Below are 55560 nucleotides of genomic sequence, written 5' to 3' on the forward strand. Positions count from 1 at the left end.
CGGATAGTTAGGACGATATTTCAAGGTCTTAAACAACGATTCTGAGTACGGATTATCGTTGCTAACCGATGGCCGACTAAACGAAGGCATGACACCCAGTTGTTGCAAGGTCGCCAGCATAGTCGATCCCTTCATCGGACTGCCGTTGTCAGAATGCAGGATAAGCTGTTCTGCCTGTATCCCTTCACGATGACAGAGATCACGTAACAATTCGCCAGCCAAGGCGCTGTTTTCTTCTTCATACACCTGCCAACCGACGATCTTTCGGCTGAAAATATCAACAAATAGATACAGATAGAAAAACTGTCCACGGATCAGTGATGGCAGATAAGTAATGTCCCAACTGTACAGTTGATTAGGTGCTGTAGCACATGCCGCGCGTGGCTTTGTTCGTGTTTGAGCCGGACGTTCGCTACGCCGATGGGTAAGCTGTTTTTCCTCGCGCAGGATGCGATAGAAGGTCGACTCAGACGCCAGATAGCTACCTTGGTCGGCCAGTCGTGGCACGATCTGACTCGGTGGCAGATGACCAAATTCATCTGAATTAGCGACGATCAGCACCTCGGCACGCTCGATTGCTGTTAGTTTGTGTGGCGGTTGATAGTCACGCAAGGGGCGTTGATCGCAGTGAATCGTCTCACCTGTCTGCCAGCGTTGTAAGGTACGCTCACTAAGTCCTAATACTTCACAGGCTTTAGCTTGACGTGCTCCCGCAGTTACTGATTCATTAAGTAAAGCAATCACTTGTTCGCGCTCTTCGTGGCCAGTCATTCGACCTCTCCCCCCAAGAGCGCCCGGAACTTTTTTTGCAGTACCAACAGCGCTGCGGCTTCTGCTAAGGCTTTGTCTTTACGCAATAAATTGCGCTCAAGGCTTTGGACTTCTTCTTTCAATATACGCAGGACCCGCGCTTCTTCACGCTTGTCTACTAAGTCATCCTGGCGGCAGAAATCAGCTTTCCATTGTTCCAACTGATGAATAAAAACGCCGCGTTCACGACACCAGGCATTTAAGTCTTCACCGATCAAATTATAGGTTTTTTGTAAAGCAGTAAAGCGTTCTTCAGAGCTCCAATCTTCGGGACGCTTTGATTTTAGCGGTGCAAGTTTGACGTCCTGTTCCTTCTGTTTCATCCAAGCCTTCAAGGTTGTTAAATGGATATTCAATTCGTTTGCGACGGACTGAACTGATTGGTCATTACTACGATTGTATACTTTTACCAGGGCCTGCTCTCTGAAGCCTACTGAATACCTTTTATATTTTTTCATTTCTACTCTCAAATTTTATTTTTTCTTAAAAGTTGAGGCGACAACTATTCTGACGCAGGGGGGTAAGCGCCTTATCCGCTGCCCGTGCATCTTGCCAATCTTCAAGACATTCAACTAACAGTCTATTGGCTAACCTAGCCGGTGTTGTATGCTCATTTTCTGCCATCTCAGCCAGCAATATAGTAGTTTCATTATCCAGTTCTAATGTTGCCATACCATAAGCCCTTTTTTGCACTCTATTAAACTTCATTATACTTGCTTGAACAACCAGCGCCAAAATACTACATTTACACGATCTTTTTAAACGGGATCACTTGAGCGCCATTCTTTAACCCGTCCAGATAATCACTCCATGATTGCATCATCTTATGTCGTTCTGGTAAATGTGAGGTTCGGTTATAACTGCGTCCGTTTGCATCTCTTACCGCGTGGGCTAGTTGATGCTCTATAAAATCAGGTCGAAAGCCCAGCACTTCATCAAGTATGGTTCTGGCCATTGCCCTAAATCCGTGTACTGTCATTTCTGTTTTATCAAAGCCCATACGCCGTAATGCTGCCAACAATGCAACGTCTGACATTGCCCTTGAGCCGTTTGGAGTTCTTGCGGATGGAAACACAAAGCGCCCATTGCCGGTAAGCGGGCGCAAGTTGGTTAAAATCTCAATGGCTTGTTTGGATAATGGGACGATGTGAGGGGTTTGTGTTTTGGTTACCAGATAACGCCATTCTTTAGCGTCAAGGTCGACATGCTCCCATTCGGCTCGCCTCAACTCACCAGGGCGAACAAATACCAAAGGCGCAAGCTGTAAAGCGGATTTAACGATAAAAGAGCCGGTATAATCATCTATTGCTCGTAATAGTAGGGCGGCTTCTTTCGGGTCTGTAATAGATGCAAAATTACCACCTTTGGCCGGCGCCAATGCTCCGCGTAAATCCGGCGTTATATCTCTATCAATTCTACCTGTTGCAACTGCGTACCGGAAAACCTGCCCGCATAATTGTAAGGTTCTGTGTGCGGTTTCAATAGTGCCTCGATCTTCAATCAGCCTTAAGCATATCAAAATATCCATGGGCAAAATATCAGTTATGGCCTTACTACCCAGCCATGGAAATATATTTCTTTCAAGCATCCGTCTGGAACGGTTGCTTTTATCCGCCCAGGTATCAATTTTCTTTTCTCCCCATTCACGGGCGATATGTTCAAAGCTATTGATGATGGTTAGCCCTGCATCAAGGCGGCTTTCATTTTCTTTGGCTACTTGTTGAGCTACTTTTGTTTCTTTTCGTGTGTTGCTGGGGTCGATACCGTTTGAAACATTGGCGCGTGTTGTTTCGGCCTTGCGTCTGGCATCGCCTAATCCAGTGGCAGGATAAACCCCTACTGATAAAGTTTTACGCTTGCCAGCAAAGGTATAGTCGAATCTCCACCATTTAGCGCCATTGGATTTAATAATGATGTAAAGCCCTTCACCATCATTTAGGCGCTGGTCTTTGTCGGTGGCTTTTGCGTTGCGAATAGTAACGTCTTTTAGAATTTCTTTAGCCATGCAGTAACCCCTTGAAGTAATACAGTAGATTTCCTCAAATGCAGTAACTTTTAATTTTAGTTACTGTAAAAGTAGGGTTACTGTAAATCTTACTGCATAAATTGTCGACTGTTACTGCATTTCATTGCATTTCGTTGGACAATAAAAAACCCGCTAAGCCTTATGACTTGCGGGTTTCTGTACTGCTTTGAATCTTGTTGAATCGGTGTTTGGTGGAGGCGGGGGGAATTGAACCCTTCGCTTACAAATAATTTAAAATATTTACCTATTAATTTCAATGACTTATATATTTGATGGTGTTTTTTAGTGGTGGTAACTGGCGGTTTTTGGCGGTAATCACCGCCACTTTACCGCCAATTTTTAGTGATGGCCAAAGGCAAAAAAAAGCAGAAACTGAACGATCAGGCTACCGGATTTAATTTAATGGCATCCATTAAGTGCCCGGGGGCAAGATGGGCGTATCGCATCGTCATACTGATATCGGCATGGCCAAGAATTTTTTGCAGAGACAATATATTGCCACCATTCATAATAAAATGACTGGCAAATGAATGTCTCAGAATATGAGTGCACTGCCCTTTTTGAAGAATTAAGTCAGCTCTTGGTAGGGATCTTCTAAAAGCACCAATGCAGTTGATAAAAATCCTGTCATCCGGGTTCTTGTCGCCGACAAATGCCAATAGCTGTTTATAAAACAGATTATCCAGCGGAATGGTGCGGGTGCGCTTTGATTTGGTAAACTCATAGGTTATAGAGTTGTTATGCAGCTGCTTAACACACAGCCGTTCTGCTTCTCCCCATCGGGCACCGGTTCTTAGACAGATTTGCACTACATACCAGGTAGACTGGTTAATACAACCGGATTTTATTGCAGTCAATAGTGTAGTTATTTGATTGACCGATAAATATGACAGTTGCCGTTCCTGTATTTTTAAGAAATCGATATCAATAATCGGATTATCGTAATCAATAACCTTTAATTTCTTTAGCTTGTTGTACATGGCTGATAAATAGCCATGATGATTATTAAAAGTCTTGCTACTCATTCCCGATTCAAGTCTTTTAAATCGATAATTAACAAATTTCTCTGCCGATAAACTATCGGCCCGTGGATTATCAAGTTCTGTGGCCATGACCAATAAGGTCGCATGAACCCGTTCGTTATTTGATAAATTAATTCCATGATACCGAAACCACAAATCAACCAACTCTTTCAGCGTGCGAAGATCAGTTGATGTTTTCTGTATGGCCAGATGTTTGGTCAGGTACTCACGTTCAAATATTTCAGCATCGACCTTGACAGCAAACGACTTTCTAATTCTTGGAATATCCTTCCTGTCGATTTCCACTTGCCACTTACCGCTTTTAGTAACTTTTACAGACACTTATAGAACCTTACGCATGCGTATGTATGCGCGTGGTCTTGGCTTACTTTTTTTTTAAAGACCCCCTCGGAAAAGTGTAACAAACGTGACATAAAAAAAATAATCATAATAATATTAATATAATCATAAGGTTAAAGGTTAAAAAAGACACATTAAACAGGTAACAAATAAGTAACATCACCGTAACAATGTCACGCCTTTATGTCACACATTTATCACATCCTGTCACACCGTTTTAAAATCCCCACACACCACGCTGACAAAGGTTTGTAGCGTATATAAGCAAAAGCCGTGTTACGCCATGTTACATAAATATCACAATAGAAACAGTATTAACAAGGTGTTATAAAGCATTGAAAATTAACAATAAAAATAAGCTATAAAAAAAAGCGTTACAGATGTTACGCTTTTCCGGTGGGGTATCCTGAAAAAAAATAAATATATCTGTTTAATCGGCAAGTGTTGCGGCTACTCGCCGTAAACAGATACATCCATATTGGCTGTTTTAAACCGCTCTAGCACAAACGGTTGGGCGAGCGTATACAGATCCATTCTTGAATAGTCTGCTCCCGGTTCTGCACCAGATTGCATTAACGACTGCTCAATTGACTTGGCCGTCAGCCACCAGAAATCCTGTAAGGTATTTAGATCCGTGGTGTCAAAATGTTTCATTAACGGTTTATACCGATCTTCCTCATCTTTATTATTAGCATAGTCATCCTCCCTAACCTGGGAGTCTTTGACATACATGCTGCCTACTCCAGATACCAGCCAATTAATAGATACCCCATGAACAAGGAGTAGTTCCCGCAATATCTGCCCCCCAAGTGGAGTGTCATTCCATATGTGATTAGTTATTGTGCGCTCTGCAGAATCGATAGTAGCCGCTAAATCTGCGGCCTTCATGTTCCTAGAGTTTAAAAACTCAATTAATCTCTCTATTTCAGGAGATTTATTTGTTGACTTAATTTTACCGCGTGTTATTGTTTTCACAAAGCACTCCTGACAAGGTGTTTTATAGATTAATGCATTCTTAAGCACGCAATTATATAGGAAAAACAATGGCAAAGCCCAAATCACCCCCTTTAAAAAAACTAACCATCTCTTTGCACTCCAGTGTCATGGATAAAGTTAACGAGATTGCCTTAACTGAAAACCTTCTGTTGACCTCGCAGTTACGAAAGATGATCCATAGCTCGTTGAAACAAGATTACAGCGTTAATGTGCGTGGTAATAAAGTTGTTAGTGACTGATTTTAAACATTTAAAACCATTATTTAAAACTGTCTTTACCACCTAAAAAAAGGAGCTATACATGTTTAATATCATCATTAATGACGTTGAAGTCCCAGAAATACAATTCGCCCAATTGCGCGTGTTACCGTTCAAACTGATCGATAAAATTCACGGTCGGCCTGAAAATACCGCACGAAAAAGGTTCAACGATAACAAACAATATTTCGTCGAAAACGAAGACTATTTTTCATTATCAGCGTCCGATTTTCGGACGCTGATATGGGAAAAATTCGGTTTTGAACCCAAGTCAAACAGCGGAACTTTAATCACCGAATCCGGCTATTTATTGTTGGTAAAAAGTTTCACAGACAATTTAGCCTGGACCATCCAAAAAGAATTAGTACGCGGTTATTTCCGTAGCAAAGTTGATCCGGTCGAATTCAAGTTTTCCGACTGGGATAAAAACCGGCAGCGCATTTCTGCCATTGCCCAGCAATTGCCGACCATTAAAGATGCCCTGTCATTAAAACTGCTCTGGGGCGAACTGCAAGACCGTTGCGCCATTGCCGGTATCCCTGCCCCCGACTTTAAACTGGTCGGCAAAGATTACCGTCAGCAGTCACTACCTGGATTTAATGTTAAAACCTTGGACTCCTAACCACTAAAAAATCTTTATAACTCAAAAAAAAGAGAAACCATGAAAAATAACGCCCTGTACCCTGTAGCCCCATTCGTTTACAGCGACATCGAACTATCAGAAACCGTTTTAATCGACGGCATTCCCCATATCACCCGCAAAGCAGTGGGTGAATTTCTGGAATACAGTGACCCTCAAAAAGCGGTAGACAAAATGCTGGAGCGTAATTTGTACATTGAAGAGTATTCAGTACCCGTCAGATTGACGGGTACTGACGGTAAAAATTACCAAACTTTTGTCTATGATCCGATGGGATTTTTACTGATCGTCATGGAATCAAGCCAACCTAAAGCGCAGGCGATGAAAATATCCATTGCCAAATTCGTGCACCATTATGCTTTTTGCCCCGAAGAAATCACCTTCAAACAGCAACTCGAACTCAAAAAATACCGCCGTACCCTGCTCAACGACTTAGAAAAATGCTATGACAAATTCACCCAACAAGGCCTCTTAGCCGAGCTGGCAGACATAGACAGTTATTTAGGCCGCGCCTCCATTGACATAAAGCTACTGGGAAAGAAGCCCGATCAAACCGACCTGGAAGACTTAAACTAAAAAACTCCTAGGAGCTGATTGGCAACCACCCTAAAAAAGGGTGGTTTTTACATTATCGTCAATATTTAAACACTTTAAAATACGTGCAAATACCTATTTAAGCTGTTTTTTGGTGGTTTAAACTACACGCAAAGGAGTCATTCATGAATCCGTTATTAAATACCCTGGTAAACCCGTTTCAGTTTGTTGAGCAGAATGTTCGTACTGCTATTGATGATCAACATCAAGTCTGGTTTTGCGCCAAAGATGTTTGCTTAATTCTTGAAATAACTTGGTCAGGTCCAACCCTTCAAAACATCCCTGAAGACTGGGTAACCATGTTAAAACTTAACACAGTTACTGGCGACAAAGATGCCGTTTTTATTAATACCAGTGGTCTGTTTAGACTGGTTCTGCGTTCAAATAAACCCAATGCTGAAACCTTTTCAAAATGGGTCTGCGGTGAAGTCTTGCCGGAAATATGGCGTACCGGCTATTGTGAAGCCTATGACATAGAGTTTAAGGTTTTTGTCGGCGGTGATTTATGAAGCCATCACAACCAATAACCTTATCACCCGCCCGTAAAGCAAGATTATCCGAGTCGATTGCCCAACAAAACGAACAACGCGGTATTACCCCGATGCCTTTGGAGCAGGACACCTTATTGCGTCGTATAAAAGCAGGGGGCTGGTCTGGACAATTTTTAGGGCAGGCTTATTTAAGCGTTTATTTTACCGACAAGCCCTTTAATTTGTCCCTGGGTAAATTGATTAATCTGGATGCCGAAGGTTTCCGCCTGTTTCATCAGATATTGCATGTCAGGCATATTTCCGGATGGAATGATGATGCCTTATGGGATCTGGCAATCGAAGTAAGAGCGATATTAGCCAAGGAGAGCGGCCATGTGTCACCAAGCCAAGAGTGATAAAGGTTGGCTTAGGCAGTACTCACCTGTTGTTAGCCCTGTGCAATTAAACCGGTTTATCAGTAACGTTACCCAAATGACCGGTAATTATACCCATCCAACTGATCAGCAAATTGAAACTGCCCGGATGTACAGCTACCGTAATATGATGCAGGTGGTTAAATGATGATTGACCTTAACCCTCAGATCATTACCCGCCTGATCAATGAGTTTCAGTTTAAAACCCGTGGTGATCACCTCCGTGAGGGGGTGTGTCCTGCTTGTGGCAAGAAAACCTTGTGGACGTGGATAGCCAAGCCAGGCATGGTGCAATGTAACCGTACCAATGAATGCACTTGGCAGGCAACCAGCAAAGATTTGTTTCCTGAACTATTTGCCAACTTAAATAAAACTTATCCGGCAACAGAAGCTAACCCACATCAAACCGCTGATGTGTACCTGCAGTTACTACGTGGTATAAATCCTACGTTAATAGCGGGATGGTATGAACAAGGCAAATACTGGCATCCAACCGGTAATCGGGGTACGGCTACCGTGCGGTTTTATCTGGATAGTGAACGCACCATGATGTGGGAGCGCCTGATTGATGACGTGATTATCACCGGTGATGATGGCAGTCAGGAAACCCGCAACAAAAATTTTAAAGGTCATTTTCGCGGTCATTGGTGGCAACCACCGGGGTTTACTATTGCCGACAATGACGAAGTTTACTGGTGTGAAGGCATTCTTGATGCCATTGCCTTAAATCTTGCCGGGGTTAAAGCCGTTGCAATTATGTCCAGTGGTACTTTTCCCTCTGAATCTATCAAGCCGTACCTGGGAAAACATATAAAGTGGGTTATTGCTCTGGATAATGATGCCACCGGCCGTCGATGTATGAAAAAGCATGTGCATAAACTGCGGGAAATGGGCGAACAGGTCGGAGCAGCCTTATCGAGTGACATAGAGGAAAAATCAGACTGGAATGATCTGCACAAAGCGCAGAAATTGAGCGAAAAAGACATGTTGCACTATCGCTATCTTGGTCGCCTTGAGTTGGCAAAAAATCATGTTGAAAAAGCCCTGGCACAGTGGAAATACAACAAAAAAACGACCTACTTTGTGTATTTGTTTGGTAACAGCACTTATTCATTTTCAATTGATGTAAACGAATTTGAAAAATCCAAAGCAAAGATTCTTGAAACCAGCCCGGAAACCGGCTTAAAAGCCGAGCGCCAAGCCTTTACCCATGCGACAAAGATAAAAGAAATTGCTACATTTAAAATGGATTTCTTGTATTTTCAGCAACCGGATAACGGTGAAGACGGGCAGTATTTTTTCAGATTTAATTTTAGTAATCATGCTGCTGAAGTGCAGCTGCCGTTTGGTGGCAAAACTTTTGGCGGGGCCGGTGACTTTAAAAAAGCCATCATGCATAAAACCCCTTCAGCACTATTTACCGGTACGACTAAGGAGCTGGACACTATGTATCAACAATGGATGGGGCGTATCCCCAAGATCGTTAAAACGTTGGATTATGTCGGTTACGATAGCAATACCGGCGCCTATGTATATCTTGATCATGCTGTTGAAGCCGGGCAGTTGATTAAATTAAACAAGGAATCCTTTTTTCAGTTGAAAAAAACCGGTATTAAAACCACCGTCGATATCAAACAAAAACTCAATACCAAATTAGTTGCCGATTTTCTTCCGGATTACCAATCGGCCTTTGGCATTGGTGGTATGGTCGCATTAAGTTGGTGGTTGGGTACGTTAGTAGTTGAGCAAGTCCGCGAAAATCATCGTAGTTATCCCTTCTTTGAAGTCGTTGGTGAAGCTGGCTCCGGTAAATCAGACATGGTCGATTTTTTGTGGAAACTGTTGGGCCGTGAGGGTGAGTCCTTTAACCCGAACAGTTCTACATTGGCAGGTCGCACCCGCAAGATGGCCGAAGTATCCAACCTGCCCGTCGTGTTTAACGAAACTGATAATGAAAAAGTCGCCGAAGATCGGCACATGAAAGCCTTTAATTGGGATGAGCAAAAAGATCTTTTCGACGGTGAGTTTGGTCGCGTTACCGGTGTTAAATCACAAGATAACAGTACCAAAAAGCCGGTATTTAAAGCGGCATTAATGATCGTTCAGAATATTCCGGTAGCTGCTTCAGAAGCAATCATGAGTCGTATTGTGCATTTGCAATTTGATCGTACCCACCATTCACTCGCCGGTAAACATGCCTCAGACCGTTTGAATATGTTACCCACGCTGGATGTGTCCGGTTTTTTACTGCATAGCGTACAACGTGCCGAGGCTATTTTGAAACGCTTTGACGAGCGATTTAATCATCACAAGCAAGCGCTGCAAGGCAATACTAAAATAAAGTTACAACGTATTATCGAGAACCACGCCAAAATAATGGCGTTTGCTGATTGCCTGTCATTAGTATTGCCGGTATCGGATGCCACTATTGCTGACGTACACCGAGCCCTGATCGTGATGGCTGAAACCCGTCAAGAATCATTAAACGAAGAACATCCTATCGTTCAACAATTTTGGGCAACCTTTGATTACCTTAATTCAAAGCCGTTTTATCTACCCAATGGTGATACGGCATTGGCTGAAAACCAGATCAATCACAGTAATAATCCGGATATTGAAGTCGCCGTTAACCTGGTTCACTTCGGTCAGATGTGCCGAGAACATAAAATCGAAGTCATCGACGATAAATTATTACGACGTCATTTGATAGCCAGCCAAAAACGCCAGTATTTACGCAATGAACCCATACGGTCAAGGCTTGAAGGCCGGACAATCCGGTGTTGGATTTTTAAACGTTAAGGAGATAAATGATGGATAGTTCAGACAGAAATAAATTGATCAAGGCCGGGTTTCGCATAATGAGAGCAAGCAAACTCAACAAAACAATAACAGTGAACAACACTACCGGTGGATGGAATTTAATAGGAAGGTACCCAACCATCGCAGCGTTACATGCCGCTGTAAAAGAAATGCGTAACGATGAAAAAACAATCTTTGAAACGGCAGAATAGAAATTGGGTATCCGAAAAACCGTGTGGAAACAGCGTTAAATAATTGATCATATTGATAGCGTTAAACCGTAAATTTGTGTGGAATTGATATGAATGAAGTTACTGAGATAGATTTTAGAATTCCTGAGTTTCGCAATGCAGATCCAAAAGATTACGAGTTTAGATCTGATGGAAAAATAGTTAGAAAGGATCGATGGGAGGTTGGAATTCACCGCGTTGTTGGTGCTTTAGGAATGGATGTTCGTGAATTTGAAATTGATGATGTTATTTATGCAGTTAAAACAATCATTAATAGAATGCCGGATAATCCGTGCCTTTGTGGATGCTGCAAAATAGGCCACGCTCATGATAGCGATTGCAGAGTTCACGAGTCAGAGTTCTCTACTAATTCAGACTGTGACTGTACCTTATCTTGCTGCGGGTAGGAAAATTCCATACAGCACAGAAAAAATAATCCTTAGTAAATTCCATGCGCTTTTACGGATACCCTAGAAATTAAATAGCCCGCTTAAATAGCCCTATACCGCATGTTCTTTAAGCCATTCTTTTAAGGCTTCGTTCATGCGGGTTTGCCAGCCCTTTCCGGTTGATCGGAAAGCCTCCAGCACACACTTATCAACACGTAAGGCAATCTGTGTTTTATCGGAACCGACTGGACGGCCACGGCTACGCGACAAGGCAATACCGGCGCGTAATTCTTCCATAGTCGCCGGGCGGTCATCTTCATTAACACCATCCCAAACGTAATACCCATCAGATGGGGGTGTTTTCATGGCATCAAGAATTTGTTCACGATTCATTAAATTTGTTTTCGAGCCATTCATAATACATCTCCGATTCTAATTGGCTTGCCGTCCGAAAGCTGACGACCCGCACCGTGTTGTTACGATCCAAATGCACCAGTGACAAAACTGCCAACCGGTTCATTACATACGAAAAGGACTGAAGGCGCTGCTCTCCATTCCGTATTACCCTGACATCAAAACGATAACGCGATTCAAGGACTTCCCCGGCATCGGCGAAATCAAGCCCGTGTTTGCTAAGGTTCGATTGCCGTTTAGTATCATCCCAAGTAAGTTTTGTTTTCATGTTAATAATTGTATATGCAACTATTTAATACAGCAAGCCGTTTTTTTATTGACAAAGACAAACCAACCGATTAACCTAATCACGCACTGGCTCATCCAGTGTCGGGATTGGTCTCTCGGTAACTCAATGGCGCACAACCGCCTTCAAGCGGTTTTTTTATGCGCAGCGCTCCAGCTCCTTCATTCTGTCGGACTGGGCAGGCAGCCGCAAGGCTGACCGGTTTCGTTGAGCCGGTAGACCAACCTGTTCAGTCCGGCGCCATGTGTGGTCTCATATCGCCGGGTTATTAATTTTCAACGGAGATATACCATGAACACTCAATTAAAAACCCTCGCCAACCCTTTTCAGTTTGAAGCACTTGATGTGCGTACCGCTGTCGATGACAACAATGATGTGTGGTTTTGCGCCAAAGATGTCTGTGAAGTTTTAGACATTACTTGGAACGGAAGCACCCTTGAAAACATGCCTGAAGACTGGAAGCTTATGCTGAAACTCCGCACCAGCTATGGCGAAAAGGATACCAATTTCATCAACGAAGCCGGTCTGTTTTTTCTGATCTTCCGCTCCAACAAACCCAAAGCCAAAGAGTTTTCCAACTGGGTGTTAAGCGAAGTCCTGCCAGCTATCCGCAAGCATGGTTTTTATGGCGTATTGCCGCCCAAAGATTATCTGGCCGTCATTAAGCAGATTTCCCAACTCACCGAGCAACTGACCGCCACCAAAAACGCCTTTACCTATCAGCTGCTGGTTAATCCCTTGCGTAATCTCTGCAACATGGCCGGTCATCCGATGCCTGAACTTAAGCTGATCAGTCAGCAACTCGATCAGCTGGATTTGTTTAGCACTGAAGGCGGTGAAGCATGAACCATCAAGCGCGTCACGCACAAATGGACGCCATCCGTAAAAGCGGCTTGCGTGGTGAAGTAGATCGGTTGGAAGGTATTATCGGTGCGTTATCGGTGGCGACTTCCGGCGTGGCCGCGTCAATTGACGATGGCGAAGAACTCAGCGCGACTCATGTTGATCGGCTGTTTGGCCTGTTGCTATGTGAGCTGAAAAGCAGTCAGCAACGCTTAAGTCTGTTGGTTTAACCAAACATATCAACCTGCAATCGTTTACGTTGTTCCGGCTGCAGGTTGTTAATCAGGGTTGCGGCGATTTGTAGCGTGGTTCTTTGCGGCGGGTTGAGGTCGTGCTTGTAAGCTAAGGTAAATACGAACGATGCGCCACAGTCTTTGGCATTAGTACAGATACAGTATAAATCTTTGACTGCATCACTGAGTTGATTAGTCGAGGTAATCAAGGATTTACTTTTACAATGAGGACAAACAACACGCATTCGCTTTCTCCAAGGGGTTTTTGCCATTATATCAAACCCTTAGAGTAATCATAAGCTTACACCGTCCATACTGGCGTATTAAATTTAACCACTTCTTCACCAAGCAGTTCATTCAACGCTAAAAAATGTTGCTGCATGGCGCTTATTTCCAATTCATGATAAACCCGCATTACTTTTTCCAAATCACCGAACCCCGCCACATTTTGTGGAATAATCCCCGACAACCCGGGCTGCATACGGTGCATTGAGAGCATTTCCCGTTCGGTAATATTTTTAATCTTCTCAAATTCGTCCTTGGTACCGATATCGCCAACGGGAATAATTTGTACTGGCTCTTTCGCAGAGGATTTACCGATATTTAAATATAATGAACGAAAATTGCCCGGGCCTTTCGACTGAGATACCTGTTGGCTAATTTTTTTTGCATCTTCATCATCAAGATCAGCGTCATTGGTGACCAATATATAACCCATGTGCGCGCCGTTAATGTAATACTTGCGATGAAACAACGTGGCCTCTTCGCTAAGCAGGGCTGATTGTATACCGCCCAAGTACTCCGGCAGTCCATAGATGGATTGTTTAAGTTCCGGCTCCATTAAATGAATGACCTCACCGGGTTTAAACTCTATTTTGTTGGTTAAAAAATCAGTTTTATCCAATGACGATAACAGTTTTATATAACTATCCGGTTGTTTTGCTCGACGCATGGTCAAGGCTGGCAAGCTTTTTAACTGAGTCACTTTACCAAAGCGGTTTGTCAGCTTTTGCAAATAACAATTACCCGTTACGACATAATTTAAGGCGCTTATCTTCATGTCATTACGACTTAACAAGGCCGATGGTTGAAACCATTTTAAGATCATGTTCTTCTTAAAATGCAGAATGGTACCGTGATAGGGATTGGCTCCCATCAGGTTGGCCATGCCGGTAAAGCAAATTGGCGGCCGGTAATAATCGCCGGAAATATCCAGATAGGTACCTAAATAATCGGTTGTATTACTGGTTAATATCGGCTCAGGATCACCAAAGGTAAAGGCATGGGCTTTACTTGGCACAGTAGCCGCCAATTGTTTGCCTTGATAGCTGTTTAATCGATTAATCATAATGTCCTAGTGGCTTAAAGTGACGGTAGTTTTCTTTTTTGGTGCAATGGGCTCATAGTGCAAGGCATGCAGTACACTCCATGCCACATCAGCATGACCTGTAGCACTGTTACGTCCTGAGGCATAGGTAATCATGCCGCTACCCGTGGTTGTTTTGGTAATCATCATAAAGGCCTGGGTAATTTGTTTATTACCGGATTCATATTCAAAGCGGCCATTTTCAATAACATCAATTGCTTTCATAACCAATGCCGTTTTAGTATCGTTGCTGTAGTTAATAGGCGTTGCTTTGCGGTAAAACTGCTCAACCAATTCAAACAATCCATAACCAATACCGGTCACATCAATGCCGATATGCTGTACGTTGTGGCTATCAACGACGGCTTTTATCTGGTTAGCCTGGTATTGAAAGTTTTGGCCGTGATAATCCAGCGTTTTTAATACCCGCCATTTATCTTGTGGCCTAAGCGGTATTGCCAATATTGACAGACTGGCATTATCACGGGTACGGCTTGGATCATAGCCAATGGCGACAGGTCGATTACCGAACGGACGTGGGGCTTTGTCGTTGTAATCGCTATAATCCTCCAATGCATAGCAGCTCATCATGATGGCAAGGTTAAAAACCGATTTTGCATCATCGATAAACTTGCACATGAACAGATTGGCAAAGTCGTCTTTGTTGTATTCGGTTTTCAACTCCTCGATGTCGAACAAGTCGCAGCCTTGTTTTTCAGCATCAACGACCGTAACCATGTGTCGCCAAATCTTGTCGGCACCCATTAGGCCGGCTTCAAGCGCTTTATGCGTCGTTAAAAATTCGGCTTGTTTGGTACTGCTTCGGCCACGATTATGTTTTTCACCACTCCACATTGGGTACGCTTGGTGACTGATAGCCGATGGTGTAGAAAATAGCGTGCGCCGCCATTTTTTGTGTGCGGCCATACCTGACGCTACTTTCCACATCTTGTCAAAATCGGGTATCCAAAAACACTCATCGACATATAAATGACCATGGTAAGACTGGGCAGTACGGCTATTGGTGGATAAAAACCGTAGTTCAGCACCATTACTTAGCGTAATTACGCCTTGGCCATTGAGCTCAACGTCAAAATGTTCCAAGGCAAAGGCGATTATATAGGCCTTAAATACCTCGGCCTGGTCGCGTGATGCTGATAGAAATATTTGGTTTTCACCAGTCAATATGGCATCGGCCAATGCTTCAAAAGCAAAATAGTACGTTGCACCAATTTGCCGGGATTTTAAAATAAATCGATTACGGCGAGTTTCCGGATTGTTCTTTGCCCACCACCAGAGCAGCTGGTAACCGTAAAATAAACTATGTAATGTCGAGTTGATCAATTCTTCAGTAATACCGGAGATATCGTTTTTGGTTTTCTTCTGGCGTTGGGTTTTTTTCTCGTATCTTGGCGTTTTTGCGGGCCCACACTTTTCAGTGTCAAAATCAGTTATTGCCGGCCGGACTATTTTTCCAGACGCTAAAGCATTGGCTTCAGCAATTTGTAATTTTAGAGTGCCAAAACTTGTACATAACTTTTCAAATTCGATAATTTCATTCGGGGTTTTATGCTCACGTTCTGCCAGAACATTAATACGCCGGGCAATAACGATCTCAACACTATCTGACGGTAAGTGTTCTTTCCAGCCATCTTTGTTCTGCCAATTGTAGAGCGTGCGCTCATCCACATGCATTTCGGCAGAAATTTCTTTAATGGTCCAGCCCTTGACGAAAAACTGTTTACACAGATTGACGACTTCGGCGGGATAGCGCTTTGTTCCCATATTTCCCCGTACCTCTATTTAACCAGGCTTTATTTTAGGTGCTATTACACCTAAAATTGAGTGTTAGCATTTCTGGCAATTTTTAGCGGAAAATATAGGAATTTTAAGGAATTATTGCTGTTGATTAGCCGATCAATCACACCTAAAATTGAGCGCAATTGAAGATAAAACATTAATTAACTACTTATTTTAGGTGTCATGGCTAAAAATCTTAAAACCGGATGGAAAATCATTGGTCGCTCCGGGGCAACAGTCGATGGACGCAAGATCGATCCTGCCCAATTAGAACAAGCAGCCAAGAACTATAACAAGGATTTGTTTACGGCACTGGTTTGGCCAGAGCATGAGCGTTGGTACAACATGGGGACTGTTGAAGAACTGCGTACTGAAAAAAATACCGAAGGTGGTATGGACTTGTTGGCTATCATCGCACCGAATGATTATTACCTCAGTATTAATAAAGCGGAACAGAAACTGTTTACCAGTATGGAACTGATGCCGGACTTTAGAAAAAGTGGTGAAGTTTATCTAACCGGTTTAGCGGCAACCGATAGTCCTGCTTCAACAGGAACGACTGAAATGCGCTTTAGTTCAATCAATAACAAAGATGCTCTGTTATCGGTATTTACCGAACATACCAGCCAAGATATCGATGACCAGCCACCCGGTTGGTTTAAAAAACTATTCACCGAAAAATTCACCCACCCTGACGAGACTATTATGGACAAGAAAGCATTGGAAGCCCTGGCGGCTAAATTTACCCAATTGGAAGATAAAATTTCCAAGTTAACACCGACTCAACAGCCATCGGAAAAAACACCGGCTGAAAATTATGCCGCATTAGCAGAAGAAGTTAAGGCGCTAACGATAGCCTTTGCAGCATTAAAGGCTGACAAACCTACCGAAGAAGATGGCAAATTTACAGCACTGTCTGTTGAACTTGCTGAACTAACCCTGGCATTTAAAGCTGCTGTTGGTAGCAAGGAAGGCACTGACCCCGGTGAGCATCAAGGCGATGGTACAGACCTTAACAGCTATCTGTAAGCAATAACTTATCTACCAATAAGGGACTACCCATGAATTTATGCAAAGAATCAAAAATTGCACTGACATTATTAATCGCTAATACCGCACTTGCTTTTAATGCAAAAGTGGGCGAACAGTTTTCCGCCACACCGATCATAGCCCAGACGATCTATCAAAAAATCGTCGAAAACGGCAATGCCTTTTTAAGCATGATCAATGTGCAGGCAGTTTCTGAGGTTGCTGGTGAAAAAGTTGGTGTCGGCGTTAGTGGCCGTGTTGCCAGTCGTACCGATACCTCAGGTGCAGGTGAGAGACTGCCAAAAAACTTGGCATCAACTCTGGCACATGGCTATCAATTGTTTGCCACAGAGTTTGATATTGCCCTGAAATACGCACAGATCGATGCCTGGGCAAAAAATCCTAACTTTGCACTGCTGTATATGCAAGCCGTTAGAGAAGCCATCGCAAATGACATGTTGCAAGTCGGCTGGACCGGAACATCGGCAGCGACTGCAACCAACATTGCGAACAATCCATTACTGCAAGATTTAAACATTGGTTGGTTACAACTGATACGTGGATTTAATTCTGGCTCACAACGGGTTATCGGCACTGTTGGCGCACCGGTATCGTTAGGTACATCAGGAACCTTTAAAAACCTTGACGTACTCGCTCATGTTGCCAAGCAGCGTATTGCGCCGCAATTTAGAAACCGTCCTGATTTAGTCTTGTTGGTCGGTGCCAATGTTCTGGCGAATCAGGAACAAACGTATTACACACTTAATGGTAATACACCGACAGAAAAAGCCATGACTAATGGCTTGATTACGCGTGCTTATGCAGGCCTACCAACTATTGCACCACCGTTTATGCCGGATAGCACATTGCTAATCACACCGTTAAAAAACCTGTCGATTTACTATCAAGACAGTTCGGTTCGACGTTTGCAAAAAGACAAACCCGAAAAGAACGAAGTACAGGAGTTTAATTCGGTTAACCAGGGCTATGTCGTTGAAGAAGAACTAGCCACATCATTTGTTGAAAACATTACCTTCGTTTAATCATGAATTTATTAGATGCCATCAAGGCCGCACAGCGTGAAGAGACAGCTACTACAGGTATTGATCCCTATAGTTTGGATGATGCCCGTTGTTTAATTGGCCAGGCTGTCGGTGAACTGGACTTTTATCAGTCAGCGATGATGGTTGATCAGATCAAGATTAAAAATGAAGTCACGCTGGAAGGCAAAGCCCGTGTTAAAGCGCTGGTATTACCAACCTACCTTGAGTTTGTTGGCGTGTATGTTGGTCAAGAACAGAACTATCCCAATGATGTTGCGGTACAAGTGATGATCTGGTTACTGGATGTGGGTAACATTCATGACGGTTTAGAGTTGGCACTATGCCTGGTTAAGCAAGGCCAAAAGATGCCGGTTAAGTTTAACCGCGATATACCGACTTTTTTATGTGATTTCTTTTACGACTGGGCTGGTGCAGAACTTAAAAAAGAACATAGTGCCAGTCCCTATCTGGATACCTTAACCGCTGTTGCTGAAAACGACAGTTGGGCAGTGCATCCTTTATGTATGAGCAAGCTTTTTGCGATGCTGGCCAAGCATAAGGAACAGTCCGGTGAATATCAAACCGCACTGGCTTTATGCCTGAAAGCTGAAGCGATTAATCCCGAGAAAGCCGGGGTTAAAGGCTTGAAAGAACGAGTGCAGGCGAAACTGCAATAAAAGGCTCTCCAAGCCCTGGCTGACAACACCGCTGTAATTCACCTGACGGTTCGATATTACAAAGGTTGTTTGTCCAGGCACTAAATCAGATCTACCCCTTTTTAAGGAATAGCTATGCCGCGTTTTTTATTAATGACTATTATTTTGTTGCTCGCAGCGTGTACGCAACCGACAGAATTTGACGATGGTTATCAGTTGGGTGATCTCTCAATGTTAACCAAGCGTGAAGCACTTGTTTTATTCGATAACATAGAAATTTATTGCAGTAAAAACAGTGATTCAGTACTCAGAAAGCAGGCGTTATTGTTGCTGCATGTTAATTATCCATTGATTCCGGTTAACGGGATTTGCGGCTAATGAGTTTAACCGGCAAGCCATCATTAACAGCATCGGCCCCCGTTATTAATGACGTATTTTGGCCTGATTTGCTGGTAGATGAACTGATGACTAATTACCGGATACCTTCGGAATATGCCGATGGGGTAATTATGACCGGATTAACCTTGGCAGTGATGAATGTCAATATTCGCTTGACTACCATTAAAGCCGTATTGGTAAAGGATGGTTATGAAAATTTAGCCGCTTATACACTGACCAGTACTGAACTTATCAACGGTAGTCCGGTGTTGCTGGAATTATATAAACATGCGGTCTATGCACGGGCCAAAGGTCAGTTACTCATGCAGTTTGTCACAATTAACCGCAGGCCACAGGCTGAAAACGCTGCTAAAGAGGGCTTGCCGACCGAACAATACTGGCTGGATGAAAGCCAAACCGCCATTGCCGAGTTTTTTAGACGCTTCTTGCCGGAAGAAACGGTTTATAACAAGGCCAACGTGATGGCGATCTTGCTATGAGACAGTTGGCTGAGTTAACGACGTTGCTGATTAATCTTGATCTGGTTGCAGCAGAAAACATTGAAGGCTTTGCCGATGAGCCAAAAATAATTCCGTCGGGAAAAATTGTGACTCTAAACACGGTATTAAATGAGCCAGGCATTGTGTTATATCGACAAAGTTATACGGGTACTTTCTTTATTGATGACTACCCATTTAATGCGCATCCAATTACTGAATTGTTTGGCCATATCTGTGCCTATTTGCTGGACAGTGGCAATGGATCAGATGCCATACCTGAACCGGTTATTACTGTCGATATTTTAGATAATGGTACCGCCAATATTGAAGTGAGCATTGCTTTTGAACAAGATATTTATGCCGTTGAAGATAGTTCCGGAAGTATTCCGTTAAACGGCAAGCACTATCGGATTGCTGATCCAGTGACAGATTATGTGCTGGATGGAGATATTTCGTTATGAGTGATGTAAATGTTGAGATATTGGGCTTATTACCATTACATCGGCAATTACAAGTACTGCAATTGGCACCACAGCAACGTAAAAGATTAATGGCCAGAGTTGCCAAGGCTGTTATCAGAGATAGCAAAAAACGTGTACAGGGACAGCGAGATTTAAACGGTACCCCATACCCTGCACGCTATAAAGTGAGATCGACAGGACGGCGCAAAATGTTAAGCCGTTTGGTTAAAGGTTTAAAGGTAACCCAAGCTGATAATGATAGTGCAACAGTAGGATTTTATAACCCGGTAGCCGGACGTATTGCCGCTGATCAGCAGTATGGCACCCAAACCCAGATAACGGCTGCCAGTTTTGGTGGTCGCAGTGCCGCGTCATACAACTTGCCGGCAACACGCAGGCAAGCCAGTGCACTGATTGGCCTGGGCTTTAAAATAGCCAGAGCTAACGGAAATGGACGGCAACGACCCAGTATTAAATATATTACTGAGCATTATAGCCAGGGACAGGCTAGATCCACATTAAAACGGCTACGTGAATGGGCAGGACAGCCAACGCGAAGCAGCTGGACAACAACATTGCCGGCACGAAGCTTTTTAGGGGCTACAGCAACGGAAGTGCGTGACCACATTACAAACATTTATGATGATATTCAACAGGAGATAGCACGCCATGGCACTCGGTAAAATTACAGTAAACGCCCTAAATCTTAATCAAGGGCCATTTCCAACCGTTGAGAAATATTTTTTATTTATCGGTATGGGATTAACCGGTACAGACACGTTATTGTTTTTAAATACTGACAGTGATCTGGACATTGAATTAGGCATAGCCGATTCAGAACTAAAAACACAGGTCAAGGCTGCCAAAGCGAATGCCGGACAGAACTGGGCCTGTTGTGCCGTACCGGTTACTGACGGTGCCTTGTGGGAATCGGCATTTGATATGGCGATGAACAATAACGTAAAAATAGAAGCCGTTGTTATTTGTACACCGGTATTGGTACAGGCAGATTTAACCGCGATGCATACCAAAGCGGAAGAAACCAATGCAACCTATGGCCGTCGATTGTTTTTTATCGCCGGAGCAATAGCCATTGATTCGACACCAACGACAGGACAAAACTGGTCTGCGTACATTACTGCACTGACTGCACTGACTGTTACGCTGGCGGCTATGCGGGTTTCAGTCGTGCCGTATATTTATCCTGATGCGGTAGGTATTTATGCCGGACGTTTATGTAATTATCAAACCAGTGTTGCTGATACGCCTATGCGGGTAAATACCGGATCGTTGGTTGGTCAGGATCAATCCACGCTACCTGTAGATAGTGCCGGGATTATTTACAATAATGCCCATGCCAAAGCGCTGAATGACCAGCGCTTTAGTGTGCCGCAATTCTACCCGGATTATGAAGGTGTTTATTGGTCAGATGGGTCATTACTGGATACGGCCACCGGTGATTATACGGTGATTGAAAACCTGAGGGTTATTGATAAAGCGGCCCGTGCAGTACGCCTGGTATTAATCGGCTTAGTGGGTGACAGACGTTTTAACTCCAGCCCCATTGGTACGGCTTGGGCGATGAGTAAGTTAATGCGCCCCTTGTTTGAAATGAGCCGGTCAACTGACTTTCAGGGCATCCCGTTTCCTGCCGAACTAAAATCTCCGGTTGATGGTGATATCGCCATTACCTGGATAACTCGGACCAGTGTAAATATTTTTATCATTGCCCGGCCACTGGATATACCTAAAGACTTGACGGCAAACATCGTTCTTGATCTTTCAACAATTGCATAAGGAATTATGATGCCTGCAAAAAACCACTTATCCGGACAAGATTTTGACGTTATGTTCGGTGACACCATGATTCATGTTGAAAATATGTCAGCTAGCATTACGGATAATCGCCAAGCCGTGCAAACACGCGGTATTCCCAATGGATGGGTTAATGGTGATGTCGCTTGTAGCGGTGACCTTGAGCTTGATAGTGCAAACTTTAAACTGTTAATTGATGTTGCCAGAACCGCTGGCAGCTTTAGAGAAATAAAAACCATTGATATTGTCTGTGTGGGCAAGACGCTGGACAGTGAGCAAAAACAAGAGTTTTTTGGCTGCCTGTTAAAGATATCTGACTTGTTTAGTATCGATGGCAAAGGTGGTGAAAAAAATAAACACAAGATTGCCTTTGAAGTAACCAGTCCTGATTTTGTGCGGATTGATGGCGTATCGTATCTGTCAGCCAATAATATCCGTGATCTGTAAAGGATAAGCCGTTATGACTGACGTTAAAAGCATTAAGCGGATTAAAACAGCATTGCAACCTGAAGACTGGATTGTTGGGCAAGAGGATGGCGCAGGACTTGGTGATCAGTTTAGGTTTCAGGCTAAGAATGGGGTTGAAGTTGGTGGTAACGGTGGAAATAAAATAATTTTTACGGGCGACTCAATTACTCAAAATAACTACCTAAGTGACTCGTCAGCTAGTTTATTGGATTCTATTGCATTGGATTCTCGTGGATACGCATGGATTGGTAACGCTTACGCTGGTTCGGCTATGGATATTGTCGGTATCTACGGGCATGGCGGGCGGTAATTGTCAATGTAGTTGTCGCCTCGACGGTTAAATCTTACTCTGGTTTGTTTTCTAAATAATCACTTCCTTGGTAGCATTTTTTTGTTTAGACCTTGTCTGGGTTAAGGTGGGCTGTCTGGATTTTTTCCCAATTACGGGAACTTCCAGTCCAGCGTTGCGGATGTTTAGCACGTGCTGCTTCGTAGACGACTTTACGGTTATCCAGAAGCTTGTCGTCCAAGCCTTCATGGCGTTGCGCTGGAGTAATAAACCGAATAGCGCTGTGACGATGCTCATGGTTGTACCATTCCACTAAGCTTGTGACCCACTGACGCGCTTCCGTAACATCGGCGAACGGCTTTAGCGGATAGTTAGGACGATATTTCAAGGTCTTAAACAACGATTCTGAGTACGGATTATCGTTGCTAACCGATGGCCGACTAAACGAAGGCATGACACCCAGTTGTTGCAAGGTCGCCAGCATAGTCGATCCCTTCATCGGACTGCCGTTGTCAGAATGCAGGATAAGCTGTTCTGCCTGTATCCCTTCACGATGACAGAGATCACGTAACAATTCGCCAGCCAAGGCGCTGTTTTCTTCTTCATACACCTGCCAACCGACGATCTTTCGGCTGAAAATATCAACAAATAGATACAGATAGAAAAACTGTCCACGGATCAGTGATGGCAGATAAGTAATGTCCCAACTGTACAGTTGATTAGGTGCTGTAGCACATGCCGCGCGTGGCTTTGTTCGTGTTTGAGCCGGACGTTCGCTACGCCGATGGGTAAGCTGTTTTTCCTCGCGCAGGATGCGATAGAAGGTCGACTCAGACGCCAGATAGCTACCTTGGTCGGCCAGTCGTGGCACGATCTGACTCGGTGGCAGATGACCAAATTCATCTGAATTAGCGACGATCAGCACCTCGGCACGCTCGATTGCTGTTAGTTTGTGTGGCGGTTGATAGTCACGCAAGGGGCGTTGATCGCAGTGAATCGTCTCACCTGTCTGCCAGCGTTGTAAGGTACGCTCACTAAGTCCTAATACTTCACAGGCTTTAGCTTGACGTGCTCCCGCAGTTACTGATTCATTAAGTAAAGCAATCACTTGTTCGCGCTCTTCGTGGCCAGTCATTCGACCTCTCCCCCCAAGAGCGCCCGGAACTTTTTTTGCAGTACCAACAGCGCTGCGGCTTCTGCTAAGGCTTTGTCTTTACGCAATAAATTGCGCTCAAGGCTTTGGACTTCTTCTTTCAATATACGCAGGACCCGCGCTTCTTCACGCTTGTCTACTAAGTCATCCTGGCGGCAGAAATCAGCTTTCCATTGTTCCAACTGATGAATAAAAACGCCGCGTTCACGACACCAGGCATTTAAGTCTTCACCGATCAAATTATAGGTTTTTTGTAAAGCAGTAAAGCGTTCTTCAGAGCTCCAATCTTCGGGACGCTTTGATTTTAGCGGTGCAAGTTTGACGTCCTGTTCCTTCTGTTTCATCCAAGCCTTCAAGGTTGTTAAATGGATATTCAATTCGTTTGCGACGGACTGAACTGATTGGTCATTACTACGATTGTATACTTTTACCAGGGCCTGCTCTCTGAAGCCTACTGAATACCTTTTATATTTTTTCATTTCTACTCTCAAATTTTATTTTTTCTTAAAAGTTGAGGCGACAACTATTCTGACGCAGGGGGGCGGGTACTCTACTAGACAACTGATAGATATGGTTGATATTGATCTGCTCAGTAATACTAAAGCAGATTGGTGTCATGTACTCTGCGGAACTAATGATAATGGAGCGGATGGAACGTCAGCAGGTATCATTACGAGCCTAGATATATACTGGAAAAAGTTAGAGGCTTTAGGGTTTAAGCTAATCCTTGGAACTCTACTACCTAGGGCAACAAATAACCCATTTTCTGGAGATCAAAACTACGGCGTAATGGGCAAACTTAGTATAGTTAATGACTATATACGTTCTCAAACTGGCATTAATGGTCGCAAAGTTGCTGACTATGCAGTCGCAATGGTAGACAATGACACTGGACTGCCGATCACTACGCCTATAATGTTTACCGACAACTTGCACCCAAATCAGTATGGTGCTTGGGTTATGGGCGCGTTTGTTTTAGCTCCTATTTTAAAAGAGATAGCACAGACATTAATACCTGTTAGGCATGGTAAAAATCTTTTTACATCACAGTGTCTAACACCAAATCCTAAATTATTAGGTACTGGCGGAACTGTATCTGCACCTGTATCTGGCACTACTGCAAATGGTTTTAAAATAGCCGTAGCGTCTGGCACATTTACCAGTATTGCAAGCGCTAACCAAAATATATCTACAGCAGGGGATAGGTACTCAACAATAACTATTGATGCGGTACATGGTACAGACAATAGCAATGCTCAGTTCGGTTTTGAGCTAACCCGTAGAGCGACTAAGGGCGCGTCTTCTGGCACTGTTATTTCTCAAGGTGTATGGGTCAATGCTAATGGGGTATCGTACAAACAAATAGCCTCACTAACAGGGACTACAGGCTCTGCAACAATAGATACATTTAGCACGACTATAGGCGATGTAATTACTGATGGAACGTGCAAGTGGTTAGTAATGCCGTTAGTTGCAGATGGGGTGATTGTACAGCTAACTGCAAAGTTTAAAATAGCCACCTTAAGTGGTGGGTCAATAGCACCCTACTTGGTCTTTTATCAAGACTCAATAAATAATAATGCTTCCGGTAGACCGTATATTAATAGAAATCAACAGTGGATACAGTCCAGATCCAATAACAACCCACTTATCGCAGTTCAGAATCTATCAACTGCTAATCCTGATTTTTGGACTGAACCAAGTACCGACTTCATAACAATAGTTAGCCCTAAAATAAAGCTACAGTCCGGTGTGGCCCCAAACAATGATGTTGGGATAATCAGATGCTATTTGCAGTGGAAGGGTAAGTCTGGAACTACTGTGCAGGTAATTGTAAAGGATTTTGATTTAAAAATTGTTGGTTAATTAAATAACCCTACGCACAGCCGCAGTATCAGCAGTAATCATCGGTCAAGCTGTAAGTGATTAGTTCGTCATGACGTTTTTAAATCAGTAAAAATTTAACCAAAAATCCAAGGACAGATATGAAAATAATACGAATATTGACTGGCAATTGGTTTTCTATGAGATTTTTGAAAAGGATAAGAAATCATGACTAAAAAACCAACGATTACACAAATAAAGGAAGCTCTTACGCGCAGGGATGCGCCCCTATTTACTGGTGAGTTAAACCTCACCTTGGTAGGTATTCGGGCAACTGATACCAACACCAATACGTTTAATGATTTGCTCTGTGTACTTTACGATGATGCTGCAGGAAAACTGCAAATGCAGACGTTTCCAATCACTACGGATCCCGGTCGTAAATATCTGCAAAAACCGATTAATGTCGATGGGACGGCTATTTTAAAACCGGGGCATTATAAAAGTTGTTGGCAGATTGGTGCGCACCAGGGTAAATATCGCGCATTGGTTCAACGTGGTTTGATGACAGTTTATCGTGACCGCAACAAAGACAATCTGTTAGACCTACAGCATGAGCAAAGCGGCTATTTTGGTATTAACTTACACAAAGCCCGGTTATCTGGATATAGCTTGACCACGGATGTTGTTTCAGCGGGTTGCCAGGTGTTTGCTGACAGCAAAGACTTTGATACCGTTATGGCACTGGTACAACAATCAGCGGCAAAATATGGCAGTCGGTTCAGTTATACGCTATTGGATGAGGCCGACTTATGTGTACCGATAAAAACCAAAGCCGCTTAATCAGCAGTTGGGCTTATAAAAATATCAGCGTTGAGGAAAAGGCACTTATCTGTAATGGTGCCGGGGCGGCAGGATACTGGATTAATTGTTTTATACCTAACGCCTTATATGGTCTGGATTGTGTCGAGGCCTTCAATATTCACGATTATGATTATGAGGTTGGCGTTAGTTTGGCAGATAAAGACCGGGCTGATAATAATCTGTTAACCAATTTGTTAATGCTGATTAATGAAAGGGGCGGCTGGTTAAAATGGTTACGGACTAACCGCGCATTAAAATATTACCAGGCTGTTAACGAGTTTGGTAAGCACGCTTTTTATTATGGTAAAACCAATGCATGAGCAGATTGATTATTTTTTACGGTTATTGAGTGGCTTTATTTATACACTCACAGGCGGGTTATTTATTAATAACTGGATGGATTTATTGGATCACCATGCCGGGGCATTCGGGGTAATTATTGCTGCATTTACTGCATTGATTAACTTTTTGTTTCAGTTAATCAATCGTTGCAAAAAACAATCTTAAATTTTTTTAAACATAACCAGGGGAAGAGCATGAGTAATACAACAACAGTCACTATCGGCGATGATGAACTAACCTTTGCTGTCAGTAACGGCGACTTCAATCAATTTCTAAACGAGCAGCAACCCAATAATAAAGTTTCTCCAGCTTATAATTTTTTGCAACGCACAGTGATTGATGCCGACAAGGACAAGTTTAAAAAGCTGGTACTTACCGATAACGTACCCAATGGCCCTATGGTTATGCAAATAGCCGGGGTATTGGCAATTGAAAACGGCGCAGGTATTGAAATCACTGTAAAAAAGTCGAACAGCTTAGCCTTGCCATTGAGCAAAACGGCTATAGCCAGTTAATAGCACTAACCAAACACTGGTTGCCTGGGCAACCAGTGGACGAACAAACGATGGCAGAAGCACTCTGGCTTGATCAGCGGCACTGGCACAATACCACAGCAGCAATAACCAACGGCATCGCCACGGCATTTAACGGATGAGCGCACTGAATAATTTACTGTTTCGAGTCTCTTTACTGGATGCGATGTCTGGCCCTGCGCGTACGATGATGTCCAGCATGGATACTATTACTACCCGTATTCAGGGTGGATTTACCAAGATTGGCTTTGGTGCGGCGGGTCTGGCAGCTTCAGCTTATTCACTCACTAATATTTTACAACCAGCACAGGAGATGAATAAGGCGCTAGGAACGGTGGCATCTTTAGATGTCGGAACCCAAGTACTTGACGAACTTAATAAAACCGCTCTGAAATTTAGCGTTAAATATGGTGAGTCTGCCTCCGAATTTGTCAGCTCTTCCTATGCTATCCAGTCGGCAATCGCGGGATTATCAGGTAATGAGCTTCCCGCCTTTACCAATGCCTCATCAATACTGGCAAAAGCTACAACAGCTGATATGGGTACGATCACCAATTATGTAGGAACTATGTATGGAGTATTTAAAGATTCTGCTGATGGCATGGGAAAATCTAAATGGATTGAGCAGTTAGCCGGACAAACTGCATTGGCGGTAAAGATTTTTAAAACTACTGGACAAGGTATGTCAGAGGCATTTGCTGGGCTAAGTGGAGCTAGTTCTGCCCCCATGGCGGAACAGCTTGCTGTCCTAGGTCAACTACAAGCGGTAAAACATGGTAGCGAGGCAGGGACTCTATATAAAACATTCCTTGCTGGTGTAGGTAAATCTCAGAAAGAATTGGGGCTTAATTTTACTGATACCGCTGGGCATCTATTACCCATGGTAGATATTATGACTAAGATAACGGGCAAGTTTAGTGATTTGAAAGACGACTCAACACGGCAACTACTGACAAAGGCATTGGGCGGAACAGAAGCAATGGCGTTGGTTGATATACTGGCAAAGGATATCGGGGGACTAAAAACCAATATTTCAGAAATAGGCAAGCAAACGGGCATGCAAAAAGCCATAGACATGGCCAATGCTATGATTCAACCCTGGGAACGAGCCAGTAAAGTCGTTGATGCACTAACTATTATGCTTGGACAACGGCTTTTGGTAGTGATGACACCCGTTTATAACTGGATTACGTCGATCGGCGAAAAGCTAATGCGTTGGGGCGAATTATTTCCAAATATTTCTAATTACATCGGTTATGCGGTGCTGGCAGTTATCGGTATTACCGCCGCATTATCAGTATTATCGATTGTGATGGGCTTGGGTACTGTCGTTGCCTCTGGTTTTGCATTAGTGATGGCGATTATAAGCAGTCCGATTACCTTGGCAATAGTTGCAATCGGTGCTATTGGCTATGCCATTTATAGGTTGATGGACATCTGGGCGCAATGGACGTATGGAATGAGCATATTTGAGACTATGGCCGCTGGTTATGAGGCAGCAAAGATGGGGGTATTATCCATGGTTCAAAGTACGATTGCCGGATGGGAGTCGTTAACAGGCTGGTGGCTGGGCTTTAAAGGCTTTATGAGTACGCTTAATCCCTTGGATGCCATAGGTTCATCGGCACTGGTTCAAAGTGCCATTGCCGGATGGGAGTCATTAACAGGCTGGTGGCTTGGCTTCAAAGATTTCATGAGTTCGCTAAATCCCTTGGATGCCATAGTCTCATCGGCATTGGTCAAAAGTGCCATTGCCGGATGGCAGTCGTTAACAGGCTGGTGGCTGGGCTTCAAAGATTTTATGAGTTCGCTAAATCCCTTGGATGCCATAGTCTCATCGGCATTGATTCAAAGTGCCATTGCCGGATGGCAGTCGTTAATAGGTTGGTGGCTGGGCTTTAAAGGCTTTATGCGTACGCTTAATCCTTTGGATGCCATAGGCTCATTTACATTGATCCAAAGTGCGATTGCCGGATGGGAGCTGTTAAAAGGCTGGTGGCTGGGCTTTAAAGGCTTTATGAGTTCGCTTAATCCTTTGGATGCCATAGGCTCATCGGCACTGGTTCAAAGTACGATTGCCGGATGGGAGTCATTAACTGGCTGGTGGCTTGGCTTTAAAGGCTTTATGAGTTCGCTTAATCCCTTGGATGCCATAGGTTCATCGGCACTGGTTCAAAGTGCGATTGCTGGATGGGAGTCGTTAACAGGCTGGTGGCTTGGCTTTAAAGGCTTTATGAGTACGCTTAATCCCTTGGATGCCATAGGTTCATTTACTTTGGTCCAAAGTGCGATTGCTGGATGGGAGCTGTTAAAAGGCTGGTGGCTGAGCTTTAAAGATTTTATGAGTACGCTTAATCCCTTGGATGCCATAGGTTCATCGGCACTGGTTCAAAGCGCGATTGCTGGATGGGAGTCGTTAACAGGCTGGTGGCTTGGCTTTAAAGGCTTTATGAGTTCGCTTAATCCCTTGGATTCCATAGGTTCATCGGCACTGGTTCAAAGTGCGATTACTGGATGGGAGCTGTTAAAAGGCTGGTGGCTGAGCTTTAAAGATTTTATGAGTACGCTCAATCCGTTTACTGCAATCAGTGATGGGATTAATGGACTGATTAATAAGATCAACATGATACCTGGTATGAACATAGATCTTATTGGTGCATCAAATTCAGCAATGCAACCAGTAGCAATGACTGGAATGTCAACACCATCGGCATTAGCGGGAACTCAATCGGTTATACCATCATCGGTATTTTCAGGCACTCAATCTGCTATACCGTCATTATCATCAATGGTCGCACAGCCTGTTACACCGCCATCATCGTTGAGCAAAAGCCAGTCGGTGAGCGTGCCCAAAGGCGGCATCATGAGCCAAATAACGAACGCGAATAACAGCAAGTCGGTGAATGTTGGTGGTATTACTATAAATAATCCATCCAAGCCGGTAACCGGGCAATTTTTGTCAGATGAACTACAAATGGCGGCGGGATAATTATGGACTACATCGATCTACGCATTGCTAATAATGACTTGATACTCGATACCGGAAAAGAACCGACTCTCTTGGGTGATCGTGACAGTATTATTCAAGACACCCAACATTTAATCAGAGATTGCGGCTTATTATCGGCATGTATTGGCGAACGCGACAACGCTAAAGTAGCACTGTTAATGCAAAGACTTGAACTAAAAATAGAAGATGATTTACGACTGGTTCCAGGAACCATAAAGATTACTAGAAATGGTGCTGAATTGTTCTTTATTAGTGCTGATACTGAAAAATACGGGACTTTTAGATTTGGAGTAGAACTATGAGCGTAGATTTTTACAAGATTTTAAGCGATAGCGGAATACCGACGACACAGTCAGAGTTGGAAAATGCATGGTCTGCAGAAGTAACAGCGCAAGGCAGCACCATCAGTAATGATAATGCCTATTCACCGTTCTGGCGGGTAATCACGGCCTTAATCACTAAACCGGTGTTGTGGCTAATTGGCTTTATGGCTGGCACAGTACTACCCAATTCATTCGTACAGACTGCAACAGGTTTGTGGCTTGAACTGCTCGCCTGGGCGGTTAACCTAACACGCAAGCTACCAAGCAAGGCACAGGGCAAGATCACGTTTACCCGTGCAGACATTAATGTTGCTTATACTGTACCAGCAGGTACCATCATTCAAACCGCGTCAATTAACGGCTTTATTTACGCGATGATAACGGATTCACCTACGGCATTTTTGGCAGAACAGGTAACAGTCGATGTCAACTGCACAGCCGCCGATATCGGTGAGAGATACAACTTGGCCATGGGCTATTACAATATTTTGCCGGTCCCTATTGCCGGTATAACCAATGTGAGCAATATATCAGGATGGTTAACCTTACCTGGTACCGATACTGAGGCCGATAATGACCTACGTGACCGGGTACGCAATCAGTTTGGTACCGCATCCAACTTTCATACTGACAGCGTTTATAAGTCGCTGATCAGTCAGTTTCCCGGTATAAAAATAGATGATATCTGGTTTGAACACGATGCGCCACGTGGACCAGGCACTGCCAATGCCTTTGTGCTGTTTGATTTTGATGCACCGGATACCCAGTACCTTCTCGACATCAATGCCTTTATTACCGATTCGGGCCATCACGGCCACGGCGATGACTTGAAAGTCTATGCTATGCCTAAAACGACGCATGCATTAACCGCACACATTTGGCATGAGTACTTTTTATCTGCAGCACAGATAGCCACGCTGCAGATCGATATTAACAATTTTATTCGGGCGGCATTTCGTGAAAACCGCTCCTACAGCCCAACACTGACTTATCCATATAGCCGGTTTTCATTTAGCAAACTGACTCAGGAGCTGCATAAAGAGTTTGCAACTATACATAGCATCACCTTTGATCTTATCGATATTATCTCGGTGCTGAATGTACCGACGCTATCGGCGTTGACTGTCACTCTATCGGTAACCGAATAATGGAGCCGATTAAATTACCGTTCTGGCTGGAAGGCGTTGAGCTTTCAAAACTGCGGGATGCAGCAACCGCCTACTGGGCAATGATCACCAGCTTGTTGCAATGGCCCTTAACCCAGTTTGATGCACTGACTTGTAGTATCGGTATATTGAATTTATTAGCCTATCAGCGTGACATACAGCGTTTTAAAGACGAGCCGTTGGAGTTGTACCGTAAACGGGTTGGCTTTGCCTATATCAATGCCAAAGATGCCGGCAGCAAGGCGGGCTTTATCGCCATTTTTGCACGCCTTGGTATCGGCTATATAGAGATACAGGAACGGGTTGATCCGGTCGATTGGGACGTAGTTCTGTTGCGTCTAAGTGACTCGCAGATATCGAACAACATAGAGTTGCTACAAAATATTGTTGAAACCTATGGCCGGACTTGTCGGCGTTATGAATTTTTAGTAATTACACCAGTGCCCGTTACCAGCCCGGCATGGGCAGTTGGGCATGTTTACAGCTACGATGTAGCGGGGGTTTAAATGGCATTTATTACCATAGCGGGTGAACAGCTGATTGCCTTTAAACAAGGCAATAATCAAGTTTTAAATATAACACACTTTGTACTCGCAAATATCTCCGGCTTGGGTGCAGAGCCGGCAAGTAGAATTGCCTCGATGCCGTTCGCCGAAAATATTGTTGATATCCAACCAGTAACGCATCAAGGTTATGTCAATAGTAATCAGGTGGTATATTCATTAGCGCTAGATTCGACCATTGGTGATTATGATTTTAACTGGATAGGGCTGAAAGCAGTAGGCGGTGAGTTAGTCGCATGCACGCATATACCAGCACAGCAAAAGCGCAAAACTGTGGGCTCAGTACCCGGCAACAATTTAACGCGCAATTTTTTAGTAGTATTTTCTGGTATTGCAGCTACGACAGCGATTACGGTACCGGTTAATACCTGGCAGATTGATTTTACTACCAGGCTGTTGCAGATCGATGACCGGGAAAGGTTAAGCAACTTTGATATTTATGGACAGTCGGCATTTTTTGGCAACGGCTTTAAGGTTTCTCAGCAATCCGGATCAACTTATGCCATTGCAGCCGGGATTGGCTATGTGGGCGGTATTCGATGTGACAAGGCAGCGCTATCAACAATCAATGTAACGGGACTGCCAAAATCAATCTGGATTGATGCCAGCTTGCAAGGCGATATTAACGGTGTATCGCCAGTATTTAGTTTTACAGCAACAGCATCGACGTTGGCAGATTACACAGACGCCAGCGGATTTCGGCATTATCTTGCCAAAATTACAGATATTAATGCCGGTGGCGTGGTATCGGATTTACGTATAAGCAATAAAATATGGGCTGAAAAAGGCGTAAACAATGATATTACATCGTTAACAGCGCTTGGCACAGCAGTATTAGACATTGGCGCAGGACAAATACATAAAGCCATCAATGGTAATTTAGGAATCGGAGTTCCTTCGCCTTTTGAAAAATTACATATTCCACAGGGTTCTAGATTTAGGTTCGGGATTGATTATTACGCAACATTAGGTTTTAAAACAAATTCCAATGATTTTGAAATCATATCAAACGGGGATCAGGAATACAGAGCCCAAATAGGTACAAATGATGGTACCGGAAAAATAATATTCAAAACGGCTGGAGCTACATTTGGCAGTACTGAACACATGCAAATTAGTCCGTTTGGTAATATTGGGATGGGGACTACATCGCCATCGGCAAAACTACATGTAGTAAATGATCTGACCACAAATTACGGACTTATCTCCCAAGCACCTTACGCCGGGTTGAGTGCAGGAAGTTCTGTCAACATGGCATACTTTTCTAATCCCAGGAATAACGGGAAAGCCGATGGCATACGCTTCGTAAATAGAAGGGTAACAACCGCAGCAAATACTAATGACGGCTGGATGGCCGAAACATTTAGCATGGAACGCAATGTTGACGGAGTTGGTATTCAAGGTGGAATCACTTTTGGTAATAATACGCTAACGCTGACAACTGGTAATACTGATAGAGTTTATATTTCTCAAGCTGGTAATGTTGGTATTGGAACCTCAAATGCAGATGCAAAATTAACAGTAAACGGAGCAATACAAGTAAAATCTGGAGCAATTGACTCTGATATTACTGTCATGGGGTATTCATTTATTGGCGATGCTGATAGCGGCTTATTTTCTAGTCAGGATGGTTTTATTTCACTGGCATCTAATGGAGTTAGAGTACTAAACGTAAATTCTGGCATGGTCGGAATACGGTAATTGTCAATGTAGTTGTCGCATCGACGGTTAAATCTTACTCTGGTTTGTTTTCTGAATAATCACTTCCTTGATAGCATTTTTTTGTTTAGGCCTTGTCTGGGTTAAGGTGGACTGTCTGGATTTTTCCCCAATTACGGGAGCTTCCAGTCCAGCGTTGCGGATGTTTAGCACGTGCTGCTTTGTAGACGGCTTTACGGTTATCCAGAAGCTTGTCGTCCAAGCCTTCATGACGTTGTGCTGGTGTAACAAAGCGGATAGCGCTGTGACGATGCTCATGGTTGTACCATTCCACTAAGCTTGTGACCCACTGACGCGCTTCCGTAACATCGGCGAACGGCTTTAGCGGATAGTTAGGACGATATTTCAAGGTCTTAAACAGCGATTCTGAGTACGGATTATCGTTGCTAACCGATGGCCGACTAAACGAAGGCATGACACCAAGCTGTTGCAAGGTCGCCAGCATAGTCGATCCCTTCATTGGGCTGCCGTTGTCAGAATGCAGGATAAGCTGTTCTGCCTGTATACCTTCACGATGACAAAGATCACGTAACAATTCGCCAGCCAAGGCGCTGTTTTCTTCTTCATATACCTGCCAACCGACGATCTTTCGGCTGAAAATATCAACAAATAGATACAGATAGAAAAACTGTCCACGGATCAGTGATGGCAGATAAGTAATGTCCCAACTGTACAGTTGATTAGGTGCTGTAGCACAGACCGCGCGCGGCTTGGTGCGTATTTGAACTGGCCGTTCGCTACGCCGATGGGTAAGCTGTTTTTCCTCGCGCAGGATGCGATAGAAGGTCGACTCAGACGCCAGATAGCTGCCTTGGTCGGCCAGTCGTGGCACGATCTGACTCGGTGGCAGATGACCAAATTCATCTGAATTGGCGAGTGTCAGCACCTCGGTGCGCTCGATTGCTGTTAGTTTGTGTGGCGGTTGATAGTCACGCAAAGGGCGTTGATCGCAGTGAATCGTCTCACCGGTCTGCCAGCGTTGCAAGGTCCGTTCGCTCAGGCCCAGCACCTCACAGGCTTTAGCTTTGCGAGCCCCCGCTGTTACCGATTCATTCAGTAAAACAATCACTTGCTTGCGCTCTTCGTGGGGAGTCATTCGACCTCTCCCCCCAAGAGCGCACGGAACTTTTTTTGCAGCACCAACAGCGCTGCGGCCTCTGCCAAGGCCTTGTCTTTACGTAATAATTCGCGCTCAAGAGTTTGGTTTTCTTCTTTCAATGTACGTAAAATCCGCGCTTCTTCACGTTTGCCTACTGAGTCACCCTGGCTACAAAAATCTGTTTTCCACTGCTCCAGTTGATGAATAAAAACGCCGCGTTCACGACACCAGGCATTTAAGTCTTCACCGATCAAATTATAGGTTTTTTGTAAAGCGGTAAAACGTTCTTCAGAACTCCAATCCTCGGGACGCTTTGATTTCCGGGGTGCAGGTTTGACGTTCTGTTCCTTCTGTTTCATCCAAGCCTTCAAGGTTGTTAAATGGATATTCAATTCGTTTGCGACGGACTGAACTGATTGGTCATTACCACGATTGTATACTTTTACCAGGGCCTGCTCTCTGAAGCCTACTGAATACCTTTTATATTTTTTCATTTTGAATCTCAAATTTTATTTTTTCTTAAAATTTGAGGCGACAACTATTCTGACGCAGGGGGGAATAGGCGTTGCTGTTCCTACAGTTGCTTTGGATGTTAATGGCACAATTAAATGTGCTACTCAAGCACAGACATCAAATAACACCGCTGTTGCAACCACTAATTTTGTTAACACAGCTGTTTACAATGCAGTTTCAGCAGAGGCATTCTCACGAGACGAATGGGATAAAGGTGTACAGCAGCGACTTGACGATGAAATCAATACACGACAATTTGTAGATGGCTTTAAAGCAACCATTGAGTCACCAACATTTACTGGCACCGTGACTATACCAGAAGGATCACTTTCACGACCTGGCTTATCTTTCGCCAATGATGGCTCTCCAGATACTGGGTTTTATCACACTAGCGATGGTGTTTTTTCAGTAGCTAATAATAACATAGCTACTATGCAGTTTACCTCAAGCCAGATTAATGTTCTGGTCAATCTGGCTTCCCCTACACATGGAAATACAGTATCAAATAACCTTGTAGCAACAACTGGGTTTGTACATAACGTTGTAAGCGAGCACATTGGGTATGAAGTTACTAACCGTAACGATGCCATATCAAATGCTGTAATTGCAGAAGGTGAATTTAGATACGATCAAGATTTTGCTGAACAGCAGAATCGCATTAATGCAGATAATATATTACAAACCAATATAAACAATAAAGCTCCGCTTAATTCCCCTTCCTTTACTAGCACACCGACATCAACACAGGCCACTGACTCTGACAACTCTTACCGGATAGCCACGACCAACTGGATTCGCAGCGCAATGGCTAATATTGCATCATCAGCAGGACTTACGGCTAGTTATGGAGTTAACGGGTACATTAAATTCCCGTCGTGGCTTGGTGGGTTAGTTATTCAGTGGGGTGTGTCACAAGGAATTCAGAGTGATACGCAGAGTTATTGCGGATTCGCGATGGCATTCCCAAACGCTTGCTTAAATGTTGTGGCAACACCAAAAGCCACGTCATCAACTATAGATAACTGGGCGCTGATAATTGATTTTAGCAAGACCGGGTGCACGATAGGTCGCGGCTGGTACACAGGTATGACACCAGAAACCAACAGCATGTTTTTCATAGCAATAGGGTATTAAGATGCGATTTAGCTTAAAAAATAAAGGGTTTTATCCGGAATCGATAAATTATGATAATTTACCTGACGATTTAATAACTATTGATAACGAAACTTATTTAATTGCATTATCTGTGGATTTTAGCAGCATTGATGTTGTTAATGGGGCGCTAGTTATCATTCAGGATTCTCCTGAGCAGATACTTGATAATGCAAAAATATCACAGATAGCCACGCTCGATAAATCCTGTCACGATCAAATTGTATCGGGATTTTATTCATCGGCATTAGGCGCACAGCATGAATACCCAAGCAAGCCAAACGATCAAACTAATATGATCGGCTTGATTACTGAATCAGTATTACCTGGAGCTACTGATGAATATAAATTCTGGTGTGAAGATAATATGGGTAATTGGGCGCGATTAATTCATACCAAGCTACAGATTCAGGAGGTTGGTCTGGCTTTCTCAGCACATATCAAAGCACAGCAAACAATATATGAAAATAAGTTATCTGCTATTTCAGAAGCGACTACCCAAGCCGCACTTGATGCTATCGTCTGGTAATGACCTGGACACCACTAACCATAACTCCACCCACTGGTAATGCCGACTCGATTGATAGCCAATCAGGCGGCAGTATCAAAAAACGCCTGGTACATCCATGGATATCAGGTGTGGGAGAAGGAACCGGACATTATCGATACCTAAGCTTTCCTAATGCGGTAAATGCACTGGTAACAACCTTAACGACAGAACAGGCTGCCTTAGGTATTGCGGTTTCAGCATCAAATTTAACGGATTTTGCCAATGATCTTGAGGCATTAAATCAGGTATTTCCGGTTAATGAATTAAGTGCATTAGCAAGAAAAGCACGGGGACTGATAACCTTAGAGTCTAACAAATTTGATCTGCCGAAAGCCGCCGGTACTATTGCCACACAAGCAATGTCAATGTCTGGACTTGGTGCTATAGCGGATCTAAGAAAATCGGCATTGCTTCAACAAGCCTTATCAGCCGCAACAGAATTTGGATTATCAAGCCCCTTAAGTAATCTAACAAACTTTGAAAGCAAAAAAACAGCGGCTTTAACGGCTATTTCTTCTGCATTAACGTCATCAAAAGACAATTTTTCAGGCGGTGCAGGTTGGCGGTTTTATGCTGATAGCGATATTGCTAATGCTATGACACAAAACATGCTTGATCATCGTTATACATTGACAGCAATACTGTTATTTACGGGGACACCAGCAGAATTGGCGCTTTTACGGGAGGTTATTGTATGAGTATTCATTTAAACGGCACCAAAATACCGGGTTATGGACAAAAAGTATCTGTTGATTTATCGCTGGCCAGTGAAGATATGAGTGGTAATAGTAGTCATACACCAAAGGCAGAAAAAGGCGATAAAGCTAAGTCTTTAAAGGTGCAATTAACCATTAAATTTAGTGATGAAGCCGATTTAAAGTCGATAGTTACAATGGCTGAAGCTAAAAACAGTTCTGGTGAGCGTGAAATTTACAATATCATCAATCAAACAGCCAATGCAGTTGGTATGCGTAAAGTTAATTTTACTGAAACGTTGTCTATTAAAGAAAATGACGGTACCGAGGATTGGAGTATTAATTTTTCGTTAACCGAATATGAGTCAGTACCCGAGAAGAAAGAAGCCAGACAGGCTGAGAAAAAGGTTCAGTCTCAAACGGCAAAGGGAACCTCAGTAAATGGCCAGACGACTGCAACAACAACTACACCTATTACTGATCAGGCTATTGAATTAACGCCATTTGAGAAAATCGTAAAAGACTTTGATACCCGATTGGGTGGATCATGAGATTAAGCCGGCAACTCAATATCAACAATGTGTCCTATCCCGTTATTGAAGACAGAATATTACTGGATTTGGATTCACCTGGGCGCGCACAATTTTTAATTGATGCCGGAGATAAGCCCATAACAGCAAAACAAATTGTTTCTTTTAGTTTCGGTTATGGCATTAATGATACGATGCAGCGCTTTTTCCTGGGATTTATTGATACTGTTAACACCGTTGATCGTCGGCAACAACTGTTTTGTCGAGAGTTATCCGCTACGCTGTTTGCACCACTCGCACTGGATTTGCGGCATGTAACCATGCTGGAGGTTATTACCGAGATTCATAAAAAAACCGGACTGACATTTAGTATCGGAAATGGTGACTACAGCATGACTAAAGTAGCCAATTTTTATAATTTGGGTAATGGTTATCAGGCCATGCAGTCTATGGAACGGGTATTTAAAATACCAAACTATCTATGGCAACAACAAGGTGATGGCGTGATTTATGCCGGTAGTTGGGATGATTCCCGATATGCAGATAAACCAATGACCCTATCAACAGATTTTTTCACTGAGCATTTATCAAACAGCGCCAAACTTGCGGCAATACCGGTGTTAAGACCAGGTGTTAGTCTGAATGGCAATATCATCAGTCAAATTGACTTTAGCAGTAATCACATGGGGTTGAAATGGAAGCAGCAATAAAACGCATGGTCCAAAAAGCTTACCCGGAACTGGCTGGTGGTTATCATCTACCACGCTTTGCCGAAGTGGTTGGTGCCAGGGAAACGCCTAAAGGTGGTGAAATCTGTGACGAGTTTAGACCGGTAATGGCAGTTGATATACAAGTTTTGACTGAACACGGTGAACCTGATGAAAAGTTTCCTGTTTTAAAGGATGTTGCTTTACCAGGGCAAGGTTCTGGTCACGAAAGCGGTACCGGCTCATTTCCAGAAAATGGCACGTGGGTAGAGATTGGCTTTGCTTATGGCAGTCCCAATAAACCGTTTATTCGCTGTATTCTTCCGCATGGCCGTAGTCAAATACCAATCGAGCGTGGTGAGCTGCGTACCCAACACTCTGCACAAAGTTATCAGACTATCGATAAAGACGGTAATCATCAGCGGATAACAGATGGCACGATGTCAGACAGTAGCCTAAAAAAGACCAGCACCGCAACAGAACATGATGACCATTTTGGTGTTAGCACCATAATAGTTGATACTAATGCCACCGAAACTATTGGCGGCATTAAAAAGCTGTTGGCTAATATGGGTATGGAGATGATGAGTGGTGAGCGCTTTGACATCGGTGCCGTTGGTGATTTGAATAGCATTAGCAAAACCAAAGTGCATTCGATAGCGCCAAAGCATTGGGTAGGCTCAACCAACGAGAATGTTTTAAAGCAGTTATCCGAGTTAATGGATCTGGTGATGACGCTATGTACGGTTTTATCGACCCACACCCATTCCGGAGTACAAAGTGGCGGTGGCAATACCGCCGCACCTGTTCAAGCCAGTAATATTAACGCGGTAAAAACGAATACCAATGCCGTTAAAGTCCGGCTGGATGGGATTACTGAGACGACTCCCTTGGTTTAGTTAGTAGTTTTCCCTACAACTAGTTTTACAATCATTCCTTGGGCTTCTTTAACTAACTGATCAGTCACTATTCCGACTAAATCAGGGAAACGATTTAGATAAAATCTTGGCTCAGTCTTAAATTCATGCATTGTCAAACGGTTAACCCCGAACTCAAGAAAATCTGGGGAAATCTCACGAAAACTCTTTTCTTTACCAGATCCAGTTGTTGATAAATAACTAACCTCACGCAAAACACCTACTCTAACCAGAGCTGCACCAATGGTATCTGGGCGAAGCGACAAATCGAAAGCTTTAATCAATTGGGTTAAACTCGCTATATCTGGGCTATTCACTACTCACACCATCAATAAGTATCCTCAAAAAGTCCATCTGGCTAACAATTTTTGGCTCAATATAATGACCATACTTTATATCGTCAAAAATATCATACGTAACCTCACCTTGATTCATTTCACCTTTAAGTTCATCCCATGTCATAGGGGATGATGAGCGTACTTGCAAAGTAGGATAACCTTTAGTAGAACTCAGTAAATCGCCCTCTTTAAAATATATCTTCGGTCCTTGAGTCCAGATCATATAAGGTTTTTTATCTTTCATCCGTTGATCATAGCTAATATCAAGTGCATCGCGGAAACTATAAGTAACGCTATAAGCCCAATGCCCATTATTTAAGTCACCCTTCATATCGGAATAACTCACACTCGGAACAATCAGCTGAAGATGCCTTTTAAGCCTCGGATCCCACATATTTTTTAAAAAAGAAAATATTTCATCTGTACTCATACCAACCTCCTCAAGTTGACAAACTAAAAAAATACAATTACCCTACTCACACTTTCGCAAAAAACGAGAGACGGTTTTGACAGACCGATTATCAAGGCGCAGCAGCTATGTGCCTATCAAGGTTCATGGCTTTTTTTATGCCTCCACATTCGTTATGGTGGGTGGTGTATTGGGGAGCCGAAAGGCTCGCCGGTCCTTGATCCGGTCTGTCAACCCGATACATCATCCACCGCCCTAAGTTTGACAGCTCCGGTCGGTGGTAATTAACCACAATCAAGGAGAAATCCATGAATACGCTATTAACCTGGCTACTGTCCGTAGCATCGACACACCATAAAACCCCTGTCCGTCTGTTTCAAATCCGTTATCAACGCGCCATCCGTGGGATTCGCGCCCTGCTGTTGCCACCGGCTTTAACTCGGGAGGTGTAACATGAATCATCAATTAAAAACCCTAGCCAACCCGTTCCAGTTTACCGATTCGGACATCCGCACCGCCACTGACGAGCACAGCGAAGTGTGGTTCTGCGCTAAAGACGTTTGCACAGTACTTGATATTGAATGGACTGGACACACCCTAGATAATATGCCTGAAAACTGGTTTATGGTGGTAAAACTCACCACCATAAAAGGCGAAAGAGAAGCCTATTTCATCAACGAAGCCGGTCTTTATCACCTGATCTTCCGCTCGAATAAACCCAAAGCCAAAGACTTTGCCAATTGGGTTTGCGAAACCGTTCTGCCTGAAATACGTAAAACCGGTTTCTTTGGTACTATCGACATCAAAGACCAGATCAACATCGCCAAACAGATTGATACTCTGTCCCTGCAAATCATCCAAACCAAGAACGCTTACCGACGTAAACTGTTGCAAGACCAACTACGCCGTCTCTGTAACATTGTCAACCAACCTATACCACCAGATAATTGGATAGCGTTGACTCATGACCAGGTTGATCTATTTGGTGAGCAATCATGAAAAAGCGACAACAAATAGAGACCGAGCAGATCCTTCATGCCTTGGAAGGCGCAGCCCAAGGTATTGCGGCTGCTGTCGAACAAGAAACCATTACATCTATGCAAATCTACTGCCTGCTTAACATCCTGATTAAGCAACTACAAGCCAACCTGTCCCACTAACAACCTCATAGCCGGGCTAATCACTCGGCTTCAGTACCGCCTTACCACCACCAACCGCCAATCACTCAGGCCGCACTAAATCGGTGCAATAGTACCCCAGAGCCGCCGGCTGAAAATCACTCCTCCTCACCCGCGATGTTTTTGCATTTTTTTTATGCATTGAAATATCGAGCGCACAACTTTAGTGTGTCTATGATTCCTGAAGGAACCTTAATTAGTGGGGTTTTGGTGGTTTTTTTTACTTTTGAAATGCAATCGAATGATTGCAATATTTGAACAGAAAGTGGTGGTTCAGAAAAAGTTGAACCGCCACTTTACCGCCAATCATTAACTTATAAATCTAAATTATCCTTATAAATCAATGAGTTATATGGTGGAGGCGGGGGGAATTGAACCCCCGTCCGCAAGCACTCCGCCTTAAGGTCTACATGCTTATCTCGCTCTTTATTTTAGCTAATGACTACCCGTCGAGCCAAGAAAATCATCAGCGATTCCGTAAAGTTTTAGCGCATCCACACCGGACGGATTTCAACGCGATCTTATGTAAATGACCTCTGAACGTTCAGCGAACCGAACTCCACCCGCATAAGCACAGATGGTCAAAGGAATGGTGCTGTGTTTAAGCAGCTAAAGCCATTGAGTAGTTTTCGTCATTTGCGAATACTTAAGTTTCAGTAGATTTTACGAGGTGTACTGTCCTCGGCATGCGCTTAAGGTTTTGCTACCCACGTCGAAGCCATGTCGCCCCCTTGTGGTTTGCAGGCTAAAAGATTTAGCCTTTATCAAGAAGTTCTATTTTACAGCTAACATAATAAATGAGCTGGCTGTTTTTGTAAACTATCTTTGATTTTTAGATTCTGTTGCTGCGCACCCAGTGCGCAGCAACAGATGTTCGGCACTTAGATAACGGTTACGTTTTCTGCTTGTGGGCCTTTTTGACCTTGAGTAACAGTAAACTGTACTTTTTGGCCTTCATCAAGAGACTTATAGCCGCCTGAGTTTTGAATTTGTTGAAAATGTACGAAAACGTCAGGACCTGATGCTTGTTCGATAAAACCGAAGCCTTTATCAGAGTTAAACCATTTGACGGTACCAGTTGTAATTGTAGACATGATGAATCCTATAAATATTAAATAATAAAGCCGTTAAGGCCAGTAAAGCAGGTAAATTTGGAAATTACAAAATGAAAAACAGGACGAGAAACTACAAAAGAGACATCGAAATGGTAAGCAGAGGGTAAATCTTATTTTCAAGCTGATGTGTATTTTAAGCTGTTATTCATCAATGTCAAATTATATTTTTAACTGGCCAAGCAAACAAGTTTTAACGATTGGCTTTAAAGTAACCTAACGTGAGTCACTGCAAGATTGTGCGTAGCGAATTTTTTGTTGCGGACCAAGGCATAATCCCCTGATTTTCTATACCAAAACACTTAGCCCCACTGATTCTACTAAAGTCATTTGTTTGGCTACTTTCCTGTCCATTTTCATATCATCACATCCTGAGATGATAAAAACCAAAACTAACATATACTTTATTTTTTTCATGCGATTACACCTTCATTATTAAACGTTTATAACGCTTGCTTATATTTATAAAATTACTGCTGGTAGTTTAATAGGATTGTAATACCTTGTCATTAAACACACGCGATATTATCTATCGAGAGCTTAAATCAACCGAACCCTGAACCCAATTTACCGCCATCTTTTTCTGGCATCAACCAGACTTAGTTGCAGATGGACTTAACTGTACTGGTATCAAAGCCTTAATTTACTTTTTTTCGCCTTGGAGCAAGACCAAAGCATCTTCTATCTGACAGTAAGTCACGTTGATATCATGTCGCTGTTTGAATAAACGCTGTAGCTGCCTCACATCAGGATTATCAAGCTTCATTTTTGTAATCAGGCTCGATAAATCCTCATTGACAGCCCACGGATAAATAAGCCATCGCCATTCGTTGACAGTCTCGGCATAAAAGTCGGGAATAAAAGTGGAAACCGTTTTAAAGTGCAGGCTTGCCGTACATAATTTTTTTACCGTACCACAATGCATAACATGATCCAATGCAACGGCAAAAGTATCGCCGCTATCTGAAACATCATCCAGTAGCAGGATATTTCGCCCACTAATATCGGTGTTTAACGAATATTTTACAAAGGCTTCATGTTGTTTATAAGCACCTTGATAATGTTCAATTTTGAAGCTGGTCAAATCAAAAATACCAAGCATGTCCGACAAAATTCGACCGGGAACGTAACCACCCCTGCCTATAGCCACAATCCCGTCAATCTGGCAATTTGCCTTACGCAATTGACCGACCAGTTGCCGACATAAACTGTCAACCTTATCCCAGGTTATTAAGGTACAAAGCATTTGTTGATTCATATAAAACCTCAAGATAATTGAGTCAACTTAAGAAACTGACGTTTAATTAAATACCGCTAAAATTCCACCGGAATTTTATGTCTGTCAAATACCCCCCCCTTTTTTTGCACTTTACTCTATTTTTAGCACCTTGGCACCGCGTATCTTTCCAGTCTTCAATTCAATTTATGCAAGAACATGAACCTCAGGCTTGAGATTTTTTTTGCGGCCAGACTCCATCTAAAACAAGACAGTTTAAAGTTAAGTTGCTCGTATAATTATTGTGCTGTTAATAACAAAACCTGAAAAAATGACTGTTACGTTTACGACAATTTTTTCATTTAAAAAACAAAAAAATAATATAAATCAATAATATAAAATAAAATTCCAGCGTTGGCATGACCTGTGCTTTTACTTATTGTAAATACACTTACGAGGTCAAGACCATGCAATTGCCAGTATTAAACAATACCCCTTCCCACGCAGAGCATGAGGCTAAGGGTGGTTGTGCAGCCAGTTCGTGTGGCACTTCAGAAAATCAAATGGATTCGCTGCCTGATTCAATACGGGAAAAAGTACAGAATCATCCGTGTTATTCAGAAGATGCACATCATTACTTTGCAAGGATGCATGTGGCGGTTGCTCCCGCTTGCAATATCCAGTGTCATTACTGTAACCGTAAATATGATTGCTCAAATGAATCACGTCCCGGCGTCGTTTCTGAAGTGCTGACGCCGGATCAGGCCGTTAAAAAAACCATGGCTGTGGCGGCCAATATTCCGCAAATGACTGTATTGGGTATTGCAGGTCCCGGTGATCCTTTGGCTAATCCTGAGCGTACTTTTGAGACCTTCAGGCGTTTAAGTCTTGAAGCCCCGGATATTAAATTGTGCGTATCAACTAACGGTTTGGCTCTACCAGAATCCGTAGAGGAATTAGCCAAGCATAATATTGATCATGTCACTATTACCATTAATTGCGTTGATCCTGAAATCGGCGCAAAAATTTATCCGTGGATTTTCTGGAATAACAAACGCATTAAAGGCGTAAAAGGCGCGAAAATTCTGATTGCACAACAGCAAAAGGGTCTGGAAATGCTGATTGCCAAAGGCATTCTGGTTAAGGTTAACTCGGTAATGATTCCCGGTGTTAACGATCAGCATTTAGCTGAAGTCAGCAGAGTCGTCAAAGCCAAAGGTGCATTTCTACACAATGTGATGCCGCTGATTTCCGAACCGGAACACGGGACTTTTTATGGCGTGATGGGGCAACGAGGTCCAACACCTGATGAATTACAAGATCTGCAAGATAGCTGCTCCGGCGATATGAATATGATGCGTCATTGCCGACAATGTCGGGCCGATGCCGTGGGTATGTTGGGTGAAGATCGCGGCGATGAATTTACGCTGGACAAGATTGAAGTTATGGAAATTGATTATGAAGCCGCGATGGAAAAACGCAAGGTGATACACCTTGCCATACAGGCTGAAATGGACAGTAAACGTTTGGAAAAATCTGAAAAAGCACAACAACAAAAACAAGAACCCAAGCTGACCACACGTCCGGTATTGATGGCGGTAGCCACCAGCGGGCAAGGCGTGATTAACCTGCACTTTGGCCATGCCAAAGAATTTCTGATTTATGAAGCCTCGCCAGACGGGGTGCGTTTTATCAGTCATCGCAAAGCCGATCAATACTGTGGTGGCGATACGTCTTGCGGCGATGGTGAAACCACTTTGCAAGTAACTATTCGCGCTTTGGCTGGCTGCGAAGCGGTACTGTGTTCCAAAGTCGGTTATGAACCTTGGGAAATGCTGGAAGCAGCCGGTATCGCCCCCAACGGTGAACATGCCATGGAACCTATCGAAGAAGCCGTGCTGGCCGTCTATAAAGAAATGGCAACAGCCGGTAAGTTGGCTGTAATATCTGAGGTAATCCGCGCAAGTGCATAACAAAACTATAAATACGCTGGTTCCCAAGCTTGAGCTTGGGAACCAGGAAGGCGAAGCTCCAACTTCGCGTAAATGCTTTAGGAGTCTGTTATGGCAGTAAAAATTATTGAGTCTTGCGTTAATTGTTTTGCCTGTGAGCCGGTTTGTCCCAGTAACGCAATTTATGAGGCCAAACCGCATTTTTTGGTAAACCCTAAAAAATGCACCGAATGTGAAGGTGATTTTCCGGTCTTTCAATGTGCCAGTATTTGCCCAATTGAAGGAGCAATTCTGGATTCGTTTGGAATAGCGATTAACCCGCCCGGTTCTTTAACTGGTATTCCGCCGGAAAAAATGGCTGAAGCCATGGCGGAATTACAGTCCCACTGACCAAGGACATCACTGATGGCTACTGTCACTTTCTATGAAAAACCTGGTTGTATTAATAATACCCGGCAAAAGAGACTGTTGGCAGCAGCAGGTCATCAAGTTATTGCTAAAAATATATTAACTGAAAACTGGCAGGCAGAGCGCTTACGCATTTTCTTCGGTGCATTAGCAGTACGAAATTGGTTCAATTATAGCGCCCCAGCTATAAAAAATGGCGAGATTGATGCTGATAACCTGACTGAACAGGAAGCGTTAGTGCTGATGCTGAAAAACCCGTTATTAATTCGTCGTCCGTTAATGCAAGTCGGAAACCGCTTTATGGCAGGATTTGATCAAGAGATAGTAAATAACTGGATTGGCTTAAAAGAAATCGAGACAAATCAGGATCTGGAAAACTGCCCTCGCCCACTTACACAGCCAAACTGCGGTCATGAATAAGCTACCAATTTTAACCGTTGATGGCGTACCACAAGCGGTCGCATTATCGGAAAGAGTCCATTGGATAGGCGCTCTGGACCCAAATTTGCGTACCTTTGACATTATCTTAAAAACCGCCAATGGCACAACTTATAATGCCTATGTGGTTAGAGGCAGTGAGGGCGTTGCCATTATTGATACGGTAAAAGAAAATTTTGCCGATGATTTTTTTGCCCGTCTGGAGTCGGTAGCCAGTTATGACGAAATTAAAGTCATTGTCTTAAATCATTTGGAACCCGACCATACTGGTGCTTTGCCTGAACTGATGCGCAGGGCGCCACAAGCCCAACTTTACATTTCGCAAAAAGCGCAATCCATGCTCAAAGCCTTGTTAAAACAGGATGAGTTTGATTTTACGCCGGTAATGACCGGTGACAAGGTATCACTGGGAGACCGTACCTTGGCATTTTTTCATACACCATATTTACATTGGCCGGATACGCAATGTACTTATCTGGTAGAAGAAAAAACCTTATTTTCAGGCGATGTGTTTGGCTGCCATTTCTGCGATGTGCGATTGTTTAACGATGTTGTCGGCGATTTTCGCTTTTCTTTTGAATATTACTATGCCCACATCATGCGGCCATTCAAAGACTATGTAAATCGCGCGTTGACCCTGCTTGAACCGTTACCGTTGACAACTATCTTGCCTGCCCATGGCCCTTTATTACGCGATCAACCGCAACGGTATCTGCAGCGCTATAACGAATTATCACGTTCTGCCCTGCATAGCGAAATCAGTAGCGGTGAAAAAACGCTGCTGATCTTTTATATCAGTTCCTACGGTAATACACGGCGTATGGCCGAAGCCATTTATGAAGGTGCCATGGCTGTAGAGCACGTACGGGTATCGTTATATGACCTGGAAGGCAGTGAAGTAGGACCGTTTGTCGATTTGATAGAAGGTGCAGACGGTATTTTGTTTGGCACACCGACTATCAATGGCGATGCCGTCAAACCGGTGTGGGATTTATTATCGTCATTGGTGGTTATCAATCTCAAATCAAAACTGGGGGGCGTTTTTGGCTCGTATGGCTGGACCGGCGAAGGCGTGAAAATGGTAGAGGATCGCTTGCGCGGACTCAAGTTACGTGTACCCGTTCCGGGGATACGCATCAAGTTAATTCCGACCGATGAAGAAATCCGGATCTGTTGGCAATTCGGCCATGAAATGGCACAGGATTTAATGGGTTTAAGGCAAGCTAAAGTGATTGATATCGCAGACCTTGCCTGAGAGGCTGTCCGAGAACCTGTCTTAAAACAAGATCTTAATAATTTTTAACGCAACAGGAGAATAGAAATGGCGAAAGCGTCGATTACCTTTGAAGATATAAACGTTACTGTTACTGCACCAGCGGGCACCCGGCTGATTGAGATTTCAGAAAAAGTCGGTTCAGGCATAACTTATGGTTGTCGTGAGGGCGACTGTGGGACTTGTATTACTAAAGTCACGGAAGGCTGGGACAACCTGACCGAGGCGTCAGTACTGGAAGATAAAATCCTGCGTGAAAATATGGCAGGCAAACACAATCGGTTAGCGTGTCAGGCTCAGGTTTTGGGTGGAACCATTAGAGTCAAGCCGGTTTAAAAACACTCCCCTACCCCCTCTTTTCAAAGAGGGGGGTAGGGCTAGCTACCAAGCTGTTGAGACCCTTTTAACAACACGGGAACCCAGTGGCGAAACATCACTTATATTTAAGGAGTAAATCATGGCTTTAGTTACTTTCTCAAGTCCCGAATATCGGGATAAAACTGTCTATGCCGTAGCCGGTAGTCATACGGAATCACTACTGAAACTGGCACGGGAAAACAAAATTCCGATCAATTATGAATGCGAGGACGGCGAATGCGGCACCTGCCTGGTAAAAGTCAGTAGTGTTGACCATAAACATCAGCGCATGGGCGGACCTTTAACAGAAAAGGAAAAAGACGTCTTGCGCGTCAGCGGTAAAATCAGCAAAGAGGAAATGGAGCAAATGATTGTTGATGACCTCCCCTCCCCTTGGCGCCTGGCTTGCCAGATGATTGTCAGGGATGAAGATATTCTGGTTGAATATTAATCATGTCTATGGCGCTTCAACTTCTGAATAACCGGGAACAGTTCTATTCCCGGTTATCAACACTTTCCATAGCATCCAATGAGGAATGGTTGGCGTGCATGGTCGCCAGTTGGTGTGTCGGGCAAGGTATTTTGCCCGACTATCTGGGGTTGGAGCCTGAGCAGTTTAGCCAATTAAAACAGGCTTATTTTCAGGATCAAACCCTTCCAGAGCAAGCCCCATCAGGTAGTCAACTGGATTTTGGGCGTATGCTGGAAAAAGAAGATCTGGTTAATTTGCTAAAACGTTACTCAAGGGCTGACACGCCTGAAATGGACTGGGTAATTGCCATTATTGTTGCCGGTTGTCTGGGCAGCGATCACTTATGGCAGGATTTAGGCCTCTGGTCGCGCTCACAATTAAGTGCGATGTTGCACTACAATTTTCCTGAACTGGCGGCAAAAAACACCCAGAATATGAAGTGGAAAAAGTTCTTGTACAAACAGCTTTGCGAAGCGGAAGGTTTGTATTTATGCCGCGCACCTTCATGTAATGTCTGTATTGATTATCCCAAATGTTATGGTTTTGAGGAGTAAAAAACTCGTAAGGAAAAGCTGTCACGGTTGCCACAAATTATCAACAAATCTGACTCAAAATTGCTTTTTTTGCTGATGAACATATTGCCAAAGAGGAATTACGCTTGGCGGCCACGAAGACCTTCTATGCAACATAGAACCCTTCAAGCGCCTGATCTTTAATAAAGGTTTTGATACTAAGAGGGTAGCGGGTTAAATATATAGGTTGTTTTATAAGTAGCCACATGACATGCTATCAAAAAATAGTTTGTGCTGAATATGACAGCAACCACATCAAAAGATACCGTCAAACAGAGCAAGGGACGCAACACTACCGATCCCAATACGCACAGTTAGCTATCTCTATAATCCTTAATATTCCTGATATTAAACACTAAATGGTGTAAATGCGTTAACGGCTAATGCAGAAGATTTTCTGGCATTAATGCCATATTAAATCACTGGATCTACTTACAGTAAAAGGTCAGGGATAAAATTCGATGCTTTTAGCTCATCCAGATAAGCATCTGCTTGGCTATAGTGTCTCCGCTGACACAGTATATTCACCACTTTACGGTGTACCGGTATTTTTTATTTATTATACCCTTTAAATGAGTCAAGAATGTTTACGCCTAACACAACTAAATTACCCAACAGTAATCCTGGATATCAGCGGGTTTTTAAACCCGACAAACTGACCTTTGGCATGTTTTTTCCGATAGAGGCTTTTAACGGCGATATACCGACCATGCAAAATCAGGTAGGGCTTGCCCAGTTTGCCGAACAAGCCGGCTTTGCCAGCTTGGCGTTTCGCGATGTGCCGTTGCGCGATCCCAGTTTTGGCGATTCCGGCCAAGTGTTTGATGTCTGGCCTTATTTGGGCTATATCGCCGGCCAGACCAAGGAAATCGCCTTACTCACGGCAGCAGTAATTCTGCCGTTGCGCCATCCTGTTCATACCGCGAAAGCGGCGGCAAGTGTTGATCAGCTTTCCAACGGCCGTTTGTTGCTGGGAGTTGCCTCAGGTGACAGGCCGGTTGAATTTCCGGCTTTTGGGGTAGATTTTGAATCACGTGGTGAAAATTTCCGTGAAAAATTAGCACTGCTAAAAATATATTGGGGCCAGTATTTTCCACAAGTGGACAGTAGTTTTGGCCATATGATGGGGGCTGATGTCATCCCCAAGCCGGTAGCCAGCCATGTACCGTTACTGGTGACTGGCCATAGTCAGCAGGATTTAAGTTGGATCGCCGAACATGCTGACGGCTGGATGAGTTATCCGCGCAGTATTGCAGCGCAGGGGCAAATAGTACAACGCTGGCGCGACACCGTTGAGGCGGTGTTACCAGGACAATATAAGCCATTTACCCAGTCATATTTCATTGATTTGACGGATAAGCCGAATGAAGCGACCACACCGATCCATCTTGGCCACCGCTCGGGTCGAAACGCACTATTAACGCATTTACATGCTTGCAAGCGTATTGGAGTTGATCACCTGATTTTTAATCTGAAATACAGCCAGCGACCTGCCGATGAAGTATTGCAGGAGCTGGCTGAATTTGTACTGCCAGAGTTTTTTTAGAGATCATCGAACTAATAAAGCCAAAAGGCCGCATCTGCTTAGTGGTAAAACTGAACTGCCAGTGGATCTTGACCGGCTCAAGAATAAAAGAGCGGCTTTCATCTGAAAGTTGATGTACACGCGCTCTTTGTACCAGACTGCCGACATGATAGAGCAGCACCATAAGTAAAATCGTGTTGAGCGGCTGGAATTAATTTTAAATAATATCAGGAGAAATACTATGTCACGTGTTGTTCGTTTTCATAAAACAGGTGGGCCGGAAGTTTTGCAAATCAACGACGAGCAACTGACGGCTCCCGGCGCAGGCGAGGTACAGATTGAGGTAAAGGCTATCGGTATTAATCGCGCAGAAGTCATGTTTCGCAGTGGCCAGTATCTTGAAACGCCGCAACTGCCGGCACGACTGGGCTATGAAGCTGCCGGTATTGTGGTTTCAGTCGGCGAGGGTGTTAGCGAATTTAAACCGGGTGATACAGTAAGTACCGTACCTGCTTTTTCACAGAATGATTACGGGGTTTATGGTGACTTGGTAAATGTACCTGCGACTGCGGTAGTGAAACATCCTGCGCATTTATCCTGGCCGGAAGCTGCGGCAATATGGATGCAATATATGACGGCTTATGGCGCATTGGTTGATATTGCCGACACCAAAGCCGGCGAATATGTGCTGATTTCAGCGGCATCAAGTAGTGTGGGCGTGGCTGCGATACAAACAGCAAATCTGATCGGTGCCATTCCGGTAGCGCTGACGCGTTACAATAGCAAGCGTGAAGCCTTGCTAAAGGCTGGTGCCAAGTACGTGATTGCCACCGAAGAGCAAGACTTGGTGGCTGAAGTGAACCGTATTACCAACGGCCAGGGTGCACGCGTCATATTTGATCCGGTGGGCGGGCCGACGATTAACAAGTTGGCAGAAGCGACTGCGCAACGCGGTATTATTTTTCAATATGGCGCGCTCAGTAGTGAGCCGACACCATTGCCGCTGTTCACGATACTTGCCAAACAACTGACGATACGCGGTTATACCTTGTTTGAAGTAAGCACAGACCCGGAACGCTTGGCACGTGCCAAGCAGTTCATTATTAAAGGACTCACTGACGGCAAGCTAAAACCTGCAGTAGCAAAGATTTTCAAGCTGGAGCAAGTGGTGGAGGCGCATCGCTACATGGAATCCAACCAGCAAATTGGCAAAATTATTTTAGAAGTTTAAATCCGCATTAATCTAACAATACTTATAACCTTTCAGAAATTAGACATCGATTTAAACATTTACAGATACTATCCTGCAAGGGATGGTATCTGTTGGCATCGAAATTATTTATCTGAAAGTCTATATACTTGCTTTCTACTTTCTACTTTGGAAAATCAGCTCCGCGTGAAACCGCTTCCCAAGCCAGGAACTCCTTGCGCAGTTCATCCAGCTTGGCGACAGCCCCTTCAAAGGCATCGTTGCCAAGCAGAAGATGATGCGGTGGGTTAGCGGATTCGACCGCTTCAACGATGGCTTTAACAGCGCGCAACGGATCGCCGGATTGTTTACCTGAAATTGCACGAAGCTGCTTGCGCACTAAATCGGCTGTGGCTGCATAATCATCAATATGATGTGGGCTTTCGTTCGCTGAACGGCCAGCCCAATCAGTGCGAAAACCGCTCGGTTCGACCAGCATCACTTTAATACCCAATGGTTCTACCTCCTGCCAAAGTGCTTCGGACAAACCTTCTACCGCATATTTCGTGGCGTTGTAGTAGCCCAGCGAAGGAAACGATTTCAGCCCACCAATGGAAGACAAATTGACGATAAAGCCTTGTCTGCGTTTGCGCATGCTTGGCAGCGCCACATGAATCATCCGGCTTAAACCGAAGACATTGATATCGAACATTCTGCGTACCTGATCCTCTTCGCTTTCTTCCACCGCAGCAAAATAGCCGATACCAGCGTTGTTGACGAGTACATCAATACGCCCAAATTTATCTTCTGCCGCTTTAATCGCCGCCTCTGCTTGCAGATGATCGGTTACATCAAGCTTGAGTATCAAAGCGTCACCTTTGCTTGCCAAGTCTTTAACAGACTCGGGATCGCGCGCCGTCACCACGGTGCGGTAACCCAATTCAAGTACATGGCTGGCGAGTGCCCGACCAAAACCGGTTGAGCAACCGGTAATAAACCAAACGGGATTTTCAGTTATCGTTGAAGTGCTATTTGTTGTCATTATTGTATCTCTTGAGTTGATTATGGTTACCGGTTTTTGTTAGAGCGAGGCGTCAATAGACGCAATACGTACCAGCTTTTTGTTCACAAACTCATGGATACCTAAGCTGGAGAGCTCTCGTCCGTAACCTGAGTTCTTGATACCTCCAAAGGGCAGATCAGGACTTGTCCAGGTTGGCTGATTTATAAATACCATGCCGCTATTGATAAGACTGGCTACGCGTTTGGCACGGGCAATATCTTGGGTAAATACCGAGCCGCCCAAACCAAAATCCGAATCGTTGGCCAACGCTATAGCTTCTTCCTCGTTCTTGACCTTGAAGAAAAGCGCGACGGGTCCGAACAGCTCTTCCCTGAAGGCTGAATTAGTCGGTTTAATGTTGGTCAGGATCGTTGGTTGCAGGAAATAACCCGGGCGATCAATTCGTTTGCCACCTGTCACAAGGGTTGCGCCATCGGCAACGGCGCGTTCTATCTGATCCAAAAGCTGTATCAGGGCCGATTCAGTAGACAACGGGCCTAAATTTGTCGCTGAATCCATAGGATCTCCGGGTTTAAGGGACTCCAGAGCCGCCTGAAATTTTTCGAGAAAGCGCTCAGCCAGAGCTTCGACGACGATGAAGCGTTTGGCGGCGATGCAGCACTGTCCGGTGTTATTCATTTTGGCCCAAACCGCCCAAGCAACTGTTTTATCAAGATCAGCATCTTCCAATACAATGAAAGCGTCATTGCCGCCTAATTCCATTGTTGATTTCTTGAGATTTTGTCCGGCTCTCCCGGCAACACTTTTTCCGGCTTCCAAACTACCGGTCAGTGCAACGCCCTTAATTCTGGGATCGTCAATTACGCGGGCAACCTGTTCGTGCGAAATTTGCAGATTAGTATAGGTGCCAACCGGCGCACCCGCTTCCAGCCAAAGCTTCTCAAAAGCAATGGCACATTGCGGAACACATCCTGCATGTTTCACCATGACAACATTACCCGCCATCAGATTGGGCGCAGCAAAACGTGCGATTTGATAGTAGGGAAAGTTCCAGGGTTGAACACCGAAGAGAACACCGAAGGGAGCACTTTCAATGGTTGCTTCGCCTGAATTTGGTTCCAGCTGTTCTGTTGCCAAAAAACGCTCGGCGTTTTCAGCATAATAGTCGAGAATGTCAGCGCTGAGCAGAACTTCGCCCCTGGCTTGGTCGATAAGTTTGCCCATTTCTTGCGTGACCGGACGGGCAAACTCTTCAATTCGTTCGCGCATAATAGCGGCGGCTTTTGCAACAATAGTTGCCCGCTCCATAAAGCTTGTATGCTGCCAAGACTTAAAACAAGATTCGGCGTTTTCCAGCGATGTTTCAAGTTGTTGGTCAGTGAGTTCGTCGAAGGTCTTTAGAAGTTTGCCATCGAAGGGATTAATGCTTTGGTAAGCCATGGAATCGTCCTTTTATTGTGTTGTCTATAAATGCCGAAAAAAGTCGGCGTCTTTGTTGTTAAGCCTCGATAATTACTTTAAGTGCTTTTGTGTTTGCCGCTTGCGCAAAAGTCTCGTAAGCGTCAAGAATGTTATCGAGTTTGAAATGATGGGTAATCAGTAACTTGGGATCGATTTTTTTAGCTCCCACTACATTGAGCAGCATGGGTGTACTAACGGTGTCGACCAGTTGTGTAGTAATGGTTACATTACGATCCCACAGGTTTTCCAGATGGAGATCCACTTTTGTTCCGTGTACTCCGGCGTTGGCAATAATGCCGCCTGGCGCAATAATGGTTGTGCATAACTCGAAGGTGGCTGGAATGCCAACCGCTTCGATGGCGGTATCG

General features: G+C 43.9%; 66 protein-coding genes, 1 other RNA gene and 3 pseudogenes (2 of these 70 only partly in view). 50 read left to right on the forward strand and 20 right to left on the reverse strand.

Annotated features, from left to right (window positions below; translation table 11 throughout):
• From KKZ03_RS20805 to KKZ03_RS20825, 5 genes and pseudogenes are all read right to left on the reverse strand, one after another.
• Nucleotides 1-1268, reverse strand: a pseudogene (locus tag KKZ03_RS20805) (IS3 family transposase); it reaches 258 nt to the left of the window's first position.
• A gap of 25 nt (nucleotides 1269-1293) precedes the next feature.
• Nucleotides 1294-1482 (reverse strand): hypothetical protein, encoded by a 189-nt coding sequence (locus tag KKZ03_RS20810; RefSeq protein WP_243218655.1) that lies wholly within the window; start codon nucleotides 1480-1482, stop codon nucleotides 1294-1296.
• 73 nt (nucleotides 1483-1555) lie between these two features.
• Entirely contained in the window at nucleotides 1556-2815 is a 1260-nt protein-coding gene (locus KKZ03_RS20815) for an integrase arm-type DNA-binding domain-containing protein (protein ID WP_243218656.1), read from the reverse strand.
• Between the two features lie 401 nt (nucleotides 2816-3216).
• Entirely contained in the window at nucleotides 3217-4200 is a 984-nt protein-coding gene (locus KKZ03_RS20820) for a tyrosine-type recombinase/integrase (RefSeq protein WP_243218657.1), read from the reverse strand.
• Nucleotides 4201-4668: 468 nt separating this feature from the next.
• Entirely contained in the window at nucleotides 4669-5193 is a 525-nt protein-coding gene (locus KKZ03_RS20825; RefSeq protein WP_243218658.1) for a helix-turn-helix transcriptional regulator, read from the reverse strand.
• Between the two features lie 68 nt (nucleotides 5194-5261).
• Here KKZ03_RS20825 and KKZ03_RS20830 point away from each other — a divergent pair, with 68 nt between their 5' ends.
• From KKZ03_RS20830 to KKZ03_RS20870, 9 genes are all read left to right on the forward strand, one after another.
• Complete coding sequence (locus KKZ03_RS20830; RefSeq protein ID WP_243218659.1) at nucleotides 5262-5453, forward strand: hypothetical protein; 192 nt, start codon at nucleotides 5262-5264, stop codon at nucleotides 5451-5453.
• A 61-nt stretch (nucleotides 5454-5514) separates the two neighbouring features.
• Entirely contained in the window at nucleotides 5515-6093 is a 579-nt protein-coding gene (locus KKZ03_RS20835; RefSeq protein WP_243218660.1) for an ORF6N domain-containing protein, read from the forward strand.
• 39 nt (nucleotides 6094-6132) lie between these two features.
• Entirely contained in the window at nucleotides 6133-6687 is a 555-nt protein-coding gene (locus tag KKZ03_RS20840; protein ID WP_243218661.1) for a hypothetical protein, read from the forward strand.
• A gap of 143 nt (nucleotides 6688-6830) precedes the next feature.
• A complete protein-coding gene (locus tag KKZ03_RS20845; protein ID WP_243218662.1) occupies nucleotides 6831-7214 on the forward strand; it encodes a BRO family protein in 384 nt (127 codons plus the stop codon).
• A complete protein-coding gene (locus KKZ03_RS20850) occupies nucleotides 7211-7591 on the forward strand; it encodes a hypothetical protein (RefSeq protein ID WP_243218663.1) in 381 nt (126 codons plus the stop codon). Before KKZ03_RS20845 ends, KKZ03_RS20850 begins: the two co-directional genes overlap by 4 nt.
• Nucleotides 7569-7757 (forward strand): hypothetical protein, encoded by a 189-nt coding sequence (locus KKZ03_RS20855; RefSeq protein WP_243218664.1) that lies wholly within the window; start codon nucleotides 7569-7571, stop codon nucleotides 7755-7757. Before KKZ03_RS20850 ends, KKZ03_RS20855 begins: the two co-directional genes overlap by 23 nt.
• Entirely contained in the window at nucleotides 7754-10408 is a 2655-nt protein-coding gene (locus KKZ03_RS20860; RefSeq protein ID WP_243218665.1) for a toprim domain-containing protein, read from the forward strand. The genes KKZ03_RS20855 and KKZ03_RS20860 overlap by 4 nt, the downstream gene beginning before the upstream one ends.
• Nucleotides 10409-10416: 8 nt before the next feature.
• A complete protein-coding gene (locus KKZ03_RS20865) occupies nucleotides 10417-10620 on the forward strand; it encodes a hypothetical protein (protein WP_243218666.1) in 204 nt (67 codons plus the stop codon).
• An 89-nt stretch (nucleotides 10621-10709) separates the two neighbouring features.
• Complete coding sequence (locus KKZ03_RS20870) at nucleotides 10710-11045, forward strand: hypothetical protein (RefSeq protein ID WP_243218667.1); 336 nt, start codon at nucleotides 10710-10712, stop codon at nucleotides 11043-11045.
• Between the two features lie 93 nt (nucleotides 11046-11138).
• Here KKZ03_RS20870 and KKZ03_RS20875 read toward each other — a convergent pair whose 3' ends face one another.
• A complete protein-coding gene (locus tag KKZ03_RS20875) occupies nucleotides 11139-11444 on the reverse strand; it encodes a BrnA antitoxin family protein (RefSeq protein WP_243218668.1) in 306 nt (101 codons plus the stop codon).
• On the reverse strand, nucleotides 11410-11709 hold the full coding sequence (locus KKZ03_RS20880) for a BrnT family toxin (RefSeq protein ID WP_243218669.1): 300 nt from the start codon (nucleotides 11707-11709) through the stop codon (nucleotides 11410-11412). The genes KKZ03_RS20875 and KKZ03_RS20880 overlap by 35 nt, the downstream gene beginning before the upstream one ends.
• A gap of 309 nt (nucleotides 11710-12018) precedes the next feature.
• Between KKZ03_RS20880 and KKZ03_RS20885 the strand changes: the two genes are divergently transcribed.
• A complete protein-coding gene (locus tag KKZ03_RS20885) occupies nucleotides 12019-12573 on the forward strand; it encodes a BRO family protein (protein WP_243218670.1) in 555 nt (184 codons plus the stop codon).
• Nucleotides 12570-12800: a hypothetical protein gene (locus KKZ03_RS20890; RefSeq protein ID WP_243218671.1), complete on the forward strand. Its 231-nt coding sequence runs from the start codon at nucleotides 12570-12572 to the stop codon at nucleotides 12798-12800. Before KKZ03_RS20885 ends, KKZ03_RS20890 begins: the two co-directional genes overlap by 4 nt.
• On the opposite strand, the gene KKZ03_RS20895 is transcribed toward KKZ03_RS20890, so the two are convergent.
• The 3 genes from KKZ03_RS20895 to KKZ03_RS20905 are packed head-to-tail and all read right to left on the reverse strand — an operon-like array spanning nucleotide 12797 to nucleotide 15954.
• A complete protein-coding gene (locus tag KKZ03_RS20895; RefSeq protein WP_243218672.1) occupies nucleotides 12797-13075 on the reverse strand; it encodes an ogr/Delta-like zinc finger family protein in 279 nt (92 codons plus the stop codon). The genes KKZ03_RS20890 and KKZ03_RS20895 overlap by 4 nt on opposite strands.
• Before the next feature lie 29 nt (nucleotides 13076-13104).
• Nucleotides 13105-14151 carry a phage portal protein gene (locus KKZ03_RS20900; protein WP_243218673.1) on the reverse strand — a complete coding sequence of 349 codons (1047 nt, stop codon included), beginning with the start codon at nucleotides 14149-14151 and terminating at the stop codon, nucleotides 13105-13107.
• A 6-nt stretch (nucleotides 14152-14157) separates the two neighbouring features.
• Complete coding sequence (locus KKZ03_RS20905; RefSeq protein ID WP_243218674.1) at nucleotides 14158-15954, reverse strand: terminase large subunit domain-containing protein; 1797 nt, start codon at nucleotides 15952-15954, stop codon at nucleotides 14158-14160.
• 198 nt (nucleotides 15955-16152) lie between these two features.
• Here KKZ03_RS20905 and KKZ03_RS20910 point away from each other — a divergent pair, with 198 nt between their 5' ends.
• From KKZ03_RS20910 to KKZ03_RS20955, 10 genes are all read left to right on the forward strand, one after another.
• Entirely contained in the window at nucleotides 16153-16998 is an 846-nt protein-coding gene (locus tag KKZ03_RS20910) for a GPO family capsid scaffolding protein (RefSeq protein ID WP_243218675.1), read from the forward strand.
• A gap of 32 nt (nucleotides 16999-17030) precedes the next feature.
• Nucleotides 17031-18041, forward strand: coding sequence for a phage major capsid protein, P2 family (locus KKZ03_RS20915; protein ID WP_243218676.1), 1011 nt, complete (start codon nucleotides 17031-17033; stop codon nucleotides 18039-18041).
• A gap of 2 nt (nucleotides 18042-18043) precedes the next feature.
• A complete protein-coding gene (gpM, locus tag KKZ03_RS20920; RefSeq protein WP_243218677.1) occupies nucleotides 18044-18718 on the forward strand; it encodes a phage terminase small subunit in 675 nt (224 codons plus the stop codon).
• 114 nt (nucleotides 18719-18832) lie between these two features.
• Nucleotides 18833-19075 (forward strand): hypothetical protein, encoded by a 243-nt coding sequence (locus KKZ03_RS20925; protein WP_243218678.1) that lies wholly within the window; start codon nucleotides 18833-18835, stop codon nucleotides 19073-19075.
• Nucleotides 19075-19575 (forward strand): head completion/stabilization protein, encoded by a 501-nt coding sequence (locus tag KKZ03_RS20930; protein WP_243218679.1) that lies wholly within the window; start codon nucleotides 19075-19077, stop codon nucleotides 19573-19575. Before KKZ03_RS20925 ends, KKZ03_RS20930 begins: the two co-directional genes overlap by 1 nt.
• Entirely contained in the window at nucleotides 19572-20036 is a 465-nt protein-coding gene (locus tag KKZ03_RS20935) for a phage tail protein (RefSeq protein ID WP_243218680.1), read from the forward strand. The genes KKZ03_RS20930 and KKZ03_RS20935 overlap by 4 nt, the downstream gene beginning before the upstream one ends.
• Nucleotides 20033-20719: a phage virion morphogenesis protein gene (locus tag KKZ03_RS20940; protein ID WP_243218681.1), complete on the forward strand. Its 687-nt coding sequence runs from the start codon at nucleotides 20033-20035 to the stop codon at nucleotides 20717-20719. The genes KKZ03_RS20935 and KKZ03_RS20940 overlap by 4 nt, the downstream gene beginning before the upstream one ends.
• The gene (locus KKZ03_RS20945; RefSeq protein WP_243218682.1) at nucleotides 20706-21833 is read left to right on the forward strand and encodes a DUF2586 domain-containing protein; all 1128 of its coding nucleotides are present in this window, start codon (nucleotides 20706-20708) and stop codon (nucleotides 21831-21833) included. The genes KKZ03_RS20940 and KKZ03_RS20945 overlap by 14 nt, the downstream gene beginning before the upstream one ends.
• Nucleotides 21834-21839: 6 nt before the next feature.
• Nucleotides 21840-22298 (forward strand): phage protein, encoded by a 459-nt coding sequence (locus KKZ03_RS20950; protein WP_243218683.1) that lies wholly within the window; start codon nucleotides 21840-21842, stop codon nucleotides 22296-22298.
• 13 nt (nucleotides 22299-22311) lie between these two features.
• Nucleotides 22312-22629 carry a hypothetical protein gene (locus KKZ03_RS20955; RefSeq protein WP_243218684.1) on the forward strand — a complete coding sequence of 106 codons (318 nt, stop codon included), beginning with the start codon at nucleotides 22312-22314 and terminating at the stop codon, nucleotides 22627-22629.
• A gap of 85 nt (nucleotides 22630-22714) precedes the next feature.
• Here the strand turns inward: KKZ03_RS20955 and KKZ03_RS20960 are convergent.
• Nucleotides 22715-24240: pseudogene (locus KKZ03_RS20960) on the reverse strand (IS3 family transposase).
• A gap of 91 nt (nucleotides 24241-24331) precedes the next feature.
• On the opposite strand from KKZ03_RS20960, the gene KKZ03_RS20965 reads away from it, so the two are divergent.
• From KKZ03_RS20965 to KKZ03_RS21010, 11 genes are all read left to right on the forward strand, one after another.
• Nucleotides 24332-25627, forward strand: coding sequence for a hypothetical protein (locus KKZ03_RS20965; RefSeq protein ID WP_243218685.1), 1296 nt, complete (start codon nucleotides 24332-24334; stop codon nucleotides 25625-25627).
• Nucleotides 25628-25813: 186 nt separating this feature from the next.
• Nucleotides 25814-26428, forward strand: coding sequence for a hypothetical protein (locus tag KKZ03_RS20970; protein ID WP_243218686.1), 615 nt, complete (start codon nucleotides 25814-25816; stop codon nucleotides 26426-26428).
• Entirely contained in the window at nucleotides 26398-26769 is a 372-nt protein-coding gene (locus tag KKZ03_RS20975) for a hypothetical protein (protein WP_243218688.1), read from the forward strand. The genes KKZ03_RS20970 and KKZ03_RS20975 overlap by 31 nt, the downstream gene beginning before the upstream one ends.
• Complete coding sequence (locus tag KKZ03_RS20980; RefSeq protein WP_243218689.1) at nucleotides 26762-26956, forward strand: hypothetical protein; 195 nt, start codon at nucleotides 26762-26764, stop codon at nucleotides 26954-26956. The genes KKZ03_RS20975 and KKZ03_RS20980 overlap by 8 nt, the downstream gene beginning before the upstream one ends.
• Before the next feature lie 29 nt (nucleotides 26957-26985).
• Nucleotides 26986-27306, forward strand: a complete 321-nt coding sequence (locus tag KKZ03_RS20985) for a putative phage tail assembly chaperone (RefSeq protein ID WP_243218690.1) — start codon at nucleotides 26986-26988, stop codon at nucleotides 27304-27306.
• 35 nt (nucleotides 27307-27341) lie between these two features.
• Entirely contained in the window at nucleotides 27342-27446 is a 105-nt protein-coding gene (locus tag KKZ03_RS22140; RefSeq protein ID WP_371744776.1) for a hypothetical protein, read from the forward strand.
• Nucleotides 27443-30313, forward strand: a complete 2871-nt coding sequence (locus KKZ03_RS20990) for a phage tail tape measure protein (protein ID WP_243218692.1) — start codon at nucleotides 27443-27445, stop codon at nucleotides 30311-30313. The genes KKZ03_RS22140 and KKZ03_RS20990 overlap by 4 nt, the downstream gene beginning before the upstream one ends.
• A gap of 2 nt (nucleotides 30314-30315) precedes the next feature.
• Nucleotides 30316-30636: a DUF2590 family protein gene (locus tag KKZ03_RS20995; protein ID WP_243218696.1), complete on the forward strand. Its 321-nt coding sequence runs from the start codon at nucleotides 30316-30318 to the stop codon at nucleotides 30634-30636.
• Nucleotides 30633-31805, forward strand: a complete 1173-nt coding sequence (locus tag KKZ03_RS21000) for a baseplate J/gp47 family protein (protein ID WP_243218697.1) — start codon at nucleotides 30633-30635, stop codon at nucleotides 31803-31805. The genes KKZ03_RS20995 and KKZ03_RS21000 overlap by 4 nt, the downstream gene beginning before the upstream one ends.
• Nucleotides 31805-32329: a phage tail protein gene (locus KKZ03_RS21005; protein WP_243218698.1), complete on the forward strand. Its 525-nt coding sequence runs from the start codon at nucleotides 31805-31807 to the stop codon at nucleotides 32327-32329. The genes KKZ03_RS21000 and KKZ03_RS21005 overlap by 1 nt, the downstream gene beginning before the upstream one ends.
• Entirely contained in the window at nucleotides 32330-34087 is a 1758-nt protein-coding gene (locus KKZ03_RS21010; RefSeq protein WP_243218699.1) for a phage tail protein, read from the forward strand.
• Between the two features lie 85 nt (nucleotides 34088-34172).
• Here KKZ03_RS21010 and KKZ03_RS21015 read toward each other — a convergent pair.
• Nucleotides 34173-35698: pseudogene (locus KKZ03_RS21015) on the reverse strand (IS3 family transposase).
• Between the two features lies 1 nt (nucleotide 35699).
• On the opposite strand from KKZ03_RS21015, the gene KKZ03_RS21020 reads away from it, so the two are divergent.
• Genes KKZ03_RS21020 through KKZ03_RS21045 form a run of 6 tightly spaced genes read left to right on the forward strand, consistent with a single transcriptional unit; the run spans nucleotide 35700 to nucleotide 40250 of the window.
• A complete protein-coding gene (locus KKZ03_RS21020; RefSeq protein ID WP_243218700.1) occupies nucleotides 35700-36851 on the forward strand; it encodes a hypothetical protein in 1152 nt (383 codons plus the stop codon).
• A gap of 1 nt (nucleotide 36852) precedes the next feature.
• Entirely contained in the window at nucleotides 36853-37398 is a 546-nt protein-coding gene (locus KKZ03_RS21025) for a hypothetical protein (protein WP_243218701.1), read from the forward strand.
• A complete protein-coding gene (locus tag KKZ03_RS21030; RefSeq protein WP_243218703.1) occupies nucleotides 37398-38117 on the forward strand; it encodes a hypothetical protein in 720 nt (239 codons plus the stop codon). Before KKZ03_RS21025 ends, KKZ03_RS21030 begins: the two co-directional genes overlap by 1 nt.
• On the forward strand, nucleotides 38114-38665 hold the full coding sequence (locus tag KKZ03_RS21035) for a hypothetical protein (protein WP_243218704.1): 552 nt from the start codon (nucleotides 38114-38116) through the stop codon (nucleotides 38663-38665). Before KKZ03_RS21030 ends, KKZ03_RS21035 begins: the two co-directional genes overlap by 4 nt.
• Nucleotides 38662-39354: a hypothetical protein gene (locus KKZ03_RS21040; protein ID WP_243218705.1), complete on the forward strand. Its 693-nt coding sequence runs from the start codon at nucleotides 38662-38664 to the stop codon at nucleotides 39352-39354. Before KKZ03_RS21035 ends, KKZ03_RS21040 begins: the two co-directional genes overlap by 4 nt.
• Nucleotides 39339-40250, forward strand: coding sequence for a hypothetical protein (locus KKZ03_RS21045; RefSeq protein WP_243218706.1), 912 nt, complete (start codon nucleotides 39339-39341; stop codon nucleotides 40248-40250). Before KKZ03_RS21040 ends, KKZ03_RS21045 begins: the two co-directional genes overlap by 16 nt.
• Here the strand turns inward: KKZ03_RS21045 and KKZ03_RS21050 are convergent.
• Together KKZ03_RS21050 and KKZ03_RS21055 are read right to left on the reverse strand one after the other, a co-directional pair.
• Complete coding sequence (locus tag KKZ03_RS21050) at nucleotides 40247-40585, reverse strand: hypothetical protein (protein ID WP_243218708.1); 339 nt, start codon at nucleotides 40583-40585, stop codon at nucleotides 40247-40249. The genes KKZ03_RS21045 and KKZ03_RS21050 overlap by 4 nt on opposite strands.
• Nucleotides 40578-41036 (reverse strand): hypothetical protein, encoded by a 459-nt coding sequence (locus KKZ03_RS21055; RefSeq protein ID WP_243218710.1) that lies wholly within the window; start codon nucleotides 41034-41036, stop codon nucleotides 40578-40580. The genes KKZ03_RS21050 and KKZ03_RS21055 overlap by 8 nt, the downstream gene beginning before the upstream one ends.
• A 287-nt stretch (nucleotides 41037-41323) precedes the next feature.
• Here KKZ03_RS21055 and KKZ03_RS21060 point away from each other — a divergent pair, with 287 nt between their 5' ends.
• The 3 genes from KKZ03_RS21060 to KKZ03_RS21070 are packed head-to-tail and all read left to right on the forward strand — an operon-like array spanning nucleotide 41324 to nucleotide 42175.
• Nucleotides 41324-41467 (forward strand): hypothetical protein, encoded by a 144-nt coding sequence (locus KKZ03_RS21060; protein WP_243218711.1) that lies wholly within the window; start codon nucleotides 41324-41326, stop codon nucleotides 41465-41467.
• Nucleotide 41468: 1 nt separating this feature from the next.
• Nucleotides 41469-42014 (forward strand): BRO family protein, encoded by a 546-nt coding sequence (locus KKZ03_RS21065; protein ID WP_243218713.1) that lies wholly within the window; start codon nucleotides 41469-41471, stop codon nucleotides 42012-42014.
• Entirely contained in the window at nucleotides 42011-42175 is a 165-nt protein-coding gene (locus tag KKZ03_RS21070; RefSeq protein ID WP_243218714.1) for a hypothetical protein, read from the forward strand. The genes KKZ03_RS21065 and KKZ03_RS21070 overlap by 4 nt, the downstream gene beginning before the upstream one ends.
• Before the next feature lie 371 nt (nucleotides 42176-42546).
• Here KKZ03_RS21070 and ssrA read toward each other — a convergent pair.
• The 3 genes from ssrA to KKZ03_RS21085 form a co-directional block, all read right to left on the reverse strand.
• Nucleotides 42547-42924: a transfer-messenger RNA gene (gene ssrA, locus KKZ03_RS21075) on the reverse strand.
• A 150-nt stretch (nucleotides 42925-43074) separates the two neighbouring features.
• Entirely contained in the window at nucleotides 43075-43287 is a 213-nt protein-coding gene (locus KKZ03_RS21080) for a cold-shock protein (RefSeq protein ID WP_305852358.1), read from the reverse strand.
• Between the two features lie 661 nt (nucleotides 43288-43948).
• A complete protein-coding gene (locus KKZ03_RS21085) occupies nucleotides 43949-44563 on the reverse strand; it encodes a phosphoribosyltransferase (protein WP_243218715.1) in 615 nt (204 codons plus the stop codon).
• Between the two features lie 425 nt (nucleotides 44564-44988).
• Here KKZ03_RS21085 and nifB point away from each other — a divergent pair, with 425 nt between their 5' ends.
• From nifB to KKZ03_RS21130, 9 genes are all read left to right on the forward strand, one after another.
• Nucleotides 44989-46494, forward strand: a complete 1506-nt coding sequence (nifB, locus tag KKZ03_RS21090) for a nitrogenase cofactor biosynthesis protein NifB (protein ID WP_243218717.1) — start codon at nucleotides 44989-44991, stop codon at nucleotides 46492-46494.
• Nucleotides 46495-46584: 90 nt separating this feature from the next.
• Entirely contained in the window at nucleotides 46585-46863 is a 279-nt protein-coding gene (locus KKZ03_RS21095; protein ID WP_243218719.1) for a 4Fe-4S dicluster domain-containing protein, read from the forward strand.
• A gap of 15 nt (nucleotides 46864-46878) precedes the next feature.
• On the forward strand, nucleotides 46879-47301 hold the full coding sequence (locus tag KKZ03_RS21100; protein ID WP_256451986.1) for an ArsC/Spx/MgsR family protein: 423 nt from the start codon (nucleotides 46879-46881) through the stop codon (nucleotides 47299-47301).
• Nucleotides 47294-48574, forward strand: a complete 1281-nt coding sequence (locus tag KKZ03_RS21105; RefSeq protein WP_243218722.1) for an FprA family A-type flavoprotein — start codon at nucleotides 47294-47296, stop codon at nucleotides 48572-48574. Before KKZ03_RS21100 ends, KKZ03_RS21105 begins: the two co-directional genes overlap by 8 nt.
• Nucleotides 48575-48640: 66 nt before the next feature.
• Entirely contained in the window at nucleotides 48641-48928 is a 288-nt protein-coding gene (locus KKZ03_RS21110) for a 2Fe-2S iron-sulfur cluster binding domain-containing protein (RefSeq protein WP_243218725.1), read from the forward strand.
• 121 nt (nucleotides 48929-49049) lie between these two features.
• The gene (locus KKZ03_RS21115) at nucleotides 49050-49400 is read left to right on the forward strand and encodes a 2Fe-2S iron-sulfur cluster binding domain-containing protein (protein ID WP_243218726.1); all 351 of its coding nucleotides are present in this window, start codon (nucleotides 49050-49052) and stop codon (nucleotides 49398-49400) included.
• Nucleotides 49401-49402: 2 nt separating this feature from the next.
• Entirely contained in the window at nucleotides 49403-49975 is a 573-nt protein-coding gene (locus tag KKZ03_RS21120) for a nitrogen fixation protein NifQ (RefSeq protein WP_243218728.1), read from the forward strand.
• Nucleotides 49976-50576: 601 nt separating this feature from the next.
• On the forward strand, nucleotides 50577-51539 hold the full coding sequence (locus KKZ03_RS21125; protein ID WP_243218730.1) for an LLM class oxidoreductase: 963 nt from the start codon (nucleotides 50577-50579) through the stop codon (nucleotides 51537-51539).
• 220 nt (nucleotides 51540-51759) lie between these two features.
• Nucleotides 51760-52749 (forward strand): zinc-dependent alcohol dehydrogenase family protein, encoded by a 990-nt coding sequence (locus KKZ03_RS21130; RefSeq protein ID WP_243218735.1) that lies wholly within the window; start codon nucleotides 51760-51762, stop codon nucleotides 52747-52749.
• Between the two features lie 142 nt (nucleotides 52750-52891).
• Here the strand turns inward: KKZ03_RS21130 and KKZ03_RS21135 are convergent, their stop codons facing one another.
• The 3 genes in view from KKZ03_RS21135 to KKZ03_RS21145 are tightly spaced (at most 58 nt apart) and all read right to left on the reverse strand, a layout consistent with a single transcriptional unit that may run on beyond the window.
• On the reverse strand, nucleotides 52892-53749 hold the full coding sequence (locus KKZ03_RS21135) for an oxidoreductase (RefSeq protein ID WP_243218736.1): 858 nt from the start codon (nucleotides 53747-53749) through the stop codon (nucleotides 52892-52894).
• 39 nt (nucleotides 53750-53788) lie between these two features.
• Entirely contained in the window at nucleotides 53789-55171 is a 1383-nt protein-coding gene (locus tag KKZ03_RS21140; protein ID WP_243218738.1) for an NAD-dependent succinate-semialdehyde dehydrogenase, read from the reverse strand.
• A 58-nt stretch (nucleotides 55172-55229) separates the two neighbouring features.
• Nucleotides 55230-55560, reverse strand: the 3' portion of a protein-coding gene (locus tag KKZ03_RS21145) for a zinc-dependent alcohol dehydrogenase family protein (protein ID WP_243218739.1). The gene runs 707 nt beyond the window's last position; 331 of the gene's 1038 nt are visible here — the last part of the coding sequence; the start codon falls outside the window, past its right edge; it ends in the stop codon at nucleotides 55230-55232.

The organism is Methylobacter sp. S3L5C, from assembly GCF_022788635.1.
Classification (GTDB): Bacteria; Pseudomonadota; Gammaproteobacteria; order Methylococcales; family Methylomonadaceae; genus Methylobacter_C.

Bases quoted from the DNA above. Each gene is read 5' to 3' on its own strand.
- KKZ03_RS21055 (WP_243218710.1), bottom strand. From the start codon at position 41,036: ATGAGTACAGATGAAATATTTTCTTTTTTAAAAAATATGTGGGATCCG.
- KKZ03_RS20840 (WP_243218661.1), top strand. From the start codon at position 6,133: ATGAAAAATAACGCCCTGTACCCTGTAGCCCCATTCGTTTACAGCGAC.
- KKZ03_RS20875 (WP_243218668.1), bottom strand. From the start codon at position 11,444: ATGAATGGCTCGAAAACAAATTTAATGAATCGTGAACAAATTCTTGAT.
- KKZ03_RS20965 (WP_243218685.1), top strand. From the start codon at position 24,332: ATGGTTGATATTGATCTGCTCAGTAATACTAAAGCAGATTGGTGTCAT.
- KKZ03_RS20930 (WP_243218679.1), top strand. From the start codon at position 19,075: ATGAGTTTAACCGGCAAGCCATCATTAACAGCATCGGCCCCCGTTATT.
- KKZ03_RS20915 (WP_243218676.1), top strand. From the start codon at position 17,031: ATGAATTTATGCAAAGAATCAAAAATTGCACTGACATTATTAATCGCT.
- KKZ03_RS21115 (WP_243218726.1), top strand. From the start codon at position 49,050: ATGGCTTTAGTTACTTTCTCAAGTCCCGAATATCGGGATAAAACTGTC.
- KKZ03_RS21045 (WP_243218706.1), top strand. From the start codon at position 39,339: ATGGAAGCAGCAATAAAACGCATGGTCCAAAAAGCTTACCCGGAACTG.
- KKZ03_RS20985 (WP_243218690.1), top strand. From the start codon at position 26,986: ATGAGTAATACAACAACAGTCACTATCGGCGATGATGAACTAACCTTT.
- KKZ03_RS21040 (WP_243218705.1), top strand. From the start codon at position 38,662: ATGAGATTAAGCCGGCAACTCAATATCAACAATGTGTCCTATCCCGTT.
- KKZ03_RS20895 (WP_243218672.1), bottom strand. From the start codon at position 13,075: ATGGCAAAAACCCCTTGGAGAAAGCGAATGCGTGTTGTTTGTCCTCAT.
- KKZ03_RS21095 (WP_243218719.1), top strand. From the start codon at position 46,585: ATGGCAGTAAAAATTATTGAGTCTTGCGTTAATTGTTTTGCCTGTGAG.
- KKZ03_RS20870 (WP_243218667.1), top strand. From the start codon at position 10,710: ATGAATGAAGTTACTGAGATAGATTTTAGAATTCCTGAGTTTCGCAAT.
- KKZ03_RS21005 (WP_243218698.1), top strand. From the start codon at position 31,805: ATGGAGCCGATTAAATTACCGTTCTGGCTGGAAGGCGTTGAGCTTTCA.
- nifB (WP_243218717.1), top strand. From the start codon at position 44,989: ATGCAATTGCCAGTATTAAACAATACCCCTTCCCACGCAGAGCATGAG.
- KKZ03_RS20845 (WP_243218662.1), top strand. From the start codon at position 6,831: ATGAATCCGTTATTAAATACCCTGGTAAACCCGTTTCAGTTTGTTGAG.
- KKZ03_RS20860 (WP_243218665.1), top strand. From the start codon at position 7,754: ATGATGATTGACCTTAACCCTCAGATCATTACCCGCCTGATCAATGAG.
- KKZ03_RS21010 (WP_243218699.1), top strand. From the start codon at position 32,330: ATGGCATTTATTACCATAGCGGGTGAACAGCTGATTGCCTTTAAACAA.
- KKZ03_RS21065 (WP_243218713.1), top strand. From the start codon at position 41,469: ATGAATCATCAATTAAAAACCCTAGCCAACCCGTTCCAGTTTACCGAT.
- KKZ03_RS20975 (WP_243218688.1), top strand. From the start codon at position 26,398: ATGTGTACCGATAAAAACCAAAGCCGCTTAATCAGCAGTTGGGCTTAT.
- KKZ03_RS20990 (WP_243218692.1), top strand. From the start codon at position 27,443: ATGAGCGCACTGAATAATTTACTGTTTCGAGTCTCTTTACTGGATGCG.
- KKZ03_RS20925 (WP_243218678.1), top strand. From the start codon at position 18,833: ATGCCGCGTTTTTTATTAATGACTATTATTTTGTTGCTCGCAGCGTGT.
- KKZ03_RS21140 (WP_243218738.1), bottom strand. From the start codon at position 55,171: ATGGCTTACCAAAGCATTAATCCCTTCGATGGCAAACTTCTAAAGACC.
- KKZ03_RS21070 (WP_243218714.1), top strand. From the start codon at position 42,011: ATGAAAAAGCGACAACAAATAGAGACCGAGCAGATCCTTCATGCCTTG.
- KKZ03_RS20950 (WP_243218683.1), top strand. From the start codon at position 21,840: ATGATGCCTGCAAAAAACCACTTATCCGGACAAGATTTTGACGTTATG.
- KKZ03_RS21100 (WP_256451986.1), top strand. From the start codon at position 46,879: ATGGCTACTGTCACTTTCTATGAAAAACCTGGTTGTATTAATAATACC.
- KKZ03_RS20815 (WP_243218656.1), bottom strand. From the start codon at position 2,815: ATGGCTAAAGAAATTCTAAAAGACGTTACTATTCGCAACGCAAAAGCC.
- KKZ03_RS20835 (WP_243218660.1), top strand. From the start codon at position 5,515: ATGTTTAATATCATCATTAATGACGTTGAAGTCCCAGAAATACAATTC.
- KKZ03_RS20905 (WP_243218674.1), bottom strand. From the start codon at position 15,954: ATGGGAACAAAGCGCTATCCCGCCGAAGTCGTCAATCTGTGTAAACAG.
- KKZ03_RS20940 (WP_243218681.1), top strand. From the start codon at position 20,033: ATGAGTGATGTAAATGTTGAGATATTGGGCTTATTACCATTACATCGG.
- KKZ03_RS20900 (WP_243218673.1), bottom strand. From the start codon at position 14,151: ATGATTAATCGATTAAACAGCTATCAAGGCAAACAATTGGCGGCTACT.
- KKZ03_RS21105 (WP_243218722.1), top strand. From the start codon at position 47,294: ATGAATAAGCTACCAATTTTAACCGTTGATGGCGTACCACAAGCGGTC.
- KKZ03_RS20955 (WP_243218684.1), top strand. From the start codon at position 22,312: ATGACTGACGTTAAAAGCATTAAGCGGATTAAAACAGCATTGCAACCT.
- KKZ03_RS20970 (WP_243218686.1), top strand. From the start codon at position 25,814: ATGACTAAAAAACCAACGATTACACAAATAAAGGAAGCTCTTACGCGC.
- KKZ03_RS20880 (WP_243218669.1), bottom strand. From the start codon at position 11,709: ATGAAAACAAAACTTACTTGGGATGATACTAAACGGCAATCGAACCTT.
- KKZ03_RS20995 (WP_243218696.1), top strand. From the start codon at position 30,316: ATGGACTACATCGATCTACGCATTGCTAATAATGACTTGATACTCGAT.
- KKZ03_RS21130 (WP_243218735.1), top strand. From the start codon at position 51,760: ATGTCACGTGTTGTTCGTTTTCATAAAACAGGTGGGCCGGAAGTTTTG.
- KKZ03_RS20850 (WP_243218663.1), top strand. From the start codon at position 7,211: ATGAAGCCATCACAACCAATAACCTTATCACCCGCCCGTAAAGCAAGA.
- KKZ03_RS20810 (WP_243218655.1), bottom strand. From the start codon at position 1,482: ATGGCAACATTAGAACTGGATAATGAAACTACTATATTGCTGGCTGAG.
- KKZ03_RS20855 (WP_243218664.1), top strand. From the start codon at position 7,569: ATGTGTCACCAAGCCAAGAGTGATAAAGGTTGGCTTAGGCAGTACTCA.
- KKZ03_RS21085 (WP_243218715.1), bottom strand. From the start codon at position 44,563: ATGAATCAACAAATGCTTTGTACCTTAATAACCTGGGATAAGGTTGAC.
- KKZ03_RS21120 (WP_243218728.1), top strand. From the start codon at position 49,403: ATGTCTATGGCGCTTCAACTTCTGAATAACCGGGAACAGTTCTATTCC.
- KKZ03_RS21110 (WP_243218725.1), top strand. From the start codon at position 48,641: ATGGCGAAAGCGTCGATTACCTTTGAAGATATAAACGTTACTGTTACT.
- KKZ03_RS20830 (WP_243218659.1), top strand. From the start codon at position 5,262: ATGGCAAAGCCCAAATCACCCCCTTTAAAAAAACTAACCATCTCTTTG.
- KKZ03_RS21080 (WP_305852358.1), bottom strand. From the start codon at position 43,287: ATGTCTACAATTACAACTGGTACCGTCAAATGGTTTAACTCTGATAAA.
- KKZ03_RS20935 (WP_243218680.1), top strand. From the start codon at position 19,572: ATGAGACAGTTGGCTGAGTTAACGACGTTGCTGATTAATCTTGATCTG.
- KKZ03_RS20865 (WP_243218666.1), top strand. From the start codon at position 10,417: ATGATGGATAGTTCAGACAGAAATAAATTGATCAAGGCCGGGTTTCGC.
- KKZ03_RS21030 (WP_243218703.1), top strand. From the start codon at position 37,398: ATGACCTGGACACCACTAACCATAACTCCACCCACTGGTAATGCCGAC.
- KKZ03_RS21125 (WP_243218730.1), top strand. From the start codon at position 50,577: ATGTTTACGCCTAACACAACTAAATTACCCAACAGTAATCCTGGATAT.
- KKZ03_RS20885 (WP_243218670.1), top strand. From the start codon at position 12,019: ATGAACACTCAATTAAAAACCCTCGCCAACCCTTTTCAGTTTGAAGCA.
- gpM (WP_243218677.1), top strand. From the start codon at position 18,044: ATGAATTTATTAGATGCCATCAAGGCCGCACAGCGTGAAGAGACAGCT.
- KKZ03_RS21035 (WP_243218704.1), top strand. From the start codon at position 38,114: ATGAGTATTCATTTAAACGGCACCAAAATACCGGGTTATGGACAAAAA.
- KKZ03_RS20945 (WP_243218682.1), top strand. From the start codon at position 20,706: ATGGCACTCGGTAAAATTACAGTAAACGCCCTAAATCTTAATCAAGGG.
- KKZ03_RS21060 (WP_243218711.1), top strand. From the start codon at position 41,324: ATGAATACGCTATTAACCTGGCTACTGTCCGTAGCATCGACACACCAT.
- KKZ03_RS20910 (WP_243218675.1), top strand. From the start codon at position 16,153: ATGGCTAAAAATCTTAAAACCGGATGGAAAATCATTGGTCGCTCCGGG.
- KKZ03_RS21025 (WP_243218701.1), top strand. From the start codon at position 36,853: ATGCGATTTAGCTTAAAAAATAAAGGGTTTTATCCGGAATCGATAAAT.
- KKZ03_RS20980 (WP_243218689.1), top strand. From the start codon at position 26,762: ATGCATGAGCAGATTGATTATTTTTTACGGTTATTGAGTGGCTTTATT.
- KKZ03_RS21135 (WP_243218736.1), bottom strand. From the start codon at position 53,749: ATGACAACAAATAGCACTTCAACGATAACTGAAAATCCCGTTTGGTTT.
- KKZ03_RS20890 (WP_243218671.1), top strand. From the start codon at position 12,570: ATGAACCATCAAGCGCGTCACGCACAAATGGACGCCATCCGTAAAAGC.
- KKZ03_RS21000 (WP_243218697.1), top strand. From the start codon at position 30,633: ATGAGCGTAGATTTTTACAAGATTTTAAGCGATAGCGGAATACCGACG.